This window comes from Paraburkholderia ribeironis, from assembly GCF_900019265.1.
GTDB classification, from domain to species: Bacteria; Pseudomonadota; Gammaproteobacteria; order Burkholderiales; family Burkholderiaceae; genus Paraburkholderia; species Paraburkholderia ribeironis.
Window position 1 is genome coordinate 228,530 of the sequence record NZ_CYGX02000019.1, and the last position, 53,090, is coordinate 281,619.

46 protein-coding genes are annotated in these 53,090 nt (G+C 64.6%); 16 read left to right on the forward strand and 30 right to left on the reverse strand.

Translation table 11 applies throughout. The annotated features are described in order from the left end of the window. The first annotated feature begins 366 nt into the window (after nt 1-366). The 3 genes from BN2475_RS10345 to gmd all read left to right on the forward strand — a co-directional run bounded on the left by BN2475_RS10345 (nt 367) and on the right by gmd (nt 3,532). Nucleotides 367-1,491 (forward strand): acyltransferase family protein, encoded by a 1,125-nt coding sequence (locus BN2475_RS10345; RefSeq protein WP_094779422.1) that lies wholly within the window; start codon nt 367-369, stop codon nt 1,489-1,491. Continuing rightward, nucleotides 1,488-2,246 carry an SGNH/GDSL hydrolase family protein gene (locus tag BN2475_RS10350; protein ID WP_094779423.1) on the forward strand — a complete coding sequence of 253 codons (759 nt, stop codon included), beginning with the start codon at nt 1,488-1,490 and terminating at the stop codon, nt 2,244-2,246. The genes BN2475_RS10345 and BN2475_RS10350 overlap by 4 nt, the downstream gene beginning before the upstream one ends. Before the next feature lie 242 nt (nt 2,247-2,488). After that, a complete protein-coding gene (gmd, locus tag BN2475_RS10355; RefSeq protein WP_094779424.1) occupies nt 2,489-3,532 on the forward strand; it encodes a GDP-mannose 4,6-dehydratase in 1,044 nt (347 codons plus the stop codon). A 273-nt stretch (nt 3,533-3,805) separates the two neighbouring features. Here gmd and BN2475_RS10360 read toward each other — a convergent pair whose 3' ends face one another. The 10 genes from BN2475_RS10360 to BN2475_RS10405 all read right to left on the reverse strand — a co-directional run bounded on the left by BN2475_RS10360 (nt 3,806) and on the right by BN2475_RS10405 (nt 17,092). Continuing rightward, complete coding sequence (locus BN2475_RS10360) at nt 3,806-4,972, reverse strand: glycosyltransferase family 4 protein (RefSeq protein WP_094779425.1); 1,167 nt, start codon at nt 4,970-4,972, stop codon at nt 3,806-3,808. Nucleotides 4,973-5,091: 119 nt separating this feature from the next. Next, nucleotides 5,092-6,321 (reverse strand): glycosyltransferase family 4 protein, encoded by a 1,230-nt coding sequence (locus tag BN2475_RS10365; RefSeq protein WP_094779426.1) that lies wholly within the window; start codon nt 6,319-6,321, stop codon nt 5,092-5,094. Next, nucleotides 6,318-7,793, reverse strand: coding sequence for a glucose-6-phosphate isomerase (locus tag BN2475_RS10370; protein WP_094779427.1), 1,476 nt, complete (start codon nt 7,791-7,793; stop codon nt 6,318-6,320). Before BN2475_RS10370 ends, BN2475_RS10365 begins: the two co-directional genes overlap by 4 nt. Before the next feature lie 3 nt (nt 7,794-7,796). Next, on the reverse strand, nt 7,797-9,002 hold the full coding sequence (locus BN2475_RS10375) for a glycosyltransferase (protein ID WP_094779428.1): 1,206 nt from the start codon (nt 9,000-9,002) through the stop codon (nt 7,797-7,799). A 78-nt stretch (nt 9,003-9,080) separates the two neighbouring features. Then, nucleotides 9,081-10,013, reverse strand: coding sequence for a glycosyltransferase family 2 protein (locus tag BN2475_RS10380; protein WP_094779429.1), 933 nt, complete (start codon nt 10,011-10,013; stop codon nt 9,081-9,083). Nucleotides 10,014-10,081: 68 nt separating this feature from the next. After that, nucleotides 10,082-12,280 carry a polysaccharide biosynthesis tyrosine autokinase gene (locus tag BN2475_RS10385; RefSeq protein WP_094779430.1) on the reverse strand — a complete coding sequence of 733 codons (2,199 nt, stop codon included), beginning with the start codon at nt 12,278-12,280 and terminating at the stop codon, nt 10,082-10,084. Nucleotides 12,281-12,436: 156 nt separating this feature from the next. Continuing rightward, nucleotides 12,437-13,645 carry a polysaccharide biosynthesis/export family protein gene (locus tag BN2475_RS10390; protein WP_094779431.1) on the reverse strand — a complete coding sequence of 403 codons (1,209 nt, stop codon included), beginning with the start codon at nt 13,643-13,645 and terminating at the stop codon, nt 12,437-12,439. Beyond that, nucleotides 13,639-14,112, reverse strand: coding sequence for an arsenate reductase/protein-tyrosine-phosphatase family protein (locus BN2475_RS10395; RefSeq protein WP_094779432.1), 474 nt, complete (start codon nt 14,110-14,112; stop codon nt 13,639-13,641). The genes BN2475_RS10390 and BN2475_RS10395 overlap by 7 nt, the downstream gene beginning before the upstream one ends. A 46-nt stretch (nt 14,113-14,158) precedes the next feature. Then, nucleotides 14,159-15,613, reverse strand: a complete 1,455-nt coding sequence (locus BN2475_RS10400; RefSeq protein WP_094779433.1) for a UDP-glucose dehydrogenase family protein — start codon at nt 15,611-15,613, stop codon at nt 14,159-14,161. An 81-nt stretch (nt 15,614-15,694) separates the two neighbouring features. Beyond that, nucleotides 15,695-17,092 carry an undecaprenyl-phosphate glucose phosphotransferase gene (locus tag BN2475_RS10405; RefSeq protein ID WP_094779434.1) on the reverse strand — a complete coding sequence of 466 codons (1,398 nt, stop codon included), beginning with the start codon at nt 17,090-17,092 and terminating at the stop codon, nt 15,695-15,697. Nucleotides 17,093-17,751: 659 nt separating this feature from the next. Here BN2475_RS10405 and BN2475_RS10410 point away from each other — a divergent pair. Continuing rightward, nucleotides 17,752-19,305, forward strand: coding sequence for a mannose-1-phosphate guanylyltransferase/mannose-6-phosphate isomerase (locus BN2475_RS10410; RefSeq protein ID WP_094779435.1), 1,554 nt, complete (start codon nt 17,752-17,754; stop codon nt 19,303-19,305). 127 nt (nt 19,306-19,432) lie between these two features. On the opposite strand, the gene BN2475_RS10415 is transcribed toward BN2475_RS10410, so the two are convergent. Further along, a complete protein-coding gene (locus BN2475_RS10415) occupies nt 19,433-20,608 on the reverse strand; it encodes a transposase (protein ID WP_094779436.1) in 1,176 nt (391 codons plus the stop codon). A 566-nt stretch (nt 20,609-21,174) separates the two neighbouring features. After that, nucleotides 21,175-21,486 carry a YciI-like protein gene (locus BN2475_RS10420; RefSeq protein ID WP_094779437.1) on the reverse strand — a complete coding sequence of 104 codons (312 nt, stop codon included), beginning with the start codon at nt 21,484-21,486 and terminating at the stop codon, nt 21,175-21,177. 444 nt (nt 21,487-21,930) lie between these two features. Between BN2475_RS10420 and BN2475_RS10425 the strand changes: the two genes are divergently transcribed. The 3 genes from BN2475_RS10425 (at nt 21,931) to BN2475_RS10435 (ending at nt 24,000) form a co-directional block, all read left to right on the forward strand. After that, entirely contained in the window at nt 21,931-22,227 is a 297-nt protein-coding gene (locus BN2475_RS10425) for a PsiF family protein (RefSeq protein ID WP_094779438.1), read from the forward strand. Nucleotides 22,228-22,525: 298 nt separating this feature from the next. Beyond that, complete coding sequence (locus BN2475_RS10430) at nt 22,526-22,975, forward strand: hypothetical protein (protein WP_094779439.1); 450 nt, start codon at nt 22,526-22,528, stop codon at nt 22,973-22,975. A 437-nt stretch (nt 22,976-23,412) separates the two neighbouring features. After that, nucleotides 23,413-24,000, forward strand: coding sequence for a BPSL1445 family SYLF domain-containing lipoprotein (locus BN2475_RS10435; RefSeq protein ID WP_094779440.1), 588 nt, complete (start codon nt 23,413-23,415; stop codon nt 23,998-24,000). A gap of 367 nt (nt 24,001-24,367) precedes the next feature. Here the strand turns inward: BN2475_RS10435 and BN2475_RS10440 are convergent, their stop codons facing one another. From BN2475_RS10440 to mltG, 10 genes are all read right to left on the reverse strand, one after another. Next, entirely contained in the window at nt 24,368-25,438 is a 1,071-nt protein-coding gene (locus BN2475_RS10440; RefSeq protein WP_094779441.1) for a glycosyltransferase family 4 protein, read from the reverse strand. A 266-nt stretch (nt 25,439-25,704) separates the two neighbouring features. Further along, nucleotides 25,705-27,117, reverse strand: a complete 1,413-nt coding sequence (otsA, locus tag BN2475_RS10445; protein WP_094779442.1) for an alpha,alpha-trehalose-phosphate synthase (UDP-forming) — start codon at nt 27,115-27,117, stop codon at nt 25,705-25,707. A 70-nt stretch (nt 27,118-27,187) separates the two neighbouring features. Then, complete coding sequence (locus BN2475_RS10450; RefSeq protein WP_094779443.1) at nt 27,188-28,408, reverse strand: mechanosensitive ion channel family protein; 1,221 nt, start codon at nt 28,406-28,408, stop codon at nt 27,188-27,190. Nucleotides 28,409-28,838: 430 nt separating this feature from the next. After that, nucleotides 28,839-29,195 (reverse strand): Rap1a/Tai family immunity protein, encoded by a 357-nt coding sequence (locus BN2475_RS10455; RefSeq protein ID WP_094779444.1) that lies wholly within the window; start codon nt 29,193-29,195, stop codon nt 28,839-28,841. A gap of 183 nt (nt 29,196-29,378) precedes the next feature. Then, nucleotides 29,379-30,104, reverse strand: a complete 726-nt coding sequence (locus tag BN2475_RS10460; RefSeq protein ID WP_245841249.1) for an ankyrin repeat domain-containing protein — start codon at nt 30,102-30,104, stop codon at nt 29,379-29,381. A gap of 67 nt (nt 30,105-30,171) precedes the next feature. After that, on the reverse strand, nt 30,172-30,966 hold the full coding sequence (locus tag BN2475_RS10465; RefSeq protein ID WP_094779446.1) for a TatD family hydrolase: 795 nt from the start codon (nt 30,964-30,966) through the stop codon (nt 30,172-30,174). Between the two features lie 44 nt (nt 30,967-31,010). Then, complete coding sequence (locus tag BN2475_RS10470) at nt 31,011-31,535, reverse strand: GNAT family N-acetyltransferase (protein ID WP_094779447.1); 525 nt, start codon at nt 31,533-31,535, stop codon at nt 31,011-31,013. Between the two features lie 119 nt (nt 31,536-31,654). After that, nucleotides 31,655-32,692, reverse strand: a complete 1,038-nt coding sequence (locus BN2475_RS10475) for a DNA polymerase III subunit delta' (protein WP_094779448.1) — start codon at nt 32,690-32,692, stop codon at nt 31,655-31,657. 94 nt (nt 32,693-32,786) lie between these two features. Next, nucleotides 32,787-33,407 carry a dTMP kinase gene (gene tmk / locus BN2475_RS10480; protein ID WP_094779449.1) on the reverse strand — a complete coding sequence of 207 codons (621 nt, stop codon included), beginning with the start codon at nt 33,405-33,407 and terminating at the stop codon, nt 32,787-32,789. After that, entirely contained in the window at nt 33,407-34,417 is a 1,011-nt protein-coding gene (mltG, locus tag BN2475_RS10485) for an endolytic transglycosylase MltG (protein ID WP_094779450.1), read from the reverse strand. Before mltG ends, tmk begins: the two co-directional genes overlap by 1 nt. Before the next feature lie 78 nt (nt 34,418-34,495). On the opposite strand from mltG, the gene ygfZ reads away from it, so the two are divergent. Then, entirely contained in the window at nt 34,496-35,581 is a 1,086-nt protein-coding gene (gene ygfZ, locus BN2475_RS10490; RefSeq protein WP_094779451.1) for a CAF17-like 4Fe-4S cluster assembly/insertion protein YgfZ, read from the forward strand. A gap of 127 nt (nt 35,582-35,708) precedes the next feature. Further along, a complete protein-coding gene (locus tag BN2475_RS10495) occupies nt 35,709-36,560 on the forward strand; it encodes an NRDE family protein (RefSeq protein WP_094779452.1) in 852 nt (283 codons plus the stop codon). Between the two features lie 234 nt (nt 36,561-36,794). On the opposite strand, the gene BN2475_RS10500 is transcribed toward BN2475_RS10495, so the two are convergent. The 5 genes from BN2475_RS10500 to BN2475_RS10520 form a co-directional block, all read right to left on the reverse strand. Further along, the gene (locus BN2475_RS10500) at nt 36,795-37,754 is read right to left on the reverse strand and encodes an alpha/beta hydrolase (RefSeq protein WP_094779453.1); all 960 of its coding nucleotides are present in this window, start codon (nt 37,752-37,754) and stop codon (nt 36,795-36,797) included. Between the two features lie 104 nt (nt 37,755-37,858). Beyond that, nucleotides 37,859-38,761: an SDR family oxidoreductase gene (locus BN2475_RS10505; protein WP_094779454.1), complete on the reverse strand. Its 903-nt coding sequence runs from the start codon at nt 38,759-38,761 to the stop codon at nt 37,859-37,861. Nucleotides 38,762-38,837: 76 nt separating this feature from the next. Next, entirely contained in the window at nt 38,838-39,836 is a 999-nt protein-coding gene (locus BN2475_RS10510) for an NADP-dependent oxidoreductase (RefSeq protein ID WP_094779455.1), read from the reverse strand. 155 nt (nt 39,837-39,991) lie between these two features. After that, nucleotides 39,992-40,480 carry a PaaI family thioesterase gene (locus BN2475_RS10515; protein ID WP_094779482.1) on the reverse strand — a complete coding sequence of 163 codons (489 nt, stop codon included), beginning with the start codon at nt 40,478-40,480 and terminating at the stop codon, nt 39,992-39,994. A gap of 175 nt (nt 40,481-40,655) precedes the next feature. Then, nucleotides 40,656-42,158, reverse strand: a complete 1,503-nt coding sequence (locus tag BN2475_RS10520) for an aminotransferase-like domain-containing protein (RefSeq protein WP_094779483.1) — start codon at nt 42,156-42,158, stop codon at nt 40,656-40,658. 178 nt (nt 42,159-42,336) lie between these two features. On the opposite strand from BN2475_RS10520, the gene BN2475_RS10525 reads away from it, so the two are divergent. Next, nucleotides 42,337-42,747: a hypothetical protein gene (locus BN2475_RS10525; protein ID WP_094779456.1), complete on the forward strand. Its 411-nt coding sequence runs from the start codon at nt 42,337-42,339 to the stop codon at nt 42,745-42,747. A gap of 69 nt (nt 42,748-42,816) precedes the next feature. Next, nucleotides 42,817-43,335 carry an LEA/WHy family protein gene (locus tag BN2475_RS10530; RefSeq protein ID WP_094779484.1) on the forward strand — a complete coding sequence of 173 codons (519 nt, stop codon included), beginning with the start codon at nt 42,817-42,819 and terminating at the stop codon, nt 43,333-43,335. Nucleotides 43,336-43,381: 46 nt separating this feature from the next. On the opposite strand, the gene BN2475_RS10535 is transcribed toward BN2475_RS10530, so the two are convergent. The 3 genes from BN2475_RS10535 to BN2475_RS10545 form a co-directional block, all read right to left on the reverse strand. Continuing rightward, nucleotides 43,382-44,560 carry an acetyl-CoA C-acyltransferase gene (locus tag BN2475_RS10535; RefSeq protein ID WP_094779457.1) on the reverse strand — a complete coding sequence of 393 codons (1,179 nt, stop codon included), beginning with the start codon at nt 44,558-44,560 and terminating at the stop codon, nt 43,382-43,384. Between the two features lie 207 nt (nt 44,561-44,767). Continuing rightward, a complete protein-coding gene (locus BN2475_RS10540; RefSeq protein WP_094779458.1) occupies nt 44,768-46,852 on the reverse strand; it encodes a 3-hydroxyacyl-CoA dehydrogenase NAD-binding domain-containing protein in 2,085 nt (694 codons plus the stop codon). Between the two features lie 209 nt (nt 46,853-47,061). Beyond that, nucleotides 47,062-48,738: a 3-(methylthio)propionyl-CoA ligase gene (locus BN2475_RS10545; RefSeq protein ID WP_094779459.1), complete on the reverse strand. Its 1,677-nt coding sequence runs from the start codon at nt 48,736-48,738 to the stop codon at nt 47,062-47,064. A 168-nt stretch (nt 48,739-48,906) separates the two neighbouring features. On the opposite strand from BN2475_RS10545, the gene BN2475_RS10550 reads away from it, so the two are divergent. From BN2475_RS10550 to BN2475_RS10570, 5 genes are all read left to right on the forward strand, one after another. Continuing rightward, entirely contained in the window at nt 48,907-50,463 is a 1,557-nt protein-coding gene (locus BN2475_RS10550) for a protein adenylyltransferase SelO (RefSeq protein WP_094779460.1), read from the forward strand. A gap of 273 nt (nt 50,464-50,736) precedes the next feature. Beyond that, nucleotides 50,737-51,159, forward strand: coding sequence for a peptide-methionine (R)-S-oxide reductase MsrB (msrB, locus tag BN2475_RS10555; RefSeq protein WP_094779461.1), 423 nt, complete (start codon nt 50,737-50,739; stop codon nt 51,157-51,159). Nucleotides 51,160-51,390: 231 nt separating this feature from the next. Continuing rightward, nucleotides 51,391-51,921, forward strand: coding sequence for a septation protein A (locus tag BN2475_RS10560; protein ID WP_094779462.1), 531 nt, complete (start codon nt 51,391-51,393; stop codon nt 51,919-51,921). A 1-nt stretch (nt 51,922) separates the two neighbouring features. Continuing rightward, on the forward strand, nt 51,923-52,234 hold the full coding sequence (locus tag BN2475_RS10565) for a BolA family protein (protein WP_094779463.1): 312 nt from the start codon (nt 51,923-51,925) through the stop codon (nt 52,232-52,234). Nucleotides 52,235-52,243: 9 nt separating this feature from the next. Continuing rightward, nucleotides 52,244-53,023 carry a peptidylprolyl isomerase gene (locus BN2475_RS10570; protein ID WP_094779464.1) on the forward strand — a complete coding sequence of 260 codons (780 nt, stop codon included), beginning with the start codon at nt 52,244-52,246 and terminating at the stop codon, nt 53,021-53,023. The last annotated feature ends 67 nt before the right edge of the window (nt 53,024-53,090 follow it).

Below are 53,090 nucleotides of genomic sequence, written 5' to 3' on the forward strand. Positions count from 1 at the left end.
AAATTGATTTAAAAATCGATCAAATTGAAACGCGCGCCGGCGCGCAACCGGTAGGCGATGTTTTTGCGCATCTTTGCCGATGCTTCGATGCGCGAACTGCATTTATTACGCATTACGTCATCGCCTCGACACAAACACATAAATCCATTTCAAATGGATAATGAAACACCCTGTTGCAAACTGATTCAATTATCCAATTCATTGCGGTTTTTTCGCGATTTTCTTTTCCCTAGAATCGATTGCACTTGCGTTGCGACGCGAAGCGAGCGCGCCAGCTGGTTGCCGAACGCTCGCATGCCGCTTCGCCCGGCCCATCCGCTTCTGCTTCTCATCCGCTTCTCATCCGCTTCACACCATGGACGGTTCATGACTGCCAGCGCATTGCCCCTCGCGCCCTCTCACTCGCGCATCGTGCAGCTCGACGGCCTGCGCGCCATTGCCGTGCTCGCGGTGTTCGCGCAGCACGCGCTGAAAGCGCCGCTGTGGATGGGCGTCGACCTGTTTTTTGTTCTGAGCGGCTTTCTGATCAGCGGCATCCTGCTCGATCGCAAGGTCCGTCAGCAATCGTATTTCCGCTACTTCTACGCGCGCCGCGCACGGCGCATCCTGCCGCCGTATCTGCTGCTCATGGTGGTGTCGTCGATCCTGTTCGGTCTCGCCTGGGCGCAGCACTGGTACTGGTACGCGTTCTTCGCGACCAATATCGGCGATGCGCTCAATCAGAGCGGCCACGACAGCCTGAATGTGCTGTGGTCGCTCGCGGTTGAGGAGCAGTTCTACATTTTCTGGCCGTTCGTGATCCTGCTGGTGCCCGAGCGCCTGCTCGGCTACGTGGCCGCCGCGCTGATCGTGCTGGTGCCAGTGCTGCGCGCGGTGGCTACGCCCTGGTTCGATTCGTTCTGGCCGATCTACTACCTGACGCCGTTTCGCATGGACCTGCTCGCAGCCGGCGCGCTGCTGGCGGTCGCGGTCCGCCGCGATCGCGATGCGCTCGAACCGTACAAGGGGCTCGCGGTGCTCGGCTTGTGCGCGGCGCTCGCCGTGCTGGCGTGGCTGCATCTGCATTTCCCGCGCTTTCGCGCGGCGAATACGCCGCTGTCGAACGCGGGGCTCTACAGCGTTTCGTTGGTGCTTTGTACTTCCGTCGTGGTGATCGCCCTGCAAAGCAAGGGCATCGTCAAACGGCTGCTGTGCAATCCGGTGCTGGTCTACCTCGGCACCATCAGCTACACGATCTATCTGATTCACCTGAGCGTGCTGTACGTGCTGTGGCCGTTGCATCTGAATCGCTATCTGTGCGCTGCGCTCGCGCTCGCGATCACGCTGGTCTACGCGAGCATCACGTGGTTTGCGTTCGAGAAGCGCCTGATCTTCGGTGCGCGCCGTCAGGCCCAGTCGCAGCCGCAGCCGCAGCCGCAGTTGCACACGCACGCGCCGGTCGGCGGTGGCGTCGGTGGGCACGCGCGGCAGCAGCCGCAAAGCCGCGCATGACACGGCGTCGCTGGTTGGCCGCAAGCGTGTGCGCCGCGCTATCGACCCTGCTGGCATCCAGCGCCGCGACGTGCGCCGCACGAGCCGACGCGGTGCAAGGATCGCAGGCACCGCAAGCTCCGCTGCTGATCGACGCATACGGCGATTCGACCACGCTCGGCATCACCTGCCATGACGGCCATTGCGGCCCGCAATCGCAAAACGCCGTGGCTTACCTGCAGGACGCATTGCGCGCACATCACGGCGACCGGGTGCAGGTGACGAACCTCGGCGTGGGCGGCACGACGGCCACGCAGTTGCGCGACGGCACGGGCAATCGACGCGCCGGGCCGAGCGCCGGTCTGCCGTGGCGCGAGCGCCTCGCGGCATCGCCCGCGCGGATCGTGTTGATTAACTACGGCATCAACGAGGTGATGCAGAACCAGACACCTGAGCAGTTCTACACGGCCGAAACGACACTCGTGAAAACCGCTCGCGCGCTCGGCAGGCAGCCGGTTCTGCAGACCTCCAACCCGATGCCGGACAACCGGCTCAACGCGCGGCTTGCCGCGATGGCCGCGATGACGCGCCGCGTAGCCGAGGAACAGCAGGTGCCGCTCGTCGATCAGTTCGCTTACATCAGCGGTCTGCCCGACTGGAAGACGTTGATGTCCGACGGCGCGCATCCGAAGCCGCAGTTGTACCGGCTGAAAGCCGAGCAGGACTATCAGGTCGTCGAACCTCTGGTGCGACGAAAGCTGGACAGCATGCCCTGAAGCTCTTTTTCAAGCGCGCTTAGTGATGTCCGTTCGTGAGGTCCGTTCGTGATGTCCGTTCGTGATGTCCGTTCGTGATGTCCGGTCGTGAGGTCCGGTCGTGACGTCAGCTTCGTGAGGTCCAGTTGGTGGAGTCCACGGAGCGTGCTTCTGAAATGCGCTTCCGGGTGTGCCGATGAAATGCGCCGGAACCGGCGCGAATGCTTTTTCCTTTTTTCTTTTACCAATATCGAAGGCAAGCTATGAGCCAACCACGCAAAGCGATCATCACCGGCGTCTCCGGACAGGACGGCGCCTACCTGACCAAACTGCTGCTCGAAAAGGGCTATCACGTAACCGGCACTTACCGGCGCACCAGCTCGGTCAATTTCTGGCGCATGCGTGAGCTCGGCGTGCTCGATCATCCGAATCTGCGTCTGGTCGAACACGATCTGACCGATCTGGGTTCGACGCTGCGCCTGCTCGAAGGCACGCAGACCGACGAGCTGTACAACCTTGCTGCGCAGAGCTTCGTCGGCGTCTCGTTCGATCAGCCGGTGACCACCGCCGAAGTGACCGGCATCGGTGCGCTGAATCTGCTCGAGGGATTGCGCATTCTGAGCCCCAACACCCGCTACTACCAGGCATCGACATCGGAGATGTTCGGTCTCGTGCAGGCGGTCCCGCAGCGCGAGAGCACGCCCTTCTATCCGCGCAGTCCATATGGCGTCGCCAAGTTGTTCGCGCATTGGTCGACCATCAACTATCGCGAGTCATACAACCTGTTTGCGAGCAGCGGGATTCTGTTCAATCACGAATCGCCGCTGCGTGGCCGTGAATTCGTCACCCGCAAGATCACCGACACGGTCGCCAAGATCAAGCTCGGCAAGCAGGACGTGCTGGAGCTCGGCAACCTGAGCGCGCAGCGCGACTGGGGTTTCGCGCTCGAATACGTGGAAGGCATGTGGCGCATGCTGCAAGCCGACACGCCCGATACCTTCGTGCTCGCCACCGGCCGCACCGAGACGGTCCGCGACTTCGTGCGCATGGCGTTCGCCGCCGCGGGCTACCAGCTCGAATGGTCCGGCAAGGACGAACGCGAAACCGGTATCGACGTCGCCACCGGCAAGACTCTCGTGCGCGTGAATCCGAAGTTCTATCGCCCGGCCGAAGTGGATCTGCTGATCGGCTGCGCGGACAAGGCGCGCGACACGCTCGGCTGGCAGCCGCAGACCACGCTGGAACAGTTGTGCCACATGATGGTTCATGCGGACATCGGCCGTAACGAACATCATGAGACGCTCTGAGCTGGCGTAGCGCTGCGCGTGAGCTGGCGTAGCATTGCGCGTGAGCTGGCGTAGCGCTACGCGGCGGGGCGGCTGTGCGCCGCTCCTCGACGCGAGGCCTGGTCGCCATGACCCAGGCCTCGCGTTTTTGCTTTTCATCGAGCCGCGCTCTGCATTGCGCGGCTTGTGAGGTCAGCTGAAAGTGACGCTGCCGTGTGCGCGCTTCGTGCGTCGCGCCGTCACCATGCCGTGTCACCCCGCAGTGTCATCATCGTCATCATCGACACCTGCGCCTCAATGCACCCCACCCGCCGCTATCGCCTCGCCATACACCGACGCGACCCGCTTCGCGATCACCGAGTTATCGAAGTTCTCACGCGCGTAACGCCGGCACGCCTGCGCGTCCGGCAACTTCAAGGTGCCCTTCAGCGCGCTGGCGAGACCATCCGCGATCGCCTTCGCACCCGTCTGCGGCAGCACCAGATCCGGCGACAGGCCCGCCACCGCTTCCGGCAGTCCACCCACCGGTGTCACCAGCACCGGCGTGCCCGAGGCGAGCGATTCGACCGTGATCAGCCCGAAGCCTTCCAACGCGACGGTCGGCACGACGCTGAGGTTCGCCGCACGGTACAGCGCCGCCAGATGCTGATCGGGCACGAAGCCGAGCAGCTTGACGTTGTCGTCGAGGCCGGCCTCGCTGATGCGCGCCTGCAATTCAGCTTCGAGCCGCCCCTTGCCCGCGATCAGCAGCAACACGTCGGGCGCGCAGCGCTTCACCAGCTTCACCGCGTCGATCAGATCCTCGAGACCCATGCGGCGCACGAGGCGCCGCACCGCCAGCACGATCGGCCGGTCCTGCGGCAGTTGCAGCTTCAGACGCGCCTCGGCCGGCGTGATCGGCAGATTGAACTGCTCGACGTCGACGCAACCGGGCACCACGCGCACGCGCTCCGGCGCAATCCGGTAGCGCGACGTCAAGATCTTGCCGAATGCCTCCGACAGCACGATCAGCCGCGACGAGCGCGCATACACCGACTGCTCCAGATAGTGCTTGGCGCGCTGGCCGAGCGAATCGGCGCCTTCGACGTGGCTCTCGTCGGCCCACGGTCCCTGAAAATGCGAGACCTGCGGAATACCGCGCGTCACGTCCAGGCCCGGGAACGTGTACAGCGCGAAGTGCGACGAAATCACGTCCGGGCGCGCCGTGCTGATTTCGTGGCGCAGCGCGCGGCGTGCCGCCATCAGCCGCAACGGCAGCGATTGCGCGGCCGGACCGAAGCCGTTGATCGCACCGTTCGTATCGGCGGCCACTTTCGGCGAGCCCGCCACCACGCCGCGAACCGCGACGCCCGCGCCCGGCAGCGCGCCGACCAGAGAGTAGTACATGCGGTCAAGGCCGCCCGCACGCTCAGGAAACCAGTGCATCCCGATCTGCAGCGATTTGATTGAACTCGTCGTCATGGTTGTTGCCCCTGTGCGTTCTGTGAGTAATGTTGGTGCTGTGCTGTGGGTCCTGCATGCACCGCTTGCACCGCGCGAAGCGGCCAACGCGGTGCCACGCCGCGCCATGCGCGACGCCGTCATTCCGCGCTCTTCTGTCCGGCCAGCACATTCAGCGTCAGCGCGTCGGATTTCCCAACCACCGACGCTTCCGCGTCGCTGCGCCGCCGAGTCTCCTGCTGCCCGGCCAGTTGCCTGTACAGCGCGATGTATTGCGCGGCCATTCGCGCCCAGCCGAAGCTGGTCGCCAGCTGGCTCGCGGCGGCGCCCATCGCGCGGCGCGCGTCGTCGTCGCCGGCGAGGTGCGCGACCGCGCCTGCCAACGCTTGCGGATCGTCTGGATCGTCGAGCACGATCCCGCAATCGGGCGTGATGATCTCGGCGCCGCCCGCGGTGCGCGCCGTGACCACAGGCAGCCCGGCCGCCATCGCTTCGAGCAGCGACAGGCTCATTGCTTCGTAGCGCGAAGGAAAAACGAACGCGTCGACCGAATGCATCAGCACTGGCATCTCCTTCACCAGCCCGAGAAAATGCACGCGATGCGCGATGCCCAGCGCCTTCGCCTCGTCCGGATACGGGCTGCCCGGCAGGAAGCCGGCCACGGCGATCTGCACATGCTCGGGCAGATGCTTGAGCGCGGCCAGCACGGTGCCGAGATTCTTGCGCGGCGTGCGCAGGTCGCCGACGAACAGCATCAGGAACGCATCCTTCGGTAGTCCGAACTTCTCGCGATTTCCCGTGGCCGCCGCGAAGCCTTGCGTGTCGACGCCGTTGTAGATCACATCGACCCGGTTATCCGGCGTCAGTCCGATCGCGCGGATTTCGTCGGCGACCTTTTGCGAGACCGCCGTGATGACCTTCGAGCGCCGGTAGGCCCAGCGTTCGAGCAGCGCGTTGCAGCGCGTATACACCGACTGATACGCGGACCACATGCCTTTGCTGAAACCGAACGGGTAGTACTTGCTGCCGAACCAGCCGCTATGCACGAAGTGCGACGTGTTGACGTCGGCGGGCATCCACGTGATGAAGCCGTTCACGTGCAGCACGTCGTAGTCGCGCCGATGCGCGCGCAGCCACAGCGCACTGCGCAACGCGAACACCTGCTGGCGCAGCAGATTGGTGGGCCACCAGCGACCGATTTTCACCGGTACCCAGCGGACGTTCGGATGGGTCAGCAGAGCCGGCGCGACGTGCGATGCGACCAGCGTGACGCCGATGTTCTCGTCGAGCGCGGCGCGCGCAATTTCGAGGTTGACACGGCCCTGGCCGTCGTTCTGGCGCACTACGTGCGTGACAATGGCGACTCTCAATCAGTGCCTCCGTGGATAGATAGCGTGCGTCGTCGGTTCATCTTTTCGTAATGGACCGCGGAAAGGATCGAAAAAACACTCATGAAAAGCAGCAGTCCGCCGGTGCCGACCAGCGAATTGGTGAACACCAGCATGGCGAAGGTCGCGAGGCTGAGGCTCAGGCAAGCGGACACGAACTTGTCGTGGCGCAATCTGAACGACGCGAGCACGGCGCGCGTGAGCAGCCAGACGATGCCGGACATGTAGAGCAGCGTGCCGGGCCAGCCGAGCACGAACGGGATGTTCATCACGCCGCTGTCGAAGTTGCCGTACTGGCCGAGCTGGCCGCCGTCGTTCGACAGCTTGGTCGAGGTGCCGGTCGCGCCCATGCCTTCGCCGGACACGTCGGTGAAGGCGGTCTTCGCGAAATTGGCGTAGAACTCGTTGCGCGCGGCGTAGCTCTGGTCGTCGTTCAGGTTGACGATGGTGTTCAGACGCGCCTGCATCCGCTCGGCCACCGGGCCAACCGCCAGCAGCGGCACACAGAGCCCCGCGAGCAGCACCGCGCTGCCGACGATGCGCACCCGCACCCGGTTGTTCGACTTGACCAGCTGGATCAGCAGCGCGATCACCCAGCCGCCCCAGGTCGAGCGCACGAGGCTCAACGCGAACGAGAAGAAGCCCAGCGCCGCGGCGATCCAGCGCACGCGGTGGGTGGCCGCCATCACGAAGACCATCGCGCCCATCATCGCGAACGCGAACGGGCCCGACGAATTCATCGTGCTGAACACGCGCACGCCCATCGGCACGGGGTCGCCTTGCGAGTTCATCTGCGAGCCGAGCATCCACAGCGCGTCCCACGACGGCATGATGAAGAACTGGACCAGCCCGTAGGCGCCCATCACCAGCATGCCCCAGATAAAGGTGTTGACGATAGTGTCGCGATACTGCGGATACTGGCGCGTGTGCGCCATGATATGAAAACCGATCAGGATCGGGTACAGCCAGTTGGCGAGGTCGTAGGTGGCCGCGAGCGGCCCGCTCGACATCACGCCGACGAGGAACGCATACACGAGACCGAGCAGGATCAGCAGCACCGGCAGACCGCGCCGCTGCGCGAGCAGCTTGTAGTAGCGCAGCAGCGACAGCGCGCTGATCATCGTGACCGCGAGTGGCGCGACCTGGATCAGGCTGGTCGGCGTAAACGAGCCTTTGGACCAGTCGGCCAGACGCCGCACTTCCGGGCTCAGGAACCACAGCCACCACATGAAGCCGATATAGCGTGCAGGACTCCTGAAGTACAGCCACAGGCCCGTCAGGATCGCCAGCACCGGAAACGCGAGCGTCAGCACGGTGCCTTGGTGCGCCGCGATCAGCGCGGCCGTGACCAGCCACAGCAGCAGCGGCGGCAGCCATTCCTGCGGCCCGCCGGAGACCACCCGCGCCGCGCCGTTGTGGGCGGCGGCCGTGCCGGCTCGCGGAAGCGTCGACATCGCTCAGAGACCTCCGCGTGATTCGCGCGCCGCGCCATGCCGGCTCTGTGCCTGCTGCGGGGCGCGAGATTGCGGGTGCGGCTGGGCGTGCGCTTGCATGTGTGGTTGCATGTGCGCTTGCGCATGGGCGCGCGCACGCAGCATCTCCTCGGTGATGCGCACGTGCTGCATCGCGTAGTGCTGCGTGGTCAGATCGCGCGACAGCAGGCCGGCGGCAGCCGCCTGCGCCTGGCGCAATCCTTGCGCAGGCGTGGCGGCGAGCCGGTCGGCCGCTGCACGCAACGCCTGCGGATCGAACGGCGGGACATACGCCGCCTCGTCGGCCGGAAAATAGTCCTGCAACGCGCCGACATTCGTCACCACCATCGGTTTGCCGACCGCCGCCGCTTCGAGCATCACGGTAATGCCCGACGCGTGCGAGTTCGGTCGCAACGGCACGACGATCACGTCGGCCCAGTCATACAGCTCGTGCTGCTTCCTGATCCCCGAGAACAACGCGATTTCGACGTTCGGCGCACGCAACGACGCGGGAATCCGGCGCCGTGTCGCGAGCTTCACGGTGTAGCGCGAATCGTTGCCGAACGCCTTGATGAGCGTCTCCCAATCGCGGTCGCGGTCGTTGCCGATCGCGGCGATGCGCAGCGGCGTGTGCGGCGTCCATTGCGTCGGCGCCTTGACGGGAAAGTCGCGCGTGTTCAGGCCGTACAGCAGCTCACGCGCTTCGCGATCGAAATAGCGCTGGCATAGCCTCGCGTTCTCGCTGGCGAGCGTGGTCAGCTGATCGGCGCGCGTCATCAGCTTGCTATACAACCACTTGCGCAGGACTCCATATGAAGGCCACTTGTCGAGCAGCCACACGCTTTGCGCGAGCAGGAGCGGCGCTGCCCCCACGCCTGCCTTGCGCCCGCACAGCAGCAGCATCAGCGCGGCGGACAGCCACTCCTGCTCGGTGTGCGTCCAGACCACGTCCGAGCGCAGCATGTCGGCGCGGTTGCGCCACGTGTGAACGATGTCGAACCCGAGCCACGCCTTCAGCGCGCGGCGCACGAGCCGCACCGGTTTCGCTTCGCGTGCGTCCTGCGAATAGGTCAGCGTGAACGCGTCGGACTCGGCATGGTGATAGCCATACAGGCAACCGATGTCGTCGCCCTGCCGGTAAAAGCGCGGGTCCGCGCCGTAAAACAGATGAACGTGAACTTTCGTACTCATGCAGACACTCCGCTCTGCCGGTGGAAAGAGGCATCGGCGGCCCTGGCGGGGCCGTGCGCCGATGCGCGAACGCTGGACTCACGCGGTCCGGGACAGCGCGCGACGCGCCTCGTGCGCGCCGCTGCGCACCGCGCGCCAGCGCGACAGCTGCAGGCCCGCCTGCTTCGACAGCAGTGCGAGCGCCGCATGGGTGAGCCCCGGATAGAGCCGGGTGCCGACCAGCGTCCACCACCACCACGCGGTTTCGCGGCGCAGCGGCGGCAACTGGTCGCGCAGGATCAGATGGAAGTTGAACGCGGCGTTGCGCAACGCCGCCATGGTTTGCGCGTCGCGGCGGTCCTCGTCGAAACGCTCGGCGGGAAAGTGATCGACCGCGACGCTCGGGTCGTACATCAGTTTCCAGCCGGCGTTTTTCACCGCGAGGCTGAAGGCCATGTCGTTATGGACCTGGGCGCCCGCGCCGCGCAAGCGCGCATCGAAGCGGATGGTGCGCACCGCGTCGCGCCGGTAGCTCATGTTGGCGCCCTTGAGGATATCGACTTCGCGCACGCGCCCGACCCCGAGATGGTGATTGCCGATGATCTTGCCGTGCGTGGTGACCTTGCCCACCAGCGGCCGCTCGCCGTCCAGCACGCGGCCCTTCTCGTGCACCCAGTCGCGCCCGCCGAGCGCGCCCAGGCGCGCGTCGCCAGCGAATGCGGCGGCGATCCGTTCGACCCAGTCGACGTGCGGCGCGGCGTCGTCGTCGGTGATCGCGATCACGTCGCCGTTGGCGGCGTCGAGGCCGCGGTTGAGCGCCGCGACCTGGCCCGGCACCTCGACCAGCGCCACGGTGAGCGGCAGCTTGCCCGGCACGGCCGCATCGCGCAGACAGGTGTGGGTCGCGTCGTCATCGGCGCGCGCCACCACCACCACTTCGTCCGGCGCGCGTGTCTGCCGTTGCAGCGCCGCGAGGCAGCGCACCAGGTCGGCTGGGCGGCGGTAGGTTGGAATCAGTACCGTCACTTTCATCGTGATGTCCTTGGGTTTGCTCGTTGCGCGAGGCTCCGGGCGCGCGGCGCCCAGAGCCCGGATCAGGATCAGGTGCTCAGGTATTCGTGCACCAACGCGTAGCCGCGGTTGTAGCCGCCGCGCGAGCGCGCCGCCATGCCGTTGAAGATGCCGCCCTGCACGTGCACGCCGGCCGCGCGCAGCCGCTTGAGCGCATCGGTGATCTCGCCTTCGCTGTGCATGCCCGAGCGCATCACAAAGAAGGTCGAACCGGCATACGCACCGATGATCGACGCGTCGGTCACCGCGAGCACCGGCGGCGTGTCGATCAGAATCACGTCGTAGCGCCGCGCGAGTCCGTCGAGGTATTGCGGCAGACGCGGCGACATCAACAGCTCAGACGGATTGGGCGGACGGCGGCCGCACGAGATGAAGCTCAGGCCTTCGACGCTCGAGCCGCGGATCGCCTCTTCAAGCGAAATCTGGCCGCTCAGCAATTCGGACAGACCGTTGTCCTGCACGCCGCCGAGGTAGCGTTCGAGCACGCCGCGCCGCATGTCGCCGTCGATCAGCAGCACGCGCTTGCCCGAATGCGCGAGCAGCATCGCGAGGTTGACGGCGAGGAAGCTCTTGCCGACGCCGGCCATCGGGCCCGTCAGCATGACGATGCGATTGCGCGCGTCCATCAGCGTGAACTGCATCGAAGTGCGCAGGCTGCGCAGGCTTTCGACGGTCACGTCCTTGGGCCGCGCGTTCGCCAGCACCGGGCGCACCCGTTCGCCGCCGCGCTCGAAGCTGCTTTCGAGCTGGGCCTGCTCGGCGCTTTGCGGCACGAGGCCGAACACCGGCAGATGGAACGCACGCTCGATATGATCGGGGTCGTCGATGCCCTTGAACAGGTTGCGGCGCAGGAACACGAAGCCGGCGCCGGCGATCAGCCCGAGAATCACCGCCGCAGAGAGGATCAGCACCTTCTTCGGCTTGACCGGTGCGCCCGGGCGCAATGCGGCGTCGACGATATGCACGTTGCCGCCCGTGCCCGCCTTCTGCACCGACAGCTCCTGCACGCGATTGAGCAGCAGCACGTAGATGTCTTCGGCGACCTTCGCGTCGCGCTGCAACTGCACGGCCTTCACTTCGGTGGCCGGCAGATCGCGGAAACGGTCCGCGTATTTGGCGCGCTGCGCCTGCAGCTCGGCCATCTGCTCACGGGCGGCCTTGAGCAGCGGATGATCGTCGCCGTAGCGCTCGGTCAGTTGCGCCATCTGCAGACGCAAGCCGGCGATCTGCTGCTCGTACTGCACGCTGCCTTCGAGGTACACCTTCGCTTCGTCGCTCGCGTTGATCGAGCCGGACTGCCGCTGATAGGCGGTCAACGCGGCTTCGGCGCGTTCGAGATCGGACTTCAGGCGCGGCTCTTCGCTCTTCAGGAAGTCGAGCATTCTGATCGCGTCTTCCTGCTTGTTCGATACGTGCTGACGCATATACGACTGCGCGAGCGCATTGGCGACGAGCGCCGCGTGTTCCGGGCTCTTGTCTTCCAGCGAGATCTGGATCACGCCGGTCTGCTTGCCTTGCTCCTGCACGGTGATGGCCGACTGGAACGCGGTGATCGCGTCGAGGTCGTTCGAGCGCACCACGGTGAACTCCTGGCCAGCACGCGCGACCAGCTGATTGACCAGCATCGTCACGCCGCCGCCTTGCGCCTTCTGACCCGCCTGGCCGCGCAGCAGCAGCGCGCCGTTCTCGGCGAACAGTTCGTAGTGCTGGTCGTCGATCACGCGCAGCAGCAGCTTCTGGCCTTCGAGCGCGGGCGTCACGTCGATCGAATCGACGTCGACGATTTCGCCGCCCCATGCATACGACGTCAGCCCGAGCCACGCACGCGCCGGCTGTCCCGGCGTCGCAATGCGCGCGGCGATGTTGCCGAGCAGCGGAATCGTCTTCGGCGTCACGCTGAAGTTCAGCTTGAGCTGCTGCACCACCGGCGCGACTACGCCGCGGCTCTTGATGATTTCGATCTCGGCGTCGGTCGGCAGCGAGGTCGAGCCAGTCGTGATCGCCGCGCCGGTCTGCGTTTGCGTGAGCGCCTGCGAGGTGTTGTCGGACTGCTCGACCCGCACGTGCGCGTCGGCCGAATAGACCGGCTTGGCGAGGTAGCAGTACGCGGCGGCCATCGTGATGATCACGGCGGCAATCGCGAGCAGCCACCAGATGTCGTCGATGATCACCTGCACCAGTTGTCCGAGGACGACGTCTTCTTCTTCGGTCTTGATCGGACCTGCCATGTGCGGAGAGATTTGAGTGCTCACAATTCGATCCCGTATCGGTTACTTCGGCGGTTGCCTATCCGTTTGCTTGCGCATTTGCTTCGACGTTTGCCCAGATCCCGCGCCGCGTCCATGACGGACGATGCGGCGCGGGACTGTCTACCGCCAGGACTTTCAGCGCGTCAGTTGCTTCAGGTAGAACACCGTCTGCACGGTAGGCAGGATCTGCTGCAACACACGGTTGAACGTGGTCGAAGCGGCGGTGCCCACATACACGACGTCGAGCGGCTGCAACTGGAACTGCGAGGACAGCATGATCGAGTCCGGCTGCGTCATGTCGAGGCGGAACACCTCCGGCGTGGTCGGATGCTCGCGCATGCCGCGCATCACGAAGATCTGGCGCGGATTGGCGTCGGTGTTCAGAATGCCGCCCGCCTGCGTGAGCGCATCAGCGATCGTCAGATGGCCCTTGAGCATCGGCACCTGCAGCGGCGTCTTCACCTCACCCATCACGAAGATGCGGCTGTTGCTGCGGTCCGGCACGTTGATCACGTCGCCGCTTTGCAGCATCACGTCCTGCGTGGTGTCGCCGCGATCGAGCATGCGGTTCGCGTCGAGCACATAGAGCTGATGGTTGCGCGTGAGGCGCACGCGCTGGATGTCGGCTTCCGTGGTGGTGCCGCCCGAGCGCGTGATCGCGTCGACCAGCGAGAGCGGCACGTCGCTGACCGCGAGCGGCCCCGGCGTCTTCACTTCACCGGTCACCTGGACCTTCTTGCCGCGATACGACAGCACGCGCACGTCGACCTGCGGATTGCGGATAAAGCGCACGAGGCCGGTCGCGAGCTGATCGCGCAGCTCGGTCGTGGTCTTGCCGGCGGCCTTGATGCGGCCGACGAACGGGAAAAAGATCGTGCCGTCGGCGGCGACGGTCTGCCCATACGGATCGGCCTGGCCCGGCAGCGCGGCGGTGTACGGCTGCTGCAGCGCGCCCGCGATCGTCTGCGTGGTATTGCCGCCCGAGGACAGCGTGCTGCCTTGCGGCGTGGTCAATTCAGGGTGATCCCACACGGTGATGCCGAGAATGTCCTGCGGCGCGAGCCGGTAGACCCACTGCGACGGGTCGGTGAGGGTTGCCGGCGGCAGCGCCTGCGGCTTCGCGGCGGCTTCCTGCGCCTGCGCGGTGATCACGCTGGCGTCGATCAGGTGGACCGGATAGGTTTCGGTCGGCCGGTTCTGGTTGTCCTCTTTCAGACGGGACGTGTCGAGGTAATTGCCCGGTGCGGTGGAGCAGGCCGACAGAAAGGACGTCAGCAAAAGCGCGGCGGCGAATGTCGAGCGGCCGTGCGCGAATGAGTTTGCAGCGAGTTTTTTGATCAGCATATTTTCTTCAGCCATCCCATGACCAGATGTTCGATGAGCACGAGACTCTCCCTGTAAGCGGTTTCCGCGCCGCCATGCGGATCGGCGACGTCGGAATCGTCTTCCCATTTGCCGAGCGGATAGACCTTGCCGCGCGAGGCCGGATCGAGCGCTTCGACTTCGCTCACCTGTGCGCGCTCGGTGACCAGCACCAGATTGGCGTCGCGCACGAGCTCGCGGCTCAGGCGCCGCGAGTAGTGAATCCCCGAGGCCACGCCCTGCTCGGCAAGCAGCCGTTGCATGACCGGGTCCATGCGGTGGCCGTTCACCGCGCGCAAGCCTGCCGAATGAAACGCGATCGGCGTGGCGCCACGCCTTGCCCCTATGCCTGACGCCGGCGCCGTGCGCTGGCGCGCCTTGAACAGCATTTCGGCGGCAGGCGAACGGCACACGTTGGCGTGGCAGACGATCAGAACGTTGGCGAACATGGCGGGCTCCTTGACGAGGCGCGGGGTGACGCGACGGCCTTGCGGCCTAGAGGTTCGCCACGGCGGCTGCGCGCGTGGACCCGGCGTCCTCATCGGCAGGCCAGCCGTGCGTGCCGACTTTCGCGGGCGCATTGCGCAGCGCGTGCTGCCGGCCGATCGCGTGATACTCGATGCCGAGTTCGAGCAGCACGTCCGGTTCGTAGAGATTGCGGCCGTCGAAAATCAGCGGCGTCTTCAGAATCTCTTTGAGCGAATCGAAGTCGGGGCTCTTGAAGACCTTCCATTCGGTGAGGATCACCAACGCGTCGACACCGTCGGCGGCTTCCATCTCCTCCTTCACGAACGACAGACGCGCATGCTGCTGCGGCACGTCGCGCAGATCGAGCGCGAACACGCGCTTCGATTCGTCGATCGCGACCGGGTCATAGGCCTTCACGCGCGCACCGCGGCGCAGCAGCTCGGCGATCAGCGCACGGCTCGGTGCTTCGCGCATGTCGTCGGTATTCGGCTTGAACGCGAGACCCCACACGCCGAACGTGCGATCCGACAGGTCTTCGCCCAGACGCGCGACGATCTTGCGCGCGAGAATTTTCTTTTGCGTGTCGTTGACGGCTTCCACTGCTTCGAGAATGCGCAGGTTCGCGTGATGATCGGCGGCCGTGCGGATCAGCGCCTGCACGTCCTTCGGAAAGCACGAACCGCCGTAGCCGCAACCGGCATACAGAAAGTCATAGCCGATGCGCGGATCGGAGCCGATGCCGCGACGCACCGCTTCGATGTCCGCGCCGACGCGATCGGCCAGATTGGCCAGCTCGTTCATGTATGAGATGCGCGTGGCGAGCATGGCGTTGGCCGCGTACTTGGTGAATTCAGCGGAGCGCACATCCATGTACAGCGTGCGTTCGCGGTTGCGGTTGAACGGCGCGTAGAGGCGCTTCATCAGTTCGCGTGCTTTTTCGCCGGGCACGTCCTCGTCGCAGCCGAGCACGATGCGATCGGGCCGCGTGAAGTCTTCGACCGCTGCGCCTTCCTTGAGGAACTCCGGATTCGAGACCACCGAGAACATGTGATGGACGTTGCGCGCGGCCAGCTCCGCGGCGACCACGTCGCGCACGCGCGACGCCGTGCCGACCGGCACCGTCGATTTATCGACGATCACCTTGAAACCCGTCATATGTCGCCCGATATTGCGCGCGGCGGCCAGCACGTATTGCAGGTCGGCGGAGCCGTCTTCGTCGGACGGCGTGCCGACCGCGATGAACTGGATGTCGCCGTGCGCGACCGCGGCCTCGATGTCGGTGGAGAACTTTAGGCGCCCCGCTTTCCGGTTGCGCGCGATGATCTCCTGCAGACCCGGTTCATGGATCGGCACGCCGCCGTTGTTGAGCACGTCGATCTTGCGCTGATCGAGGTCGAGACAGAACACATCGTGGCCGATGTCGGCCAGACATGCGCCCGTCACGAGGCCTACGTAGCCACTACCGATGATCGTCAGGTTCATGTGTTGCACCTCGGAAAAAGGAGTTGATTCGGTGGAGTTGATTCAGGAGTGCGCTCGCGCGGCGCGCCGCATGACCGGGGCTCAATAGGCGTTGCTGCCCACGAAACCCTTCCACAGCGTCAGCACGACGATCTTGATGTCGAGCCAGAAGGTCCAGTGCTGCATGTAGTACAGATCGAGCTTGACGCGGCCCATCATCTTTTCGATGCGGTCGGTTTCGCCGCGATAGCCGTTGATCTGCGCCCAGCCGGTGATGCCTGGCTTGATCCGGTAGCGGTGCATATAGCCCTTCACCAGGTCCTTGTAGATGTCGTCGTGTTCGAGCGCGTGCGGGCGCGGGCCGACCACCGACATCTCGCCGCGCAGCACGTTGATGAATTGCGGCAGCTCGTCGAGGCTGGTGCGCCGCAGGAACGCGCCGACCGCGGTAATGCGCGGATCGCGGCGGGTGGCCTGGGTGATCTTGCCGGCCTCTTCCTGGTGCATCTTCATCGAGCGGAACTTGTAGATCTCGAACTGGTTGCCGTCGATGCCCTTGCGCTTCTGCCGGAAGAACACCGGACCCGGCGAGCTGAGCTTCACCATCGCCGCGATCACCAGCATCACTGGCGCCAGCGCGGTCAACGCAGCCAGCGCGAACAGCCGGTCGAACACGCGCTTGGGCAGCACGCGCAGATCGGTGATCGGCGAGGCGGCCAGATTGATCGCCGGCACGCCGAGCAGCTCGACCATCGGCTGGTTGAACAGCGTGAGGCTGCCCACGTCCGGAATGAAGCGAATGTTCACGAAGTCGTTGCGCAGGTCCATCACGAAGCGATGGATCGCCTTCTCCTTCGAGATCGGCAGCGCCAGCCACAACTCGCGGATCGCGCGCTGACGCACCAGCTGGATCATCCGCTGATAGTCGCGCTCGACCGGCACACCTTCGATTGCGTCGCCCGCCTGCGGGTCTTCGTAGGGAGTGATCGTGCCGTCCTCGTCGAACAGCACCACGGGGCTAAAGCCCGCCTCCGGGCGGCTGCGCATCTGCTCGATCAGGAAGCGCCCATACGGCACGCCGCCGACGATCGCCACCGCGCGCTGATTGAAGCCTTCGCGGCGCAGTCCGCGCAGGATCGCATAGACGATCATCTTGGTGACGATCAGCAGCACGATCGTGGCAAGCGCCCAATACACGAGCCACAGCCGCGACAGGCTGTCGGAGCGGTGCAAGCTGAAGCTGATCAGCACGCCAGCGACTTCCACCATCAGCCAGCCACCCGCCACGCGCGACAACAGGTCGTACAGCGGCTTGCCGCGCCACGACTGATAGATGCCCAGCGCCGGAAAGAACACCACCACCAGCAGGCAACCGAAGGCCAGCGACACGCTTTGCATATCGTCCAGCCACACCACTTTCCCGCTGTGCACGGCCGCCGCGATGGCGGCGCCGAGCGCGACCATGGCGATGTCGATGATTCTTGATAGAACGCTCAGCATGCGCTGCCCCTCAGTTCGTCAGTCAAGTGCCGTCCGTTAGTTGGTTGAAATCCGTCGCACGTCAGTCCCGCAGTTGGGTACAGGGGTACAGCACGCCGCCGGGCGCGTCCCGCCAATGCATGCGCGCCGCGAACCGATTGAACCGGTGCTATTGCCCTGCCCTTTCCCGATCTGAAAATGACCTGAATGGCCCGATCGGACAGTTCATGTCGGAATGAGTGAATACCCTTCTACAGGTATAGATAAAGCGATATTAAAATTCGTCCTGCAAGACCGCAAAAAATCTCAAATTGTATCGGTCAAGGTTGCGGTTTTTTTCTGTGTTTTGTTCGGCAATTGTTACCGGAAAGTTTGTTCAAAGGTAGCGTTGCCGGCCAATCCGTCAAGCTGAGCAGGCAATGAGCAGCCAGTGCCAAGCGCTTCCCTACGATGCTTACGCGACACCCTGTGCCGTCATTCTGACGCAGAATTAGTCGTAAAAAATTCGCCGTCGATTTTTTTCGGGTATTTTTTCTTTTTTATAAATCCGGCCGACATTTTTTCTTCATGAATGGTTAAATTTATTATCCACTTTATATAGTTTTCATTAAACGCGCTTTTATTGATTCCTGACTTCGTGATAAAACTCGTCGCATTCACCCAGCCTCGAGGAGTCCATCATGACAGCTCCGGTCACGGCCACGCCCGCCGGTACCCGGTCCACGCAAGCTACGTCTCTGAACGTCAGGCTCAAGGTTCATCCCGTGATTCTCGCGGGCGGCTCCGGTACCAGACTGTGGCCGATGTCGCGCGAACAGCATCCGAAACAGCTGATTGGCCTGCTCGGCGAAGAGTCGTTGCTGCAATCCACCACGCGCCGGCTCGATGGACTCGAGGCCGGCTATCCGCTCACTGGCCAACTGGTCGTGGTGGCCAATGAAGAACAGCGCTTCACCACTGCCGAGCAGTTGCGCGCGAGCGGCAAGCCGAACCGGCTGATTCTCGAGCCCGTCGGCCGCGACACGGCGCCCGCGTTGACCGTGGCCGCCCTGTCGATCGCCGCGCAGGACGACGACGGCATCATGGTCGTGATGCCCGCCGATCACGCCGTCACCGACAGCGCCGGCTTTCATGCGGCGGTGGCCGCCGGCGTGCAGCATGCCGCGGCCGGTCACATTGTGACGATGGGCATCGTGCCGACCCGTGCTGAAACCGGCTACGGCTACATTCGCATCGGCGCCGCGCTCGACACGTCCACTCATGCAAATGATACGGATAACGAAACATCCGGCAAAATCATTGCGCACCAGCTTGACCGGTTCGTCGAAAAGCCGCATCTGGAATTGGCGCAGCGTTATATCGAATCACAGGAGTACTGGTGGAATAGCGGCATCTTCATCATGCGCGCGTCGACGTGGCTGAAGGCGATCCGCCATTTCCAGCCGGCCATTTACGAAGCGTGCTCGGCGGCGTTCGCGGGTGGCAAGGCGGACGGCGACTTCTTCCGTCTGCAACGCGACGGGTTCAGCGCGTCGCCGTCGAATTCGATCGACTACGCGGTCATGGAGCAGCTCGGCGCCGATCAGGACATCGCGTCCGGCGTGGTCGTGCCGTTGCAGGCAGGCTGGTCCGACGTGGGTTCGTGGGACGCGATCTGGGACATCTCGGAGAAGGACGCCGATCGCAACGTGGCTCGTGGCCGCGTGATGTTCGAAGGCGCGAGCTCGACGTTCGCGCATTCGGAAGGACGCCTGATTGCCTGCGTCGGCACACAGGATCTCGTGGTGGTCGAAACCGCCGACGCGATTCTCGTCGCCGACAAGTCGCGCGTGCAGGACGTCAAGAAGATCGTGAACCGGATTCGCGAAGATGGCGGCCTCGAAGCGGCCAATCATCGCAAGGTGCATAGGCCGTGGGGCAACTACGATTCGGTCGACACCGGCGAGCGCTTCCAGGTCAAGCGCATCGTCGTGAACCCGGGCGCGCGGCTGTCGCTGCAAATGCATCATCACCGCGCCGAACATTGGATCGTCGTGCGCGGCACGGCGCTCGTCACGCGCGGTGAAGAGCGCTTTATCGTCTCCGAAAACGAATCGGCTTATATTCCGCTGGGCGTCACCCATCGTCTCGAGAACCCGGGCAAGATGCCGCTCGAAATGATCGAGGTCCAGTCGGGTTCGTATCTCGGCGAAGACGACATCGTGCGCTTCGACGACACGTACGGACGCCAGTGAATCACCACCGATGAAGCGGGAACCTGCGGCGGTTGCTCCAGCCGGCCGCGGGGAACTGCTGTGCTAGCTGGCGCGCTGTGCCGCCGCTCGCTGTGTGACGCACTAGCCGCCACACTAGCCGCCGCACTCATCTCGCAACGGAGCTGAGTTCGCTGTATGACGAACAAAAGCGATCTGCCGCACTGTTGTCGGTTGCCGCGCTCGCGGCGACCGGCTCGGCGGGATAACGACGCAACGCGCCGCGAAACGCATTGAGCTGGCCGTGCAATGGCGCGCCATGATTCACCACGACAGGCTCCGGCACATGGCGCAGCTGCGGCAACGGACGCGCTATCTGCATCGGCGCATGCGCCGCACCGGCAGCTTCGGCTGCCTGCTGCGTCGCGCATTCCCGATCGATCCACTGGCGAGCCCATTCGAGCGCGTGCTGCTGCGCCGCGTCCGCATCCGCAAAGCGCGGGCCGACGAGGCCGGAACGCTCGACACGTTTGCCGTCTTTCGTGATTTCCGCCCACGCGCGATACATCGCGCTGGTCGCATTCGGCACCTGCTCGGCCACGACGTAAATCAGATAGCCGTGCGGGTCGGCGACCTGCTTGCCGTGTGCTGCGAGGCTCATCGACAGCGGACTGCGCCGATCGTCAAGCGCGTGCTCGCGGCGAGCTGCCGCGATTGCCGAATCGAGATCCGCCATCGTCGCGTCGGCTTCGCCCGCCTCGCCGATACCGGTAGACATGGCAGCGTACACCTCGGGCCGTGACGCCGATGCGGTGGAGGCAGTGGCGGCTGGACGCGCGTGCGCCACCGGCGCCGTGTCCGCGAGGGCGGACAATTGCCGCGTGATATCGGCGATCGGATCAGCCGAACGCCAGTGGCTCAATGTGTTCGACACACCGGGCGCCTGCCACGACTCGGGACTTCTCCAGGACACGCCACGCAAGCTCTCGTCGCGCACCACGGGAGGTTCCGCTGCCGGGGCTGCGGGCTTGGCCGCGACGGGCGGCGCGGGTTGCGGGACGTAGGCGAAGCTGCGCCCGGTTTGCGACAACAACCGGACCATCTCGAGCAGCGTGCCGTTCAATTGCCATTCTTCAAAACGGCGCCGGCAGGTGGGCCCTGACGGATAGCGGCCTGGCAGCTTCGACCAGGGCTCGCCGGTGGTCAGGATCCACAGCACCGCATTCGCCACGACACGCGGTTCGGCGCGGGGCCGGCCGCGTCGGTTGAGACGGACGGCCGGCTCGTCAGCGACAAGCGCTGCCAGCAGCGCCCATTCGTCATTGCTTAGCTCATCGTAAAACATTGATTTTTCTCCACGCGGCCTGGCCTGGCCGCGGCTTTGGGCCGGTCGCGGATTCAACTTTCACGATCCGCGTGCGACCCTCGGTTGCACAAATATGTTTTGTACGTTCTGTTGGCTGGGCAATACCGCCCCGAGATAGTGCGGCTTGTCCCTATTGCGAAGCACAAAACGTGGTCTCACTCGTGCATGGGAGAATTTGTGCAGGAAGCATACCATCACCAGGGTTTGTATGAATACGACTGAGACAAGTGTTACGCAAAGAAACAAACTTGTCCTTTTCGTTGCGCCATTTCTCACATTACGGTAACAGAAATGCCGGCACTTGCGGCGACGAAACGGGCGATCGCGCCAAACAACAGCACGCGATAGCACCGAATGGCCTTTATAAATCCCTCACTCCATCCGCATTGCATTTCAGGACATTCTGATAGCCCGCGAATTACAGCTGCAAGGTGGAAGTGTGGCACCAGACGACGCCCGCGGGCGACGGAAACGCTGCGCTCATGAAGGCGCAAGCAGCGCTCCCGTTCACACATTGCATGCCGTTCGACGCATGCCTCGCACCGCTATTGCGGTCGCGCCTGGCGGATCGGTTTCGCGGCGCTCTCGCCCACCACGGTGGTCCATTCGCGCACGCGCCAGCGTGTGACTAATCCGGCGAGCACGTACGGATCGGCCTTGGCAAAGGCTTCGGCGGCTGCGGGAGAATCGCCGTTGAACAGCAGCATCGCACAATCGGTGGGTTCGTTCAGCGCGCCGGCCAGCAGGAGCTCACCGCGCTCAGCCGCCGCCCACGCGAGTTCGAGATGCGCATCGCGGTACGTGGCACGTCGTTCGAGGTAGTCGGGTACGAGTTCATACATCAGCAGATAGTGCATGGCGAGCCTCCTATGACTCGCGCGACGAACGCAATGGACATTGCGTCGGCGCGCTTTGTGGTCGAAATGACACTTGCAATCAGCTACGAATTTTTATGCCAATTAATTATTCAATTTTATTCGCATAAGTGAAAAATGCGTTTGCAATTTTTAAATCGTTCCGAATAATGGGATATCTAATTCATTCGACACTTCCTTGCCAATTGAAAGCGAACGCGAAACATGATTTGTTACGGTGGCGATCTGTCCGTTTCAACCGCGCATCGCGCGCATCGTCCCTTTCGTCTAGGGGAAAACGAGCGTGAGCGGCTGTCAACCGGACTGCGTTTCCGTCCGTTCTGGCGGGTGGCATTTGCCATAATGGATGCGCCGAGATTTTGGGATGCGGTTGACGCCCGTGCGCATGAACGACCAGAAAACGTTTCACCACCGATGGAGTGTCACATGAAAATCCAATCCGCTATCGCTACACTGGTGCTCGGCGCTGTTCTCGTTTCGCCGGTGTTCGCGCAGAACAGCCAGCAAACCAAAATGGCCGACTGCAACAAGCAGGCCGGCGACAAGAAAGGTGACGAGCGCAAGGCGTTCATGAAGACCTGTCTGTCGGCGAAGCCGGCTGCGGCCGCACCAATGACCCAACAGGAGAAGATGAAGGCATGCAACACGCAGGCCGGCGACAAGAAAGGCGACGAGCGCAAGGCGTTCATGAAGACCTGCCTGTCGTCCGCGCCGGCCAACTGAAACGCAAGGCAAGCTCAGCGAAGTCAGCGCAACCCGGGCATAACGCTGCACGCCTGAGCGCCGCGCCACCGTGCAACGCACACGGCCACACGGCGTCTACGCATTCATCGATCGAACATGGCCGCGCTGCTGTCCGGCGCGGCCATTGCCTGTGTCCTGCCTCCGGCGCCGCGAGCAGCCCGCCCGCCCGAAAGCTCCGTTTTCTTCTATGATGGCTGCGGAGACGGCCCACCCCCACACAACATAGACGGGCCGCCATCTTGTCGTTCGTGCTGCTGAGCATCGACCGGAGGCAAGGATGGTATCGAAGCATAAAAACCGCTGGTTGAGGCGGTGGCTGGTCGTCATCATATTCTGGGCCGTGCCCGTGGCGATCGTTGCAGTCAATGAGATTCGCGAGGAGATGGCGTACAACACCGTCGACCTCGACCGTGCGCTGACTACCTGGAATTACACCGACGCCCAGCGCGCCGCTGGCGCGCCCGCGCACTGCCACGGCACGCCCGACGAGGCGCGCGCCGCCGGCTGCCCCACCGACGTGCTGGCCGCCAATGCGCCACGCCAGCAGGACGCCATCAATGAATACAGTGTGCGCCGCTCCACGCTGGTGGCTTATCTGTGGCATGCGTTCGTCGGTTACTGGGTCGTGCCGGCGATCGCGCTGTTGCTGATCGGTATGCTGATCGGCATGGTGCGCCGCGCGCTGCGCCGTCCGCCGGCGGTCAAGAGTCCGGCGAATCACGGGTGACGAACGGGTGACGAACGGGTGACGAACGGGTGACGACCGGGTGACGAACGCGCCGTGCCACGCCAGCACGCCACATGACAGCATGAGACTGCGGCATCCGGACAACACTTTCAACTCGATTTCAGCACTCCCCGTCCGCGCCAAAAATCGGTAAAAAATGGCGTTCCGGACAGCCATTGGCGCGCGAGCCCGACGCGTATGTTCGCGCTGTGCGATGCGCCGCGAGCCCAACCAATCACGCGCGCCGAGCCCTTGAGGAGCCCGCCAGCGCCGGCCAAACTTACCTCCCGGCACCTTACGATCGACCGCAAAGCCCCGTCGCATAAGGCTTTCGCCCCGCGCGAAGGACGCCTGTTGCGCTTACGTGTGATATAACTCAATGGCACCCCGGCGACTTCACCGAGGGTCGCGCCCCGGAACCACGATGGAGAAAAACGATGCAAAGACGAACCTTCATAACGAAGACGACCGCTGCGCTCGCTTTCGGAGGCCTTGCCCTCGCCGGTTGCACAACGACCGGTCAGAGCCACGACACAGCCTCGACCAATGCATCCAAGCGTCAGTCGATCGACGCCAGCGTCGACGGCACCTTGTCGCGACTTTTCACGACCGTGAAGGGTTCGCGCGAGCTGGTCTCGAAGGCGCGTGGCGTGCTCGTATTCCCATCGGTCTTACAGGCGGGCTTCATCGTCGGCGGTCAGTACGGCGAAGGCGCGCTGCGCGTCGGCGGCAGTACCGTCGGCTATTACAGCACCGTTTCCGGTTCGCTCGGCCTGCAGGCCGGTGCGCAGTCGAAGGCCCTCATCTTCCTGTTCATGACGCAGGACTCGCTGGACAAATTCCGCAATGCGGACGGCTGGTCGGTCGGCGTCGACGCATCGGTCGCGCTGGTGACGGTCGGCGCGAACGGCGCCGTGGACACGACCACCGCCACCGCGCCGGTCCAGGTCTTCGTATTGACCAATGCCGGCCTGATGGGCGATCTGTCGCTACAGGGCACCAAGGTGTCGCGCCTGAAGATCTGATGCGCTATCCGTTGGCGGATCTGTTAGGTGTGCGTCTGATCCGTCCGTTGTCGTGAGCAGCACTGACCGGGTCGGACGCAAGCCTGCGCAGCGGGACTGCATCGCAGCCAACGATGCTTGTTGGTGGCGGTTAGAGAGCCTCATCACGTGCGTGCGCCGATTCGATGCGATGCTTGCCCGACGCAACCGTTCAACGATCGTTCAACGATCGTTCAACGCAACCCGTCAACATCACGGTTCAACATCACGGTTCACATCACGCGGCAAGAAAAAACGGCGATGCGCATCGCACACCGCCGTTCTCTTTCCCTTGCGCCGCGCATTGCGCGCGCTGCCCGACGCGGCGCCGCAACCACCGCCCTGCGCATCAACTTCCTGACGATGTGTCGATCACCTTGAAGCGCGAGCGCTTCTGCGCGCGAATCACCGACTGATACGCATCCACGTACTGCTGCGCCATCCGGTGCGAGGTGAAGCGCGCCTCGAAGCGCTGCCGCACGCCCGTGCGCGGCACCTTGTGCAGCCGGTTGACCGCCGCCACCGCGCCGATCTCGTCCTCGACGATAAAGCCCGTCACGCCGTCGTCCAGCACTTCCGGCACCGAACCGCGGTTGAACGCGATCACCGGCGTGCCGCACGCCATCGCTTCGATCATCACCAGACCGAACGGCTCCGGCCAGTCGATCGGAAACAGCAGCGCGTGCGCGCCGGACAGAAACTCGGCCTTCTGGTGATCCGCGATCTCGCCGATGAACTCGACGTAGGGCAAATCCAGCAATGGCCGGATCTCGCGTTCGAAGTACTCGCGGTCGGCGGCGTCCACTTTCGCGGCGATGCGAATCGTCATGCCGCAACGCCCGGCGATCCGGATCGCGGTGTCGACGCGCTTTTCCGGCGAGATGCGGCCGAGAAATGCGAGGTACTTCTGCTCGACCGGTTGCGGCGTATAGAGCTGCTCCGGCAAGCCGTGATAGACAGTGGTGAGCCACTTCGCCTGCGGCAACGGATGACGCTGCGCGTTCGAGATCGAAATCACCGGCGCGGTATTGAACGTATCGAACACCGGCTGCTGCTCGGGCAGATCGAGACGGCCATGCATCGTCGTGACGAAAGGCGTGTCCTGGCGCTTGAAGACCGAGAACGAGTAGTAGTCGAGATGAAAATGCAGCACATCGAAATCTTCGGCCTGGCGGCGCACCAGTTCCATCAGCAACATATGCGGCGCGATGCGATCGCGAATGCCCGGGTCCAGACGCAGCGCTCGCGGCCAGACCGCTTCGAGCTTCGCGCTGGTGACGGAATCGCCGCTCGCGAACAGCGTCACGTCATGGCCAAGCTCGACCAGCGCCTCGGTGATGTACGACACGACGCGCTCCGTGCCGCCGTATAGCTTCGGCGGCACCGATTCGGTCAAGGGGGCGATCTGCGCAATTTTCATAGTATGTGTCTCCATGGACTGACGGCTTGCGCGTCATGCGGTGCGCGTCAACGACGCCGAGTATGACAGCGCCGTTACATTCGATCAACGCACCGGCACGTGGGGCGCGCGGGGCATGTGCATCATCGGCATCGGACCATTATTCATGACGCGGCAGCAAAAAGCGCCCTGCCTTGCATTTGCTCGGCGTTGTTACATTCGACTTACATCCGGCGTGGCACCAAGGCGTCGCAATGAGGCCGCACGAGGCCATCCCCCATGCCTCGTCACTTATGCCCGCCGCCGTTGCCGGGCTTTTGCGCCGGCACGCTGCGCAAATCGTTGAGGAACGTGTCGCGCCACACGCCGAGATCGTTTTTGCGCAGCGCCGCCATATTGATCTCGTGACGCCGCTGACGCGCATCGAGCGGCATCTGCAGCGCACGCTGCAACGCTTCGCACATGCCGATCGCATCGTGCGGATTGACCAGCAGCGCGCCGGTGAGCTCGGCCGCCGCGCCCGCGAAGATCGACAGCACCAGCACGCCGGGGTCTTCGGGATTCTGCGCGGCAACGTACTCCTTGGCGACGAGGTTCATGCCGTCGTGCAACGGCGTGACGAAGCCGATCTGCGATTCGCGAAACAGCGACATCAGCTTCCAGCGGTCGTACTGCTGGTTCAGGTAGCGGATCGGCGTGTAGTCGAGGCCCGAATAGCGGCCATTGATTCGGCCTGCTTCGTATTCCAGATCCTGGCGGATCTTCTGATAAGTGGCGACGTCCGAGCGCGTTGGCGGCGCGATCTGCACCAGCGTGACGTTGCCGCGCCACTCGGGCGAACGCTCCAGCAGTTGCTCGAACGCGCGGAACCGCTCGACCAGACCCTTCGAGTAATCGAGCCGGTCGACGCTCATGATCAGCTTGCGCCCTTCCAGACTCTGCTTCAGCTCGAGCACGTGCTGCCGGCTTTCGTAGCGCTTCGCCTGCTCGGCGATTTCGTCGGGGAACACGCCGATCCGGTAGACGCCGGTGCGCAGCTTGCGGCCGAACGCTTCGACGCGACCGTCCGCGCCCACCGTGCCGCGTGCGTGGCGCGTCACGTAATCGTGGAACGCGAGTTGATCGGTGGTGGTCTGGAAGCCCAGCAGGTCGTAGCACGACAGCGACCTTACCAGCTCTTCGTGCGGCGGAATGTTGAGCAGGATCTGCGGCGCGGGAAACGGAATGTGCAGGAAGAAGCCGATGCGGTTCGTCACGCCCTCGTTGCGCAGCGCTTCTGCGAACGGGATCAGATGGTAGTCGTGAATCCAGATCACGTCGTCGGGTTCGAGCAGTTTGATCAGCTTGTGCGCGAGCCAGGCGTTGACGCGTCGGTAGCCGGCATACTCGTCGCGCTCGTAACGGGCGAGGTCGTTGCGGTAGTGGAATACCGGCCACAGCGTCGCATTCGAAAAGCCGCGATAGTACTGGTCATAGTCCTTGCGCGTGAGCCCGACGGTGGCGAAGGTCACCGCGCCGTCCTGCTCCAGCATCGGGCCGGCATTGGCGATGGTTTCGCTGACCACGTCGCCGCTCCAGCCGAACCACACGCCTCCCGCGTCCTTCAACGCGCCGAATACGCCGACCGCGAGCCCGCCCGCGGATCCCTTGGTCTCTGTCGGCGTTGCGACGCGATTCGACACGACGATCAATCGGCCCATGTTGCATGTCCTCCCTGGTTTGTACGGCGCGCGTAGGTGCGTGGTGGCGGGTCGCTTCCTGCGCCTTTTTCTACGCCTTTTCCTTCGCCTTCTGCACCGGCTCCGCCGCACCGGGCCGGTCGATGCGGCTTGCCACCGGATCGGCCTCCGTATGCGCGGCGGTGCTGCCGGCCGGCGCCTGCGTGCTGCGCGGCAGCCACTCGCGCTCGTCCCGGCCGGTTTCCAGCTCCGCCGACACTTCGGCCCGCGCCCGCGGCAAATACTGCGGATAGTGCCGCTGGATGAAGTCGAGCAGCCCTTCGCGCACGCGGCAGCGCAGATCCCAGTTCAGACCGGAATCGCGCGAACTGACGAGCGCCCGCAACTGCATCGCGCGGTCGGTGCCGTCCGTGACCTGCAGCACCTGCACGCGGCGATCCCACTCGGGCGCGTTCTCGACGATCCGCGCGAGCTCCTCGCGCAGCGGCGCAATCGGCATCCGGTAGTCGACGAACAGAAACACCGTGCCGATGATCTGCGAGCTGCTGCGGGTCCAGTTGGGGAACGGATTTTCGATGAACCATTGCAGCGGCACGATCAGCCGGCGCTGGTCCCACACACGCACCGCCACGTACGTGCCAGTGATTTCCTCGATGCGCCCCCACTCGCCCTGAATCACCACGACGTCGTCGAGGCGGATCGGCTGCGACAACGCGATCTGCAGGCCGGCGATCAGATTGCCGAGCACCGGCCGTGCCGCGAAACCGGCGACCAGACCGGCCACCCCCGCCGACGCCAGCAGGCTCGCACCAATCTGCCGGACGTTCGGGAAGGTCATCAGCGCGCCGCCCAAGCCGACGATCACGATCACGATCATCACCGAGCGCGCCAGCACCCGGGCCTGCGTATGGATGCTGCGCGCCTGCAGGTTGTCGGCGGAATCAAGCGGATGGGCGCGGATGATCGCCTCACCGATCGCCGCCGCCGAGCGCACCGACAGCCACGTCAGCGCGGCGATCAGCGCAATCGCGGTGAAATCGCGCACCGGCTCGATGTGTCTGAGCGTATCGGGCGCTTCTGTCCACACGCCATCGAGCACCAGAATCACGAGCACGTACAGCGAAGGTTTGTCGATATAGCGCAGCACGACGCTGATGAGCGGATGCGGCCGCGCGATACGCATCACGACACGCGCGCCGAACCGATGGATGCCGATGGTCACCAGCAACACGATGGCCGACACGATCAACGCGCCGAACCACGTATGCAGCGGCGCTTCCGCGACACGGTTGAAGTCGTCGAAAGTGTACATGGGGGCATGTTCCTCCTGACCAGGGAAGTAGACAGGACCGCTGTCGCCGGACCTGCGGCCACGGCATGGCATATCGTACGTCGCTGTACGCCGCTGTACGCGGAGCGCCTCGCGGGAGCGGGGCCGCACGGGCTGCCAGCTCGCCGGACGAAGCGGCGGTGCGGCGGCGCGCCGGTGCGCGTGCGTGGCCCACCTGCCGATCTACCGACATCTTAGGTGCTCATCCCCGCCGCGTGGGGAACCGTTGCTCAGGCTGCCGCCGCAGAAGGCGCTCAGCCAGGTTTCAGGCAGGTTTGCAGCGAACGGCCCGGGGCGGGTCTGCAACTCCGCGACAGTCCGGAGCGCACACGCGGACATTCACCGACCGCCACACTGCACGCGCCCCGCGCGAGGTCCCGCGAGCATCCAGCCGGCCATACAGGAGTTCAGATCAACTACCGCTCTTGCAAGGAAACGCCTTGCCGAGTCCCAGCGAGATCGCCGTGCTGGCGTTGTAGCCCGCGACGTTCGGATTGTCCGCGATGTACTTGCGCACCGCGTCGGTCAACTGCGCCGAGCGCGCCTCGGGCGGCAGGCAGAAGTACTGGCCGACCCGCGGGCCGGTGGTGCCGCCGATCGCGTCGATCGTGTTGAAGATGCCGTCGGCGGCGCCTTCGATATAGGCCGCGCAAGCGCTGCGCGAGGCCACATCCGTCTTGGTGCACAGCTTGTTGAGGTCACCTCCCGTAAATGCGGCTGCCGATAGCGGTACGGCAAACGCGCTGGCAAAAATCAAAGCCCGCAGCATGGTGTTCCTTTCCAGGGTTGTTTATCAGGCGGTCTTTCGCCGCGTCCAGACGGCGCGCCACGCGGCGCGCCAAGTCGTCATTCTGCACTGTTTTACACAACGGCAGCATGCGGGCTGCCGCTATCTTCAGGACAATCCCGCTAAACAGCCCGGCCGCGGTTTACCGCGTGGCTCATGCGTGGCTCATTTCTGCTGCATCTGCTGCAGACGCGCGGTCAGCCCTTCCACGACGTCCGGTTCCTTGTAGGTCTTCGCGAAATCGAGCGCCGTCATGCCGATCTGGTTCTTCACCGTCAGATCCGCGCCGTTGTCGAGCAGCAGCTTGACCGTCGACACGTGGCCGCCGCGCGCAGCCATCATCAGCGGCGTGGTGCCGTTCGGCGAACCGGCGTCCACATAGGCGGAATGATCGAGCAGCACCTTGACGATGTCGTCGTTGCCGTTCGCGGCCGCGTAGTGCAGCGGCGCCCAGCCCTTCTTGTTGATCTCGGCGTCTTTCGCGACCAGCAGGTTGACGAAGTCGAGGTCGCCGACCAGCGCGGCCATCATCAGCGCGTTTTCGCCCGCCTTGTCTTCGATCTCGATGTCGGTTTTCGGATTGGCGAGCAGCGCGGCGCCAACCTTGTCGGACTTCTCGCGCGCCGCCAGCACCAGCAGCGGCATGCCCTGGTTATCGACGCTGTTCGGGTCCATGCCCTTGGCGAGCAGTTTCTTGACGCCGTCGACATCGTCGAACTTGACGGACTTGATCAGCGAATCGATCGGCGCGGCCCGCACCGGCGACGCGACCAGCACACCCAGCGCGGCGCACGCGAACGTGCCCGCCAGCGCCGCACGCGACGCACCGCGCCGGGCCGAAGCGAGCGCGCCGCGCACCGCGGAAGTCTGTTGAAGTACAGCAATCTGCATTGAAATATCTCTCATATTTTACTTTAGGAGGCTTCCCTATCCATTTGATATTACTGCGATTTCTATCTCACACGCCGTTGGCCACCGCGGAAATCCCGAACAGGCGGAAGAAATTCTGCGTGGTCGCGGCGGCCAGCGCCTCGTCCGTCATCTCACGCTGTTGCGCGATGAAGCGTCCGACATAACTGACGTACGCAGGTTCATTGGACTTGCCGCGATACGGCACGGGCGCGAGGTACGGCGAGTCGGTTTCGATCAGCAGGCGCTCGAGCGGCACGCGGCGCGCCACCTCCTGCACGTCGGTCGCGTTCTTGAACGTGACGATGCCCGACAGCGAGATGTAGAAGTTCTGCGCCAGCGCCTGCTCGGCAACCGCCCACGGCTCGGTGAAACAATGCATCACGCCGCCCGGCTCACCCGCACGCTCCTCGGCCATGATTCGCAGCGTGTCTTCCGACGACGCCCGCGTGTGGACAATCAGCGGCTTGCCAGTCGCGTGCGCGGCGCGGATGTGGGTGCGAAAGCGCTCGCGCTGCCATTCCATGTCGGCGATCGTGCGGCCCTCCAGGCGGTAGTAGTCGAGTCCCGTCTCGCCGATCGCGACGACCTTCGGGTGCGCGGCCAGCTCGACCAGCTCGGCCACGCTCGGCTCACGCATGTGCTCATGATCCGGATGCACACCGACCGACGCATAAATGTTGTCGTACCGGCTGGCGATCTCCAGCACGGACGGCAGCGTCTCCAGATCGACCGAGACGCACAGCGCATGGCTGACCGCGTGGCTGCGCATGTTCTCGAGCACCTGCGGCAAGCGGTCGGCGAGTCCTTCGAAGTTGATGTGACAGTGCGAATCGACAAACATGATGAAGTCCTGCTGATGTCCTCAGAAAAATGGCCCGGCGCGAATCAGGCAGCGGCCGTGGCGGTCGCGAGGCGCTTGCCGAGAATCACCAGATCGCGCTCCACGCCGTCCAGCACGGCGACGCGCGGCAGCGTGCCCCATGCATCGAAGCCGAAGCCGCGGAACAGCCGCAAGCTCGCGTCATTGTGGCCGAATATGAAACCCAGCACGGTGTCGATGCCGAGCGCCGGCGCCGCCGCGAGCGAGGCCGCCAGCAACTGCTTGCCGAGGCCCTGGCCGCGTGCGCTTTCGTCGAGATAGATGCTGACTTCGGCGGTGCGCTGATACGCCGGGCGGCCATAAAAATCCGAAAAACTGAGCCATGCGATCACGCGACCCGGCTGTCGCGGGTCTTCCACCACCCACAGCGGGCGCGTGTGCGGGCCGTGCGCGTGAAACCACGCGAGCCGGCTTTCGATGCTGACCGGCTCCAGATCGGCGGTGACTTGCCGCGACGGAACCGTCGAGTTGTAGATGGCGACGATCGCGGGCAGATCGTCGAGCGTGGCATCGCGGTAAGAAAGGCTCATGGTGCTTTTAACCTGGAAACCTGGAGTGGAAGGTGAAAACCCGGATCGGAACGCGCCCGGCCCGCCTGGAACGCGCGAGGACATGCGCTGGGCGGGCCAGCGCACCGCGCGGGCGCAGTCTACGCGAACAGTTCGCGGTAGCCGATAAACAGTTCCTCGAACACCAGCCGCGCGTTCAGCGGATGGTTCTCGACGGCGCGCTGGCGCGTCACGGTACGCATGAAGCGCGCGAACGCACTGGCGTCCGCCTGCGCTGCGCAGCGCGTCAACGCCGCCGACGCTTGTGGAAAATAACGCGGCGCGCCCGCGGTGCGCTGCGCCAGCAGATCGTACATCCAGCGTTGCAGCCAGCCCAGCACCAGCGGCACCGGCAGCTTCTGCAATGCCTCGCCGCAGGCGAACGCGTCGCAATCCGGCCCGGCGGCCAGTTGCTTGAGGGTCCAGTCGCGCAGCGCGCGGTTTTCGTCGCTGGCGAGCGCGAGTGCCGTGAGCGGTGCGCCGCCGGCTTCGGCGAGCAGCGCAGGCGCGTCGGCGACGCCTTGCGCGGCCAGCCAGCGCGTCGCCGCGTCCGGCGCGGGCACGCTCATCGGCCACTGGCGGCAGCGGCTGATGACGGTGGGCAGCAGACGGTCGATGCGCGCCGACACCATCAGGAACACGACGCCCGCCGGCGGCTCTTCGAGCGTCTTCAGGAGCGCGTTGGCCGCTGCGATGTTCAGCGCTTCGACCGGATACAGCACGACCACGCGCGCACCGCCGCGGTGCGAACCCACGCCGACGAAGTCGAGCAGGCCGCGAATCTGCTCGATTTTGATTTCCTTGCTGGGCGCACGCGTCTTCTTGCCCTCGTCGGCGTCGGCCTTGTCGGCTTTTTCGTCGGCGGCGGCGTTGCTCACGCCCGCTTCGGCCGCGAGCGCCTCGGGCACGACGATCCGGTAATCCGGATGGTTGCCTTGCGCGTACCAGTTGCAGGCTACGCACGCGCCGCACGGCTCGCCGTTGGCTTGCTGCGCTTCGCACAGCAGCCCTTGCGCGAGATGCTGCGCGAAGCGCAGCTTGCCGATGCCCGCCTGGCCATGCAGCAACAGCGCGTGCGGCCAGTGGCCGCGCAGTTGCTGCAGGCGGTTCCAGTCATCGGCTTGCCACGGATAAATCATTATTTCTCTTTTAAATCAATCGGCTGAAAGCATCTGGTGAGACAGCACCTGAACTTTGCATCCGGTTATAAACAGAAAGTATATTTCTTTAAAATCAAAGCGATGCGATCAACTCTTCAAGTTTTTTCTGAATTCGCACGATACTTTGCGAAGAGTCGATGATAGCGAAGCGGTACGGCGCCTCTTCCGCGCGACGCAGATATTCCGCACGCGTGCGGTCGAAAAACGCCGTCGACTCGCGCTCGAACCGGTCTGGATCGCGTGCCGCGCTGCGCCGTTCGCCGGCGATCGCGGGGGCGAGATCGAACAGCACGGTCAGGTCCGGCTGGAACCCGCCCTGCACCCAGCGCTCCAGCGTTTCCAGCTTGTCGCGCGGCAGGCCGCGGCCGCCGCCCTGATAGGCGAAGGTTGCGTCGGTGAACCGGTCGGACAGCACCCAGTCGCCACGCGCGAGCGCCGGCTCGATCACTTCGGCCAGATGCTGGCGGCGCAGCGCGAACATCAGCAGCGCCTCGGTTTCGAGGTCCATCTTCTGGTGCAGGACGATCTCGCGGATCTGTTCGCCGAGCGGCGTGCCGCCCGGTTCGCGCGTCATGACGACCGCGCGGCCGCTGCTCGCGACCTTCTCTTCGAGCCGTTCGCGAAACCACGCCAGATGGGTCGTCTTGCCGGCACCGTCGATGCCCTCGAACGTGATGAATTTGCCCCGCGCCATCATTGCCCTCGAATGAATTTGTCCACGGCCTTGTTGTGATCGCCGAGGGTGTCAGAAAAGATGCTGCTGCCGTCGCCGCGCGAGACGAAATAGAGCGCCGTGCTTTGCGCCGGGTTCAGCGCCGCCTGCAGCGACGCGACGCCGGGCAGCGAGATGGGCGTGGGCGGCAGCCCCATCCGGGTGTAGGTATTGTAGGGAGTGTCGGTCTGCAAATCTTTCTTGCGGATGTGACCGGTATAGCTCTCGCCCATCCCGTAGATCACCGTGGGGTCGGTCTGCAACGGCATGCCCGCGCGCAGACGGTTGGCGAACACCGCCGCCACCATCGGCCGGTCCGACGGCTTGCCGGTTTCCTTTTCGATGATCGACGCCATCGTCAACGCGTCGTACGGCGTCTTGTACGGCAGGTCCGGCGCCCGCGCGAGCCATGCCTCGTCGAGGCGCACGCGCATCATCCGGTACGCGCGGCGGTACACGTCGAGGTCGCTGGTGTTCTTGTCGAACAGATAGGTGTCGGGGAAAAACAGCCCTTCGCCATTGCCGATCGACGCCTCGGGCGCGCCGATCGCGGTCATCAGGTCGGTGTCGCTCATGCCGAGCGTGTCGTGCCTGAGCGCCGGATTCGCATCCAGCTCCGCGCGCATGCGCCTGAAGGTCCAGCCTTCGATGATGGTCGCCACGTATTCGTTGACGTCGCCGCGGGCGATTTTCTGCAGCACCTCGTACGGCGTGATGCCGGACTTGAACTCGTAGTTGCCCGACTTCAGATCGCTTTGCAGGCCGAGCAGCCGCGTCATGATGATGAACAGTTCGGGCTCGACCGGCACACCGCCGCGAACCAGCTGCAGCGTGACGCTGCGCAGACTGCTGTGCGGTTTGACGGTGACGTCGAGTTGCGCCGGGCTCAGCTCGAGCGGGCTCACGGCCCAACGATATCCAGCGGCAATTGCAGCGGCGGCCAGCACAACGACGATTGAGCCGGCGACGAAACATTTCTTCAGAAGGGACATGCGAAACGTGGCAGGGTTGGACTGCATATAATACTTGTTTGCCTTAGCCAAAGTCAGAATTGACTGTTCCGGGAATCCATGACCACACCGCTCGCTACCGCTTCCGGCATCGCTTCGAGTCCTGCTGCAGCCGCCGCATCCGGCCCGGCGGCCGCCACGGCAGCCGCACTCCCGGTGCTGCCGCGGCCGTCGGCCGATGAATTCGACGCCGTACTCCAGCACGGCGCCTACATGCCGCTCACGCAGTTCGGCGTGATCGACGCCACCGGCGACGACGCGGCGAGCTTCCTGCACAGCCAGCTGACCAACGACACCCAGCACCTCGATGCCGCCAATGCGCGTCTGGCTGGCTACTGTTCGGCCAAGGGGCGTCTGCTGGCGTCGTTCCTGACATGGCGCAGCGGCGACACGATTCGCCTGCTGGTGTCGAAAGACGTGCAGGCCGCGGTGCAAAAGCGCCTGTCGATGTTCATTCTGCGCGCCAAGGCCAGGCTCGTCGACGCGAGCGATGAGCTGGCGGTGGTCGGCCTCGCTGGCGACGTACGCCGCCCGCTGTCGGCCGTGTTCGACGCGCTGCCCGACGGCGTGCATGTGCAGGTGGACGGCGCTGCGGGCACGCTGATTCACGTGCCGGATGCGCTCGAGCGCCTGCGCTATCTGTGGATCGGACCGAAAGCGCAGGTCGAGGCGCTGCTGCCCTCGCTCGACGCCAAGCTCAAACGCGTGTCGCCGGCGGTATGGGACTGGCTCGACATCCGCGCCGGCGAGCCGCGCATCACGCAGCCGGTGGTCGAGCAATTCGTGCCGCAAATGGTCAACTTCGATGTGCTCGGCGCGGTGAATTTCCGCAAGGGCTGCTATCCGGGTCAGGAGGTGGTCGCGCGCAGCCAGTATCGCGGCACGATCAAGCGGCGTACCTCGCTCGCCAACGTGGCCGGCGAGCTGCAAACGGTGCGGCCCGGCATGGAACTGTTCCATTCGGACGATCCCGGCCAGCCGTGCGGGATGATCGTGAACGCAGCGTCCGCGCCACACGGCGGGGTCGATTTGCTGGTCGAGCTCAAGCTCGCGGCGCTCGAAGGCGGCTCGGTGCATCTGGGCGCGGCCGATGGCCCGACGCTGCAGTTCCTCGCGCTGCCCTACGGCTTGCCGACCGAGGGTTGAGCGCCTTGCGCGGTATGAAGCGGCGCAGCCAGGGCGCCGCTTTTTGCTGGCCACTTTGCTGGCCACTTTGCTGGCCACTCTGTTGGCCAATTCGACGCCACCGTCCCTCACCGGGAGACGCCCCCCGATGTGCCTGATCGTTTTCGACTGGCGACCCGACGCGGTCGACGGCCCGCTTTTCACGCTCGCCGCGAACCGCGACGAATTCTTTCGCCGTACCGCCGAACCGATCAACTGGTGGCATGACGCGCCGACCGTGCTGGCCGGCCGCGATCTGGTGGGCGGCGGCACGTGGCTCGGCATGTCGCGCGATGGCCGCTTCGCCGCGCTGACCAACTACCGCGCGCCGCACGAAATGCGTGCCGATGCGCCGACCCGCGGCACGCTCGTCAGCGACTGGCTGAGCAATAGCGCGCGTGACTCGACAGGTAATCCGCACGACACCCCGCTCGCGTACCTGCAACAGGTCGCGCGGACTGGCGAGATCTATAACGGTTTCAATCTGCTGGTGGGCGACTGGACGCGCCGCGAACTCGCCTGGTATTGCAACCGCTCGGAGCGCGCGCCCGAGTTGCTGGCGCCCGGCACGCACGGCATCTCGAACGCCGTGCTCGATACCGCGTGGCCGAAGCTGGTGAGAAAGCGCGCCGAGCTGCACACCCTGCTCGCACGCGACGCGATGCCGCCGCTTGAACGCCTGATCGATCTGCTGCGCGATCCGCGGCTCGCACGCGACGACGAATTGCCTGCCACCGGCATTCCGCTCGAACGCGAACGGGTGTTGTCGGCGGCGTTCATCGAATCGCCGGACCATGGCTATGGCACGCGCGGCACGACCGCCTTGCGTGTGCTCGTGCATGGCGATGTGATCGGCGTGGCTGTCGCCGAGCGCAGCGACGACAACGGCTCGCATCGGATCGTGCGGCCCGGCGACTTCGAGCGCAGCTTCGCGTTCAACGTCGAACGCGAGATCGCGTGAGGCGTGTGACGCGTGTGATGAGCGTGACCCGTGTGTTCGCGTGACCCGTGTGTCCGCATGACGCGTGTGTCCGCATGACGCGTGTGTTCGCGTGACGCGTGTGTCCGCGTGACCCGTGTGTTCGCATGACGCGCCTGTCCGCGTGACGCGCGTGTTGGTCCGCTGCCGGTCGGCAGCCCGGCAGCGTGGCTGGCAGCCCGGCCGACCATCAGCCCCGCGCTTTGCCAGCCACCCTCACTCGACCCCGAATGCCGCGCGCAACGCCGCCGCGGCATCCGCATGTGCGTTTGCGACTTCGGGCACGAAGCCGCCCATCTTGAAGAACTCGTGGATCATCCCCCGATAGCGCGTGAGCGTAACCGGGTTGCCCGCTGCATGCAGCTTGGCCGCATACGCATCGCCTTCGTCGCTCAATGGATCGTACTCGGCGGTCGCAATCCATGCCGGCGCCACGCCGCTGAAGTCAGGCGCGCCGCGCTCACCGTCGAGCGGCGCGAAACGCCAGTCGTCGCGATCCGCGTGGTCGCGCACGTACTGCTCGAAGAACCACTGAATCGTGTCGCCCGACAGCAGGAAGCCATCGGCGAGCCGCGAGTGCGAATCGGTTTGCTGATGGCCGGTCGTGCCCGGATAAATCAGCAATTGCAGTGCAAGTCCGATGCCGGCGTCGCGTGCGAGCACGGCGCACACCGTCGCGAGCGTACCGCCCGCGCTATCGCCGCCGACCGCGAGCCGGCCCGCGTCGACGCCGTATGCCGCCGCGTTCGCGTGCAGCCAGCGCAAGGCGTCGAACGCGTCGTCCACCGCAGTGGGGAATTTGTATTCCGGCGCGAGCCGGTAGTCGACCGAAAGCACCGTGCATCGGCCGTCTCGCGCGAGCATCCGGCACAGCGCGTCGTGGGTATCGACGCTGCCGACCGTGAAACCGCCGCCGTGGTAGTACAGCAGCGCCGGCATCGGCTCGGCCCAGCTCGGCTCGGTCGCCTGGTACAGGCGCACGCGAATCGTCGCGCCGTCGCGCGTCGGGATGCGCAGATCTTCGAGTGTGAACATCGGCGCGTCCGGGATCTCGAGGATCGGCGCGCTTTTTTCGTACGAGGCGCGCGCCTGTTGCGCGCTCATCTGGTGGTAGTGCGGGCGTTTGGCCCGCGCGATCATGTCGAGCACCAGCTCGATCTTCGGATTCAGCGGCATGGTGCGCGTGGTGCATTGGATGGCGCCGGCGCGCCAAAAGTGGTCAGGAAGCCAGCGCGCGGCGAGTCGTGCGTACGCGGCGCGGTGATGAGTGCGATGCCTGTCTAGTCCGCGTGCTTCACTTCGGGCTTCAGCGACATCGGATCGGTGGGATCGCGCAATTGCTCGATGTCCTCGTGACGCAGCCTGACCGTCGCCATGATGCCCGGATGCGTGATGATGTAGAAACGCCGCGCGGCGATCGCTTCGAAGGTGATGTCGGCGACGTCGGCGGCACTCAGCTTGCCCGAGCGCACCGCGCGCTGCAACTGCTTGCCGGCGGCGATCTGCGAGCGGGTCGGCCCGCTGGCATTGCGCAACGGCTCGGGCCGCGTGCGTTCCGCATCGGCGATGCCGGTCGGCACGAAGGCCGGGCACAGCAGCGAACAGCCCACGTGCCCGAGCGCCGCTGGCGCGTTGTCTGCCTGCCCTGCCTGCGCCAGTTGCAGATCGTGATAGAGCGTCTCGGTCAACGACACCACCGCGTGTTTCGAAGCGTTGTAGATGCCCATCGCGGGCGGCGACAGCAGGCCCGCGACCGACGCCGTGTTGACGATATGCGCGGGCTCGTTCTGCGCGAGCATGATCGGCGTGAATACGCGCACGCCATGCGCGACGCCCATCACGTTGACGCCGAACACCCACGCCCAGTCGTTCGCCGAGCTTTCCCACAGGAAGCCGCCCGAGCCCACGCCCGCGTTGTTGAACAGCAGATGCACCTTGCCGAACGCGGCGAGCGCCGCTTGCGCGAGCGCTTCGACCTGGGCAGGGTTCGACACGTCGGTCGGCACGCCGATCGCTTCGGCGCCGCCGTCGCGCAACGTGTCGACGGTTTGCGCAAGCGCACCGGGATTTACGTCGGCCAGCACGAGCTTCATGCCGAGCGACGCGCCCTTTCGCGCAAACGCCTGGCCAAAGCCGCTGGCCGCGCCCGTGATCACGGCGACCTTGCCTGCGAATTCGAACATCCTCTCCCTCCTGGGTTGAACAGCGTGGTCTTGCATGCAGCGCCCGCTTCTGCGGGCGTGGCCGCGTTCAGATCATTCAGATCAGCTTGACGAGCTGCTTGCCGAAGTTCTTGCCCTTCAGCAGGCCGATGAACGCTTCGGGCGCCGCATCGAGCCCTTGCGCGATGGTCTCGCGATAGTGCAGCTTCTTTTGCGCGACCAGCGTGCCCAGTTGCCTGAGCGCTTCCGGCCACACCTCCATGTGCTCGCTGACGATGAAGCCTTGCACCAGCAGCCGCTGCGTGAGCATCAAGGATGGTTGCCTGAGCGGCACCGGCTGGCCGTCGTAGCCCGCGATGAACCCGCACAGCGCGATGCGCCCGAACGGGTTCATGCGCGCGAGCGTCGCGTCGAGCCCCTCGCCGCCGACGTTCTCGAAGCAGCCGTCCACGCCATTCGGCGTCGCGGCCTTGAGGTCCTGATACAGGTTGCCGGCCTTGTAATCGACACAGGCGTCGAAGCCGAGCGTCTCGAGCACGTAGCGGCACTTGTCCGCGCCGCCCGCGATGCCGACTGCGCGTGCGCCGGCCAGCTTCGCCAGTTGACCGACCACGCTGCCCACCGCCCCGCTCGCCGCGCTGACCACTACCGTCTCGCCCGCTTTGGGCGCGATGATCCGGTTCAGCCCGTACCACGCGGTCACGCCCGGCATGCCAACCGGGCCGAGATAGGCCGACAGCGGCACATGCGTGTCGTCGACTTTCTGTACGCCGGCTCCGTTCGACGTGCCGTACTCCTGCCAGCCAAAGATCGCGACGACCTTGTCGCCGACCGCGAACTTCGGATTCTTCGACTCGATCACTTCACCGACCGTGCCGCCGATCATCACTTCGTTCAACGGCTGCGGCGCCGCATACGACTTGCTGTCGTTCATGCGTCCGCGCATGTACGGATCGAGCGACAGGAAGTGATTGCGCACGCGCAGTTCTCCATCGGCAAGCGGGGCGAGCGGCGTTTCGACGAGCTTGAAATTGTCCGGCGTGACGGCGCCTTGCGGGCGCGAAGCCAGCACGAGCTGACGATTGATCTGGGACATGACGGTCGTCTCCTTGAGTTACCGATCGGGTCGGCGAATGCCTTGAATGGCGTGCACGAGTTAGACAACGTGCGTGAGTCGCATCGCGTGCGCGAATGCAGGCACATGCGCCGGCACATGCCCGACTCGTTTCAGGCGCGCTCTCCCGCGGACCATCAACCGTCGCTGGGGCCGGGCTTGGCCGACGGGTCGCTGCGCAAACGCTGCTGCGTCACGTCGCGGCCAACGGCGAGGCGCCGCATATATTTGAAGGTGCCGAGCGCCTTGGCGACGAAGTGACCTTCGCTGTCGCGGATCTCGCCTTCGCAATAGGCCAACGTGGTCGAGCGGTGCAACACGCGGCCCGTCGCGCGCAATTCGCCGCGGCCCGGTTGCATGAAATTGACCTTCATCTCGACCGTGACGACACCCACGCCGTCGCCGGCCAGACTGCGCGCGGCCATCGCCAGCGCGACGTCGGCGAGGGTCATCGTGACGCCGCCGTGCGCGACGTCCCATGTGTTCATATGATCGGGCTGCAACGGCAGCGCGAGTTCGCTGACGCCGTCGGCGGCCGACAACAACTGTGCGCCGAGACGGTCGACGAACGGGCTCTCGGGCATCGATGAATGGCCCGCTTTGGATGAGGTAGATGGATCGGTCATTGCGTAGGTGTCAGATTTCGGAGTCGACGGCGCGCCTGGCGCCTTCGGCAGGTTCGGCGGATTTAACGTCACACTGTGATGGATCTCGCGGCGGCTCATCCGGTTCGCTTCAAATCAAATCCAATCAATTCATTTCGTGAGCCCAGTGTCAGCCCGCAGCAGGAAATGATACCCGCTATCGCCTTGCCGCATGGGCCGCCATCCGACTCGCCAGGCGCCCGAGTCTGCGCACCGCTTCGTCGGCCAGATCCAGATCCGTGCTCGGACAGCTGAGTCGAATGAAGTGATCGAAACGCCCCGCGTTCGAGAACACCGTACCCGGCATGATGCGAATGCCGTCAGCCAACGCGGCGTCGAAAAAAGCCGGCGACGACACCTCGCGCGGCAATTCGATCCAGAAAAACATCCCGCCGCGCGGCGGCGTGAACCGCGTGCCGTCGGGAAACGATGCCGCCACCGCCGCGGCCATCCGCTCGCGCTGCAGCCGCAAGTTTTCGCGCAAACGCCGCAAGTGGCGCTCGTACGCGCTCGTCTCCAGGAACCCGGCGAGCACGACTTGCGACAACTGCTCGTTGTGCCGCGACTGCGCGAACTTCAGCATGCCGATACGCGGATGCCACCGGCCGCCGTTGATCCAGCCCACGCGCATGCCAGGCGCCAGCGTCTTGTTGAACGAGGTGCAATGGATCACGCTGCCGTCGGTGTCCCACGCTTTCAGCGAGCGGGGCGGCTGCGCGGCGTCGGCGAGTTCGCGGTATGGGTCGTCCTCGATCAGCGCGATGCCGGCGTGCGTGCACAGTTCGACGAGACTCGCCTTGTGCGCGTCGGGCATCACGCTGCCGAGCGGGTTTTGCAGGTTCGGCACCACCACGACCGCCTTGATGTCGGGCTGCGTGTGCAGCGCGAATGCCAGCGCTTCGATGGAGAGCCCAGTGCTCGGGCTGGTGGGAATTTCCAGCGCGCGCAGACCGAGACTTTCGAGCGCCTGCAGCAAACCGAAAAAACACGGCGATTCGACCGCGACGGTGTCACCCGGCTGCGTCACTGCGCGCAATGCGAGGTTCACGGCTTCAATGCCGCCGTGCGTCATGATGATGTCCTCCGCGCCGAGCTGGATGCCGGCCTCGAGCGCACGCCGGGCGATGATCGTGCGCAATGCCGGATCACCCTGATCGTGGCCGCTGGCGGTCAGCAAGGTGGGCCGTCGGCGCAACGCGCGCAGCGCCGCTTTCTGCAACGCTTCGGTCGGATAGAGAGCGGGCGACGCGGTCGCGCCGCCGAGATTCAGCGCGTGCGGATGGCGCTGGAATGTCGACACGATTGCCGAAATCGCCGAGTGAATGCCGACGAACTGTGCGGCGCGAGGCAACATCGCGAGATCGGGCTCGGCGGCGCACGGCAACCCGGCCGTCGGCGGCACGCGCACGAAATAGCCGGTGCGCGGCCGGGCGTCGATCAGCGCAGCGCGTTCCAGCTCGCGATAGCTCTCGGTTGCTGTTGCCAGGCTCACGCCGTGGCGCTGCATGAACGCGCGCATCGACGGCATGCGGTCGCCCGGGCGCAGCACGCCGTTGCCGATCGCGCGGCGGTATTGATCGGCCAGTTGCCGGTAAAGCGGCTGGCGGTCGGACGGGTGGTCCGTCGAGGGATCTTGCGGGGTGGTGAGGGATTCGCTCATGAGCCGATGGTGCGGACAGTTCGCGCGCTGCGACAGATACACATCGGGGCAATTCGGACCGATACAGCATCACGAAACATACCGCTGTATCGGTTCAGATTGTCAATGGCTGCGGCTGTTTTCATTCGCACGGACTCCCTAAGCTGTTTGACACGAAAATGGTTCAAAGGAATCAGTCATGCCTGTGCGTCTACCCCGCTTTTTACCTCGCTCCTTATTTCGCTCTTTACCCAGCGCCGATCTGCATCGCCCCGCGGCGTCGCGTCTCGCCGCCGGCCAGATGGCCCTGCGCCACCTGCGTGCCCACAGTTCGATCATCGCGGTCGAAGGCGCATTGCAACTCGACTTCCGCGATCATTCGCTGGCCTGGCTCGGCAACGACGCCCCGCTCACGTCGCTCACGTTGCACGAAGGCGAGCGGTTTGTGACGCCGCAACGCGGCGTCCTGTCGATCCGCGCGACACACGCGCATGCCGTCGCGTTCATCGTGCTGCCCGCGTGCGCCGATCGCAGCGCACGCGGCTTGATCCGGCAAGCCGCCTATCGCCTCGCTTGCGTCGTGCGCACACGGTGGCGGCGCACCGCCTGACAGCTCGCTGCGCGCGTCATGTTGCCCGTTACAATGCATGACCAACCCGCTTCGTTCGAGGTTCAGGTCATGTCATTCTTTCGCGCGCTGCTGCCGGGCCGGCTCTCACGTGTCTGGTGTCTGTTGGCCTTCGCCGCCACCCTCGTCGCCGTGACGCTGACGCTCGATGGTTGCGCGGGCCTCTTTGGCGGCGACCCGTTGCGCGTCAGTGTGGCGGGCATCGAGCCGATCAATGGCCAAGGCATGGAGATGCGCTTTAACATCAAGCTGCGCGTGCAGAATCCCAACGACTCGACGGTCAGCTTCAACGGCGTGTCGCTCGATCTCGAACTGAACGGCAAACCGTTCGCGAGCGGCGTCAGCGATCAGGCCGGCACCGTGCCGCGCTTCGGCGAAACCGTCATCACCGTGCCGCTGACCGTGCCGGCTTTCGCCGCGGTTCGCCAGGCCTTCGCGTTCGCGGACGCCGCGCAGTCGGGACAGGTTCCGTACGTTATGCGCGGCAAGCTCGCGGGGGGCGTGACCGGTACGACGCGATTCACCGATCAGGGGACGCTGAGTCTGCCGTCGTCAGGGGCGGGATGGTAGTGACGACGGCAAGCGGCTCGGGCGAGTGATCGTGGCGCACGCCCGCTCAAACCACTTCGAACAACCCCGCCGCGCCCTGCCCCCCGCCGATGCACATCGTCACGACGACCAGCTTCGCGCCGCGCCGCTTGCCTTCGATCAGCGCATGGCCGGTCAGCCGCGCGCCCGACACGCCATACGGATGGCCGACCGCGATCGCCCCGCCGTTCACGTTCAGGCGGTCGTGAGGAATGCCGAGCTTGTCCGCGCAATACAGCACCTGCACCGCGAACGCTTCGTTCAGTTCCCACAGGTCGATGTCCTCGACCTTCAGGCCGGCCTGTTTGAGCAGCTTCGGCACCGCGAACACCGGGCCGATACCCATTTCGTCCGGCTCGCAGCCGGCCACCGCGAAGCCGCGGAAAATGCCTAGCGGTTGCAGCCCTTCACGCTCCGCGAGCTTCGCGTTCATCACCACGCAAGCCGACGCGCCATCCGAGAACTGGCTCGCATTGCCGGCCGTGATCACGCCGCCCGGCAACGCCGTGCGAATCTTCGATACGCCTTCGAGCGTGGTGTCCGCGCGAATGCCTTCGTCGCCGCTGACCGTCACTTCCCTGGTGTAGAGACGCCCGCTCGCTTTGTCGGCGACGCCGGCGAGCACCGTCAGCGGCACGATCTCGTCCTTGAACTTACCGGCTTCGAGCGCGGCCGCGGCGCGCTGCTGCGAGCGCACGCCGTATTCGTCCTGACGCTCCTTCGAGATCGAGTAGCGCTTCGCGACGTTCTCCGCGGTCTGCAGCATCGACCAGTAGATTTCCGGCTTGTTCTTGCTGAGCCAGCCTTCGGCCATCATGTGGCGATTCATCTCGTTCTGCACGCACGAGATCGATTCCACGCCGCCCGCCACGAACACATCGCCTTCACCGGCGATCACGCGTTGCGCGGCGAGCGCGATTGTCTGCAGTCCGGACGAACAGAAACGGTTCACCGTCATGCCCGGCACGCTGACCGGCAGACCGGCGCGCAACGCGATCTGCCGTGCGATGTTGCCGCCTGTCGCGCCTTCGGGGTTCGCGCAACCCATGATCACGTCTTCGACGCGTGCCGGGTCGAGCTTCGCGCGCTCGACGGCGGCCTGCGTCACGTGGCCGCCGAGCGTCGCGCCGTGCGTCATGTTGAAACCGCCGCGCCATGATTTGGCGAGGCCCGTGCGGGCGGTCGATACGATTACGGCATCAGTCATGCGTGTCTCCAGTGTCGATTGGAGTTGGCGCTTTAGCGCCTACTCCAATCCCATGCAAGTAAGTTGCTGCTTCCAAATGTCGATGGTGGCGCGCTGACGAATCGCCGTGCCGCTGACCAATCACCGTGCGATTTGCGCTGCGCCACAAGCGCCGAATCGCGCCACCCCCGTCGTCCACATAAGCAGCCTGCGTCCGGCTCAGCCAGCTCAGCCGTTAAATCCGCGCCCCTGTGCCGCCAGCTCCGCGATGCTGCGCGCCAGTCGCCACGCGTCGCCGTTCGGCCGTGACGCGTAGCGGCGAATCGCGCGCTCGACGTTGTAGAGGCCAACCGTGTCCGCGTACAGCATCGGCCCGCCGCGATAGAGCGGAAAGCCGTAGCCGGTCAGATAGACCATGTCGATGTCCGACGCTTTCGATGCAATGCCTTCTTCGAGAATCTTCGCGCCTTCGTTGACGAGCGCGAACACGAGACGTTCGACGATTTCCTCGTCACCGATCTTGCGACGCTGGGCGTTGGTCTCCTTCGAAAACGCGCCGATCATGTCATCGACCACTGGCGACGGATACGCGGTACGATCGCCCGCCTTGTAGTCGTACCAGCCACCGCCGGTCTTCTGGCCGAAGCGCCCCATCTCGCACAGACGATCGGCGATCTTCGAGTAGTGCATGTCAGGATGCTCCTGATAGCGCCGCTTGCGAATCGCCCAGCCAATGTCGTTGCCGGCCAGATCGCTCATGCGGAACGGACCCATCGCGAAGCCGAACTTTTCGATCGCCTTGTCCACCTGCGCGGGCAGCGCGCCTTCCTCGAGCATGAAGAGCGCCTGACGGATGTACTGCTCGATCATCCGGTTGCCGATGAAGCCGTCGCACACACCCGAGACCACCGCGGTCTTTTTGATCTTCTTCGCGAGCTTCATCACGGTGGCGAGCACGTCTTTCGCCGTCTCCTTGCCGCGTACCACTTCGAGCAGCTTCATCACGTTGGCCGGGCTGAAGAAGTGCATACCGACCACGTCCTGCGGACGTTTCGTGAACGCGGCGATCTTGTCGACGTCGAGCGTCGACGTGTTCGACGCGAGAATCGCGCCGGGCTTGGCGACTTCGTCGAGACGCCTGAACACCTGGTCTTTCACGCCGAGTTCTTCGAACACGGCTTCGACGATCAGGTCGGCGTTCTTCAGATCGTCGTAGGACAGCGTCGGCGTGATCAGCGCCATGCGCTCCTCGAGCGCTTCGGGCTTGAGCTTGCCCTTCCTGACCGTCGCTTCGTAGTTCTTGCGGATCGTCGCGAGGCCGCGCTCGAGCGCTTCCTGCTTCGTTTCGAGCAGCGTGACCGGAATGCCCGCGTTGATGAAGTTCATCGCGATGCCTCCGCCCATCGTGCCCGCGCCGATCACGGCCACCTGCTTGATGTCGCGCACCGGCGTGTCGCCTGGCACGTCGGGAATCTTGCTGGCCGCGCGTTCGCCGAAGAACGCGTGACGCAGCGCACGGCTCTCCGGCGTCTGCACGAGCGCGATGAAGCACTCGCGCTCGAACGCGAGGCCCTTGTCGAAACCGTTCTGCACGCCCGCTTCCACAGCGTCGATACATTTGAGCGGCGCCGGGAAGTTCTTCGCGATCGCCGCGACGCTATTGCGCGCGAACTGGATGAACCCGGCCGCGTTCGGATGCTCGATCTTGCGGTCGCGAACCTTCGGATGCGGGCCTTGCTGCGCCCCGACCTTGCGAGCGAACGCGAGCGCCGCTGCGGCAAGATCGCCGTCGACGACTGCGTCGAAGAGACCCGAGTCGGCCAGCTTTTCCGACGGCACGGGCGCGCCGGAAACGATCATGTTGAGCGCGGCCTCGAGGCCGATCGCACGCGGCAGACGCTGCGTGCCGCCCGCGCCCGGCAGGATGCCGAGCTTCACTTCCGGCAGCGCGATCTGCGCGCCAGGTGCGGCGATCCGGTAATGCGCGCCGAGCGCCAGTTCCAGACCGCCGCCCATCGCGACGCTGTGAATGGCCGCGACCACCGGCTTCGCGCTGCTCTCGACGGTCTTGATGACCGTGGCGAGGGTCGGCTCCTGGGTTGCCTTCGGCGTATTGAATTCGGTGATATCGGCGCCGCCCGAGAAGGCCTTGCCCGCACCCGTCAGCACGATGGCCTTGATGGCCGGATCGTTCTGCGCGCGCTCGATCCCTTCGACGATGCCGGCTCGCGTCGACAGGCCGAGGCCGTTCACCGGAGGATTGTTCAGCGTGATGACGGCCACGCCGTCGTGAGTTGTGTAGTCCACTGCCATCTGCCTGCCTCCATGCGATCCATGCCAATCATGCGATTAGAGCGGCGCATCACACGCCGCCCGTCCGGTTCATCGGGTTGGCTCACTGTTCGACGCGCTGTACAGCGCTGTACAACGCGCGGTGTCCAACTCATTGTCCAACTTTGTGGTCGATGGTCCCGGGGTCAGCAGGCAGAATACACAAAAAAGCACGCTCGTTCAATTTATTGCTAGACAGGGTTTCCCCTGGCAAGCGAACAGTTTTTCTCGTCCTCGAGCGCCGACGGCAGCACGTGGTCGCGGAAAATGTCGCGCAGCTTCAGTTTCTGCAGCTTGCCGGTGGCCGTGTGCGGCAATTCGTCGACGAACGCGACGTCGTCGGGAATCCACCATTTCGCCACCTTGCCTTCGTAGAACGCGAGCAGTTCTTCGCGCGTGACGCTCGCCCCCGCGCGCCTGACGACGACCAGCAGCGGCCGCTCGGTCCACTTCGGATGCGCGCACGCGATGCACGCCGCTTCGGCCACCGCCGGATGGGCGATCGCGACATTCTCGATGTCGATCGAACTGATCCATTCGCCGCCGGATTTGATGACGTCCTTCGAGCGGTCGGTGATGTGCAGGAAACCATCGCGGTCGATGGTGGCGACGTCGCCGGTCGGGAACCAGCCGTCCGCGAGCGGCGAGTCGTCCTTGCGGAAATACCGGTCGATCACCCACGGCCCGCGCACGTGCAGATCGCCGAACGCGACGCCGTCCCACGGCAGCTCCCGCCCCTCTTCGCCGACGATCTTCATATCGACGCCATAGATCGCACGGCCCTGTTTCTCGAGCGATTTGCGCTGCTCGGCGAGCGGCCGCCGGCTCTGCTCCCAGGTCAGTTTCGACAGCGTGCCGAGCGGCGACATCTCGGTCATGCCCCACGCATGGATCACCTGCACGCCGTAGTCGTCCTCGAACGTGCGCAGCATGGCCGGCGGACACGCGGAGCCGCCGATCACCGTGCGATTGAGCGACGAGAACTGCACGCCCGCCTCACGCATATAGTTCAGCAAGCCGAGCCACACGGTCGGCACGCCGGCCGAATACGTGACGCGCTCGCCCTCCATCAGTTCGTACAGCGACTTGCCGTCGAGGTCCTTGCCGGGCAACACCAGCTTCGCGCCGGTCAATGGCGCGGCGTGCGGAATGCCCCATGCGTTCACATGGAACATCGGCACGACCGGCAGCACGGCGTCGCGTGCGGACAGGCTCATCGCATCGGGCAGCGACGCGCCGAACGCGTGCAGCACCGTCGAGCGATGCGAATACAGCGCGCCTTTCGGATTGCCGGTGGTGCCGGACGTATAGCAGAGGTACGACGCCTGCCGCTCGTCGAGATACGGCCACGCGAAGTTGCCGTCCTGTGCGGCCATCAGCGTCTCGTAGCTGAGCACCGGCGTTTGCATGGCCGGCAGATGCGCTTCATCGGCCAGTGCGATCCAGCCGCGCACTTTCGGGCACTGCGGTGCGAGCGCATCGACAAGCGGCGCGAACGTGGTGTCGAACAGCACGTAGGCGTCGTCGGCGTGATTGACGATGTAGGCGATCTGATCGGGAAAGAGACTCGGATTGATCGTGTGACACACGGCGCCAAAGCCGGTGATGCCGTAATACGCTTCCAGATGCCGGTAGCCATTCCACGCGAGTGTCGCGACCCGCTCGCCGGGTGCGACGCCCAGTGCGATCAACGCCTGCGCCAGCTGCTTCGCGCGCTGTTCGCAATCGCGATAGGTATAGCGATGCAGATCGCCTTCAATGCGTCGCGACACGATTTCAGTGCTGCCAGCGTGCCGCGCGGCATGCGCGAGCAACGAGGACACAATGAGCGGCACGTCCATCATCTGGCCCAGTAGCGGCGTGGTCATAAAGCGTGGTCTCCTCGGCTTGGCGTTGCGTTCGGGTTGTGGTCCGGGAGCCGCTCGGGTACGGCTGGATACGCGGTCGGCGAGAGATCGTTGCAGAGTGGTCGAGCGGCCGGCCTGCAGCTCCGCGGGGGCGGACTTACAATATCGGCTAATCCAGAGGCGCTCAACATGTCGTTTTCCCCAAGCATTGCAGGGTTATCCGAAGCTTTAACGGATTTTTCCAACGCTCTTGTCGCCGCTCCCGCCAGTGCATTTGTGCGGCTCGGCAGCACATTTCTGACGCGGCTGCCCGCCGCGCCGCTCAGCGCACCGTATCTGGTCGGCTTCTCCACGGACACCGCCGCGCTGCTCGGTCTGCAACCAGAAGTTCAGAACGATCCGGGCTTTGCCGAGCTGTTTTCCGGCAATGTCACACGCGAGTGGCCGGCCGACCTGCTGCCTTATGCATCGGTGTACTCGGGCCATCAGTTCGGCGTATGGGCCGGCCAGCTCGGCGATGGCCGCGCGCTCGGCCTCGGCGAAATCGATCACGACGGCCAGCGCTTCGAGCTGCAGCTCAAGGGCTCGGGACGCACCCCCTATTCGCGCATGGGCGATGGCCGCGCGGTGCTGCGTTCGTCGATCCGCGAGTTTCTGTGCTCGGAGGCGATGCATCATCTCGGCATTCCGACCACCCGCGCGCTATGCGTGATCGGCTCCGACCAGCCGGTGCGGCGCGAGACCATCGAAACCGCCGCGGTGGTCACGCGCGTCGCGCCGAGCTTCGTGCGCTTCGGCCACTTCGAGCACTTCTATTCGAACGATCGCATCGACGCGCTGCGCGCGCTCGCCGATCACGTGATCGAGCGTTTCTATCCGCATTGCCGCGAGGCCGACGACCCGTATCTCGCGTTGCTGAACGAGGCGGTGATCTCCACTGCTGACCTGCTGGTGGACTGGCAGGCGGTCGGCTTCTGCCACGGTGTGATGAACACCGACAACATGTCGATCCTCGGCCTGACGATCGACTACGGTCCGTTTGGTTTCATGGATGGCTTCGACGCCGGCTACATCTGCAATCACTCCGATTCGCAGGGCCGCTATGCGTACCGGATGCAACCACAGATCGCGTACTGGAATCTGTTTTGCCTCGCCCAGGGATTGCTGCCGCTCTTCGGCGCACAGCATGACGACAGCGTGCGCAGCGACAGGGTGATCGAAGACGCGCAGCGCGTGCTCGCCGGCTTCAAGGACCGTTTCAGCCCGGCGCTGGAGCGGCGCATGTGCGCGAAGCTCGGTTTCGAAAGCACGCGCGAGGGCGACGACGCGCTGGTCAATCGCCTGTTCGAAGTGATGCACGCGAACCGCGCCGACTTCACGCTGACCTTCCGCAATCTGGCGCGTGTGTCGAAGCACGACGCGAGCGGCGACGCACCGGTGCGCGACCTGTTTCTCGATCGCGCCGCGTTCGATGCATGGGCGAACGACTATCGCGTGCGACTGTCCGAAGAAGCACGCGACGATGCCGCACGCGCCATTGCAATGAACCGGGTGAACCCCAAATTCGTACTTCGCAACCATCTGGCGGAAACGGCGATCCGTCGCGCGAAAGAGAAGGATTTTTCCGAAGTGGAGCGTCTGGCGGCCGTGCTGCGCCATCCGTTCGACGAACAGCCCGAGCATGCAGCCTATGCGGGGCTGCCGCCCGACTGGGCGAGCTCGCTGGAAGTGAGTTGCTCGTCGTGACGGGCGGATAATCGCCCACTATGAACGCAACCGCGCAAACCCGCCTGAACCGTGTGACGAGCCGAAGCGCCGCGTGAGTGCGACCGAGCTGCAATGACACTGCAATGACGCTGCAACGAAGCCGCAAACACTGCAACGTAGCCGCAATGAGGTCGCAGCAAGGCCAGAGGCAGAGCCGAAGCCGCGGTCTAGCCGCCATGCACTCTCGACCAAGGCCGACCGAAGCCAGCACACCGAGCAGCCCCACAACAAACCCGAGACAGGAACCCGACCATGAACGAGCCCCGCGACCTCAATCCCGACGCCCCCGCCGTGCAAAAGGACGACGCCGAGTGGCGCAAGCAGCTCTCCGACATCGAATACCAGGTGACGCGTCACGCGGCCACCGAGCGCCCGTTCACGGGCCGCTATAACGATCACTGGGAACGCGGCATTTACGACTGCGTGTGCTGCGGCACGCCGCTGTTCGAATCGGACACCAAGTTCGACGCCGGTTGCGGCTGGCCGAGCTACTTCCGGCCGATCAACGGCGAGGTGATCGCGGAGAAGACCGACCGCTCGCACGGCATGCTGCGCATCGAAGTGCAATGCAAAAACTGCGGCGCGCATCTGGGCCACGTGTTCGAAGACGGGCCGGCGCCGACCGGTCTGCGTTACTGCATCAACTCGGCTGCGTTACAATTCGAGCCCAAGTAACGCGACTCGGCGGCGGCAACGCGGCAAGGCGGCAAGGCGGCAGCGACAACGCGGAGTGCGCAGTGCGGCCCGTTGCCGGCCGGCGTGCGCGATCCGTCGCGCGCCGGTCGCGAGATCCTTGATCCGGCTTGCGCACTCGCCACCGCGCCGGGTACGCGCGGTCTCTCTCACCGGACGTGCTGCACCGCGCCCTCACCCTTGCACTCACTCTGCGGATTCCCGATCCAGACAATGAAATTCCTGTTCGATCTGTTCCCGATCATCCTGTTCTTCGTCGCCTTCAAGATCTGGGGCATTTTTACGGCGACGGCAGTGGCGATCGTCGCCACGCTGGTACAGATCGCGTGGGTGGCATTCCGCCACCGCAAGGTCGACCCGATGCTGTGGGTGAGCCTCGGCGTCGTCACGGTATTCGGCGGCGCAACGCTCGTGCTGCACAACGACACGTTCATCAAGTGGAAGCCCACTGTGCTGTATTGGGCGTTCTCCGTCGCGCTGATCGTCTCGCAACTGGCCTTCAACAAGAACCTGATCGAAGCGATGATGGGCAAGCAGATCACGCTGCCGCACGCGATCTGGGGCAAGCTGAACATCATCTGGGCGGTGTTCTTCGTGCTGCTCGGGCTTCTCAATCTGTTCGTCGCGTATCACTTCACCACCGACCAGTGGGTCAACTTCAAGCTGTTCGGCGCAACCGGTTGCCTGCTGGTGTTCATCGTCGGACAGAGTCTGTGGCTGTCGAAGTATCTGAAGGAGGAATGACATGAGCGATGTGTTCATGCACGCCACCACCGCCGAGCGCGCCGCGCTGATCGAGGCGCGTCTCACCGCGGCGCTCGCGCCGGTCGCGTCGATCCGGATCACCGACGACAGCGCGCAGCACGCGGGCCACGCAGGAGCCGCCGCCGGCGGTCATTTCAGCGTCACGATCGTGGCCGCTGCATTTGCCGGCAAGGCCCGCGTGGCGCGGCATCGCATGGTGTATGATGCGCTGGCCGATGCCATGCAGCGCGGCATTCATGCCCTTGCCATCACGGCGTATACGCCCGAAGAATTTGCTTTGTTGCCCCGCTAGGAACTTCCGATGACCTTGAAGAAAACCCGCCTCTGGGTATTGCTGGCTGCATGCGCGGCCGCACCTGCATTTGCACAGAACATCGCTGTCGTCAACGGCACGCCGATTCCGAAAGCGCGCGCCGATGCGCTGATCGACCAGCTGGTTCACCAGGGCCAGCAAAACACGCCGCAGCTGCAGATGGCCGTGCGCGAAGAGCTGGTGAATCGCGAAATCCTGATGCAGGAAGCGCTGCGCCGCGGCCTGCCGAATCGTCCGGACATCAAGGCGCAAATCGCCGTGGCCCAGCAAACCGTCGTGCTGCGCGCGCTGATCGAAGACTTCGTGAAGAACAACCTGCCCTCGGACGCTGAAATCACCGCACGCTACAACGCGCTGGTCAAGGAAGCAGGCGGCAAGGAATATCACCTGCATCACATCCTCGTGGACAACGAACAGCAGGCCAAGGATCTGATCGCGAAGATCAAGGCCGGCGCGAGTTTCGAAGACCTCGCGAAGCAGTACTCGAAGGACCCGGGATCGGGCAAGAACGGCGGCGATCTGGATTGGTCGGACCCGAAGGCCTACGTGCCTGAATTCGCAGAAGCAGCCACGCATCTGCAGAAAGGTCAGATGACCGACACGCCGGTGCGTACACAATTCGGCTGGCACATCATCCGTGTCGACGACGTGCGCAATGTCACGCCGCCGCCGCTGGAACAGGTGCGCCAGCAGATCGTGCAGCAGATCCAGCAGGAAAAGCTGCAGGCGTTCGAAGAAGGTCTGCGTAAGAACGCGAAGATTCAGTAAGCGGGCTGCCGATTTACCGCCTGGTCTGAATGCAGAAAAGCCGCCCGAGGGCGGCTTCAGACTGCTG

What these genes read in the sequence shown, in the direction of transcription:
- BN2475_RS10380 (WP_094779429.1), bottom strand. Translation starts at nt 10,013, where the DNA reads ATGAAAGTGACGGTACTGATTCCAACCTACCGCCGCCCAGCCGACCTG.
- BN2475_RS10475 (WP_094779448.1), bottom strand. Translation starts at nt 32,692, where the DNA reads ATGATTTATCCGTGGCAAGCCGATGACTGGAACCGCCTGCAGCAACTG.
- BN2475_RS10460 (WP_245841249.1), bottom strand. Translation starts at nt 30,104, where the DNA reads ATGCAGATTGCTGTACTTCAACAGACTTCCGCGGTGCGCGGCGCGCTC.
- BN2475_RS10465 (WP_094779446.1), bottom strand. Translation starts at nt 30,966, where the DNA reads ATGTTTGTCGATTCGCACTGTCACATCAACTTCGAAGGACTCGCCGAC.
- BN2475_RS10415 (WP_094779436.1), bottom strand. Translation starts at nt 20,608, where the DNA reads ATGTTTTACGATGAGCTAAGCAATGACGAATGGGCGCTGCTGGCAGCG.
- tmk (WP_094779449.1), bottom strand. Translation starts at nt 33,407, where the DNA reads ATGGCGCGGGGCAAATTCATCACGTTCGAGGGCATCGACGGTGCCGGC.
- ygfZ (WP_094779451.1), top strand. Translation starts at nt 34,496, where the DNA reads ATGACCACACCGCTCGCTACCGCTTCCGGCATCGCTTCGAGTCCTGCT.
- BN2475_RS10545 (WP_094779459.1), bottom strand. Translation starts at nt 48,738, where the DNA reads ATGACCACGCCGCTACTGGGCCAGATGATGGACGTGCCGCTCATTGTG.
- BN2475_RS10370 (WP_094779427.1), bottom strand. Translation starts at nt 7,793, where the DNA reads ATGTCGACGCTTCCGCGAGCCGGCACGGCCGCCGCCCACAACGGCGCG.
- msrB (WP_094779461.1), top strand. Translation starts at nt 50,737, where the DNA reads ATGAACGAGCCCCGCGACCTCAATCCCGACGCCCCCGCCGTGCAAAAG.
- BN2475_RS10510 (WP_094779455.1), bottom strand. Translation starts at nt 39,836, where the DNA reads ATGTCCCAGATCAATCGTCAGCTCGTGCTGGCTTCGCGCCCGCAAGGC.
- BN2475_RS10540 (WP_094779458.1), bottom strand. Translation starts at nt 46,852, where the DNA reads ATGGCAGTGGACTACACAACTCACGACGGCGTGGCCGTCATCACGCTG.
- BN2475_RS10520 (WP_094779483.1), bottom strand. Translation starts at nt 42,158, where the DNA reads ATGAGCGAATCCCTCACCACCCCGCAAGATCCCTCGACGGACCACCCG.
- BN2475_RS10430 (WP_094779439.1), top strand. Translation starts at nt 22,526, where the DNA reads ATGGTATCGAAGCATAAAAACCGCTGGTTGAGGCGGTGGCTGGTCGTC.
- BN2475_RS10425 (WP_094779438.1), top strand. Translation starts at nt 21,931, where the DNA reads ATGAAAATCCAATCCGCTATCGCTACACTGGTGCTCGGCGCTGTTCTC.
- BN2475_RS10395 (WP_094779432.1), bottom strand. Translation starts at nt 14,112, where the DNA reads ATGTTCGCCAACGTTCTGATCGTCTGCCACGCCAACGTGTGCCGTTCG.
- BN2475_RS10455 (WP_094779444.1), bottom strand. Translation starts at nt 29,195, where the DNA reads ATGCTGCGGGCTTTGATTTTTGCCAGCGCGTTTGCCGTACCGCTATCG.
- gmd (WP_094779424.1), top strand. Translation starts at nt 2,489, where the DNA reads ATGAGCCAACCACGCAAAGCGATCATCACCGGCGTCTCCGGACAGGAC.
- BN2475_RS10560 (WP_094779462.1), top strand. Translation starts at nt 51,391, where the DNA reads ATGAAATTCCTGTTCGATCTGTTCCCGATCATCCTGTTCTTCGTCGCC.
- mltG (WP_094779450.1), bottom strand. Translation starts at nt 34,417, where the DNA reads ATGTCCCTTCTGAAGAAATGTTTCGTCGCCGGCTCAATCGTCGTTGTG.
- BN2475_RS10420 (WP_094779437.1), bottom strand. Translation starts at nt 21,486, where the DNA reads ATGCACTATCTGCTGATGTATGAACTCGTACCCGACTACCTCGAACGA.
- BN2475_RS10530 (WP_094779484.1), top strand. Translation starts at nt 42,817, where the DNA reads ATGTCATTCTTTCGCGCGCTGCTGCCGGGCCGGCTCTCACGTGTCTGG.
- BN2475_RS10505 (WP_094779454.1), bottom strand. Translation starts at nt 38,761, where the DNA reads ATGTTCGAATTCGCAGGCAAGGTCGCCGTGATCACGGGCGCGGCCAGC.
- BN2475_RS10385 (WP_094779430.1), bottom strand. Translation starts at nt 12,280, where the DNA reads ATGGCAGGTCCGATCAAGACCGAAGAAGAAGACGTCGTCCTCGGACAA.
- BN2475_RS10440 (WP_094779441.1), bottom strand. Translation starts at nt 25,438, where the DNA reads ATGAAAATTGCGCAGATCGCCCCCTTGACCGAATCGGTGCCGCCGAAG.
- BN2475_RS10350 (WP_094779423.1), top strand. Translation starts at nt 1,488, where the DNA reads ATGACACGGCGTCGCTGGTTGGCCGCAAGCGTGTGCGCCGCGCTATCG.
- BN2475_RS10435 (WP_094779440.1), top strand. Translation starts at nt 23,413, where the DNA reads ATGCAAAGACGAACCTTCATAACGAAGACGACCGCTGCGCTCGCTTTC.
- BN2475_RS10565 (WP_094779463.1), top strand. Translation starts at nt 51,923, where the DNA reads ATGAGCGATGTGTTCATGCACGCCACCACCGCCGAGCGCGCCGCGCTG.
- otsA (WP_094779442.1), bottom strand. Translation starts at nt 27,117, where the DNA reads ATGGGCCGATTGATCGTCGTGTCGAATCGCGTCGCAACGCCGACAGAG.
- BN2475_RS10525 (WP_094779456.1), top strand. Translation starts at nt 42,337, where the DNA reads ATGCCTGTGCGTCTACCCCGCTTTTTACCTCGCTCCTTATTTCGCTCT.
- BN2475_RS10375 (WP_094779428.1), bottom strand. Translation starts at nt 9,002, where the DNA reads ATGAGTACGAAAGTTCACGTTCATCTGTTTTACGGCGCGGACCCGCGC.
- BN2475_RS10495 (WP_094779452.1), top strand. Translation starts at nt 35,709, where the DNA reads ATGTGCCTGATCGTTTTCGACTGGCGACCCGACGCGGTCGACGGCCCG.
- BN2475_RS10390 (WP_094779431.1), bottom strand. Translation starts at nt 13,645, where the DNA reads ATGCTGATCAAAAAACTCGCTGCAAACTCATTCGCGCACGGCCGCTCG.
- BN2475_RS10345 (WP_094779422.1), top strand. Translation starts at nt 367, where the DNA reads ATGACTGCCAGCGCATTGCCCCTCGCGCCCTCTCACTCGCGCATCGTG.
- BN2475_RS10470 (WP_094779447.1), bottom strand. Translation starts at nt 31,535, where the DNA reads ATGAGCCTTTCTTACCGCGATGCCACGCTCGACGATCTGCCCGCGATC.
- BN2475_RS10500 (WP_094779453.1), bottom strand. Translation starts at nt 37,754, where the DNA reads ATGCCGCTGAATCCGAAGATCGAGCTGGTGCTCGACATGATCGCGCGG.
- BN2475_RS10410 (WP_094779435.1), top strand. Translation starts at nt 17,752, where the DNA reads ATGACAGCTCCGGTCACGGCCACGCCCGCCGGTACCCGGTCCACGCAA.
- BN2475_RS10450 (WP_094779443.1), bottom strand. Translation starts at nt 28,408, where the DNA reads ATGTACACTTTCGACGACTTCAACCGTGTCGCGGAAGCGCCGCTGCAT.
- BN2475_RS10400 (WP_094779433.1), bottom strand. Translation starts at nt 15,613, where the DNA reads ATGAACCTGACGATCATCGGTAGTGGCTACGTAGGCCTCGTGACGGGC.
- BN2475_RS10405 (WP_094779434.1), bottom strand. Translation starts at nt 17,092, where the DNA reads ATGCTGAGCGTTCTATCAAGAATCATCGACATCGCCATGGTCGCGCTC.
- BN2475_RS10515 (WP_094779482.1), bottom strand. Translation starts at nt 40,480, where the DNA reads ATGACCGATCCATCTACCTCATCCAAAGCGGGCCATTCATCGATGCCC.
- BN2475_RS10550 (WP_094779460.1), top strand. Translation starts at nt 48,907, where the DNA reads ATGTCGTTTTCCCCAAGCATTGCAGGGTTATCCGAAGCTTTAACGGAT.
- BN2475_RS10535 (WP_094779457.1), bottom strand. Translation starts at nt 44,560, where the DNA reads ATGACTGATGCCGTAATCGTATCGACCGCCCGCACGGGCCTCGCCAAA.
- BN2475_RS10570 (WP_094779464.1), top strand. Translation starts at nt 52,244, where the DNA reads ATGACCTTGAAGAAAACCCGCCTCTGGGTATTGCTGGCTGCATGCGCG.
- BN2475_RS10360 (WP_094779425.1), bottom strand. Translation starts at nt 4,972, where the DNA reads ATGACGACGAGTTCAATCAAATCGCTGCAGATCGGGATGCACTGGTTT.